Here is a 57,671-nt window from a genome sequence, read left to right on the forward strand (position 1 = left end):
TGGTGACGGATTAAATAAGGTGGTTGCCATAATAACAGACAAAATAAATCAAGGCGAAAAAATTGCAATTGTAGTTTCGGCACGTGGCAATGCAACGGATGAGTTGGAGCAAATTTTAACTCTTGCTTCTGAAAATGGAAGTTACAAACCACTTTTTGAAGAATTTAAAACCTACCAGCAAGATGTTTATGAAGCTGTTGATTTGTCTGAGGAGTTTATTATTTTAGAAAAATTGTTCGAGGGCGTAAGTCTAATTGGCGATTACAGTAAAAAAATCAAAGACCAAATTTTGTCCAAAGGCGAATTGCTTTCGGCAAAATTACTGACGGCCATCCTCATAGGAAAAGGAATCGAAGCTCGTTTTACCGATACGCGTGAATTGATAAAAACCGATGCTAAATTTGGTGATGCACAACCCTTAGAACAACTTTCAAAAAAAAATGTAATTGCTTTTTTTAAGCAAAATTCTGAAAACACGGTCAATGTAATCACGGGTTTTATAGGTTCTACGACCAATAATGATGCTACAACTCTAGGAAGAAACGGAAGTAATTACACCGCTTCGTTGATTGCGAATTATTTAAATGCCGACGAATTACAAAATTACACGCATGTAGACGGAATTTATACTGCCAATCCAGATTTAGTTGTAGATGCTAAGAAAATTGACCATCTATCGTTTAATGAGGCGAATGAGATTGCTAATTTTGGTGCCACAATTCTGCATGCCAAAACCATCATTCCGTTATTAGAAAAAAACATTCCGCTTCGAATTTTAAATACTTTCAATCATGAAAACAAAGGGACTTTAATTACTTCCAATTCTAACAAGGAAGGAATTAAAACGCTTTCGGTTCTTGAAAATGTGGCTTTGGTAAATCTAGAAGGAAGAGGTTTGCTGGGTAAAACAGGCGTCGATGCTCGAATTTTTAGAGTAATGGGCGACAATAATATCAGTGTGAGTATCATTTCGCAGGGTTCATCAGAGCGCGGAATAGGTTTGATTGTGGCTGCTGACAAAGCTACTACAGCCATGATTGAATTGGAAAAGGAATTCGAAAATGATTTCTATTCGAAAGATGTAAATAAAATAACCGTCGCTGATGATGTGGCTGTCATCTCCATTATCGGGCAGGATTTAAGCACGTTTCACAAACCTTATACCGCTTTAATTAAAAATAAAATAGTTCCGATTCTTTTCAACAATACGGTGACGGGTAAGAATGTGAGTTTGGTTGTTAAAAAATCACAATTGCACAAAGCCTTGAATGTGATTCACGGGGAGATTTTTGGCGTAGCCAAGAAAATAAATATTGCTGTTTTTGGTCACGGTTTGGTGGGTGGTACTTTGATTAATCAAATTTTAGAATCGGCTGCAGCCATCGAAAAAAGAAAAGACATCAAATTGAATGTATTTGCTATTGCTAATTCAAGTAACGTGCTCTTGAATAAAAACGGCGTGACACCCAACTGGAAAAACGAGATTCAAACCAACGGATTCTCGTATACTATTGATGATGTAATTGCTTACGCAAATGAGCATCATTTAGAGAATTTAATCGCCATTGATAACACTGCAAGCGCAGATTTTGTTACGAATTACATTTCGTTAGTTGAAAACAGTTTCGATTTGATTTCGTCAAACAAAGTAGCCAATACGTTGAGTTATAGTTTTTATAAAAAATTGCGAAAAGTTCTGGCAGAAAACCAAAAGACGTATCTTTATGAAACCAATGTTGGAGCAGGTTTGCCGTTGATTGATACCATTAAATTGTTGCACCTTTCTGGCGAAAATATCACAAAGATTAAAGGCGTTTTCTCGGGAACATTGAGTTATTTGTTCAATAATTTTTCGGCCAAAGATGCGCCGTTTAGCGAAATTTTGAAAGAAGCCATCGATAACGGCTATACCGAGCCAGATCCAAGAGAGGATTTATGCGGAAATGATGTAGGACGAAAATTATTGATTTTGGCTAGAGAACTAGACTTGCAAAATGAGTTTGAAGAAATTGCGATTCAAAATTTAATTCCAGAACATTTGCGTAGTGGAGATGTGGGAGAGTTTTTGAATAAATTGACGGAGTTTGATCCTATTTATGCAAAAATAAAAGCCGATCAAAAGCCCAATCACGTCTTGCGTTACATAGGCGAATTATCAGGTGATTTGCAAAATGACAAAGGAAATCTAGAAGTGAAATTAGTTTCGGTGCCATCAGATACGGCTTTGGGCGGATTGAAAGGTTCGGATTCTTTCTTCGAAATTTACACTGAATCGTACGGAGACCGACCAATTGTAATTCAAGGAGCTGGCGCAGGATCAGCAGTAACAGCAAGAGGTGTTTTTGGTGATATTCTGAGGTTGTCGGATAAGGGGTAAAAGAGTATTCAGTGTTCAGTTTTTAGTGAACAGATTTCAGTAATTAGTTTTAAAATAAAAATCCGTTGAATCCGCGTTTGAAAATCCGCGTCATCAGCGTTCAAAAAAGATAACAATGAAAATAACATTAAACAGAGTAAACGACAATTTCCATTTCGAATTAAAAAACGAAAGAGGGCATCTAGTAAACGTAGACAGCCGTCCTGAGTATGGAGGAAATGATATGGGCGCCAGTCCGATGGAATTAGTATTGATGGGAGTTGCGGGGTGTAGCGCCATTGATATGATTTCGATTTTGAAAAAGCAACGTCAAGAAATCACGTCTTTCAAAGCTGAGGTTGAGGGAGAGCGCGTACAAGTTGGAGAAGCAAAACCTTTTAAAAATATCCATGTGGTGTTTTATTTAGAAGGTGAAATTAAGGAAGATAAAGCCGCAAAAGCCGCACAACTTTCTTTTGAAAAATATTGTTCGGTTTCCAAAACATTAGAACCAACAGCAACCATACATTACAAAGTAGTTTTGAACGGAAGCCCCCTAACCCCCGAAGGGGGAACCAGTAATAGTTAATGAAACAATTTTAATTATCAATTTTCCGACTTCGGCTCCCTCTCCTTCGGGGAGGGTTGGGGTGGGGATAATATTATACACTATGAATAATTCAGAATTTGGTTTCGAAACCCAAGCCATACGCAATCAGTTAGAAAGAACACAATATTTAGAGCATTCGGTGCCATTGTACCTCACGTCTAGTTTTGTATTTGAGGATGCCGAAGACATGCGTGCCTCATTTGCAGAGGAAAAAGACAGGAATATTTACAGCCGATATAGCAACCCAAACAACAACGAATTTATTAGCAAAGTATGCGCTATGGAAGGTGCTGCAGCTGGTTTTGCCTTTGCATCAGGTATGGCAGCGGTGTATTCCACTTTGGCTGCGTTATTAAATTCTGGAGATCACATTGTTTCTTCGAGCAGTGTTTTTGGTGCAACGCACTCGTTGTTTATTAATTATTTTCCAAAATGGAACATACAAACCTCGTATTTTGACATCAATCAACCTGAGACTATTGAAGGTTTGATTACGCCAGATACAAAAATTCTATTTGCAGAGTCTCCAACCAATCCTGCTGTTGATATTATTGATTTGGAATTGCTAGGAAATATTGCCAAAAAGCACAATATAATTTTAATTATTGACAACTGTTTTGCAACGCCTTATTTGCAGCAACCAATAAAATGGGGAGCACATTTAGTGGTGCATTCGGCTACCAAATTAATGGACGGTCAAGGTAGAGTTTTGGGCGGAATAACTGTTGGTGATACTGATCTTATTCAGAAAATCTATTTGTTTTCGCGACTTACAGGACCTTCTTTATCTCCGTTTAATGCGTGGGTATTGTCTAAAAGTTTAGAGACTTTAGCCATTCGATTGGACAGACATTGTGAGAACGCATTGAAAGTAGCGGAGTTTTTAGAAAATCATCCTCAGGTGAATAAAGTCAAATATCCTTTTTTGAAATCGCATCCTCAATATGAAATTGCACAAAAGCAAATGAAGTTGGGCGGCAATATTGTTGCTTTTGAAATAAAAGGAGGATTAGAAGCTGGAAGAGCTTTCTTAGATAAAATTAAATTGTGTTCGCTTTCGCCAAATTTAGGCGATACGAGAACTATTGTTACGCATCCAGCCTCTACAACACACAGTAAATTGTCTGTTGATGAACGTTTGGCGGTTAGTATTACCGATGGTTTGGTGCGTGTTTCTGTTGGATTAGAAACCGTAACTGATGTAATTGCCGATTTGGAGCAGGCGCTTTCGTAAGATTTCAGATTTGGGATTAACGATTTTAGATTGTAGATTTGGTGTTGGTTTATAGATTTAAAAGTAAATCGAACAGTTTTCGTTTACTCAAAAATCAAAATTCGTTAAACCTAAATCTTATATCTTTTTAAATGCTCTCAAAAAAAACAAAATACGGAATAAAAGCACTTACTTTTTTGGCCCGCCAAAAAGACCAAACTCCTGTTGCGATTGCTGATATTGCCAAGTCTGAGAATATCTCACTCAAATTTTTAGAGAGTATTTTACTGTTGTTGCGCCATTCTGGATTTTTAGGAGCCAAAAAAGGAAAAGGCGGTGGTTATTACTTGATAAAAGCGCCACAAGAGATTAATATGGCACATGTATACCGTATTCTTGAGGGACCAATTGCATTACTTCCTTGTGCCAGCCACAATTTTTACGAGCCTTGTATCGATTGTACAGATGAAGCTACGTGCGCAGTACGTAAGTTGATGACCGAAGTGCGAGACAATACACTTATGATATTGGAAAACAACACACTTGCAGATATCGCTTTTTAGACAATTTATCACAAAATAAATTTTGTAGTTATTTTAAATTCTTTACTTTTGCATATTAATCTACTATTCCTATAGGGTAATAGATTTAAATAAAAAACCAGTTGAAAATTGAAAAAGCATGAGCAAAGAAATGAGAGAGAATAATGGTGCTGTAAGAATTGAAACATCCTTCAAAGAACGTTTATGGGTTGTAATTCCGGTAGTGTTATTAGTGGGATTGCTTTCAACATTAGTTTACAATCACCATGCTGAATTTTCTTGGAATGGTTTTGTAGCTGGGTTTGATTCAGAATTTGTAATCTTTTTTGCAATAGGAATTTTTGCGCAACTAGTAGATGGAACATTAGGAATGGGCTATGGAGCAACATCAACTTCTTTTTTATTGGCTTATGGTGTGCCTCCCGTGGTAAGTAGTACTGGAGTGCATGTCGCTGAGATGTTTACCACCGGAGTTTCTGCTATATCGCATCATAAATTTGGAAATATAAATAAAAAATTAGTCCGACACCTATTGATACCTGGTGTTTTAGGTTCGATAACCGGAGCGTATTTGCTGTCTGATGTAATTGATGGAGATGTGATCAAGCCATTTATTGCTTTGTATATGATTGGGTTGGCAGTGATAATTATTAGGAAAGCAATGCAAAAAAATATCATCAAAAAGAAAACGAAGCGCTTGGGCATATTAGCCACTTTCGGTGGTTTTATGGATGCTGTGGGCGGTGGCGGCTGGGGTCCTATTGTGACTTCCACTTTATTAGGTCGTGGCAGGAACCCAAGATATACTATCGGATCTGTAAATGCGGCGGAGTTTGCAGTAGCTTTTGCAAGTGGTGTAACGTTTATGCTTTTTGGAGGAATCCAAGGATGGCAAGTGATTATAGGATTAATTTTAGGAGGTGTTATTGCCGCACCGATAGCTGCTTTATTAGTCAATAAAATTAAAAGACAACCGATGATGATTTTGGTTGGAATTTTAATTATTATTTTAAGTTTAAGAACATTATCAAAATTATTATAATGAGTACAGCAATTACAACGGCTTTATTAGAAAAAACAGCAGCTTTTTCTTTGGAAGAAACATTATCTTTTTTGTCAGTAACGTATAAGGATAAAGTAATTTTCTCTACATCATTTGGTCAAGAGGATCAAGTTATAACGGACTTAATTGGTTCAAATCATTTTCCAATTTCCATCTTTACCTTGGACACTGGCAGATTATTTCAAGAGACCTATGATGTTTTTCATAAAACAGTTACTAAGTACACTTTAAACATTAAAACCTACTTTCCAGAAACAACAGCAGTTGAGGAATTAGTAAATAGTAAAGGACCTAATAGTTTCTACGAATCGGTAGAGAATAGAAAAGAATGTTGTTCCATTCGTAAAGTAGTGCCTTTGCGCAAAGCATTACAAGGAAATGCAATTTGGATAACTGGTTTGAGAGCAGAGCAATCCGAAAACAGAAATGATTTGGCACTTTTTGAATACGATTCCAACTTTGATATTATCAAATTCAATCCTTTGTTAAAATGGACTTTGCAGGAAGTGGAAGATTATTTAGAACAAAATAATGTGCCACAAAATGCATTACACAAAAAAGGGTTTGTAAGCATCGGTTGTGCACCGTGCACGAGAGCCATCACTCCAGATGAAGACATCAGAGCCGGTCGATGGTGGTGGGAATCCAGTCATAAAGAATGCGGGTTGCACCAGAAGTAATTTTAAATTATGAATTATAAATTATAAATGATTGTTGGAATCTTTGAATTTTTCAATCACTTAAATCTTTACAATAAAAATATGAGTTCAGTATTAAAAACAAACGCTTTAGAAAGCGAAGCGATATACATTTTCAGAGAGGTAATTTCTCAGTTTGACAAACCTGTGTTGCTTTTTTCGGGTGGAAAGGATTCAATCACATTAGTGAGGTTGGCTCAAAAAGCATTTTTCCCAGCTAAAATTCCTTTTCCATTATTGCACGTAGACACTGGACATAATTTCCCAGAAACTATCGCATTTAGAGATAAATTAGTCGCTGAATTAGGATTGGAACTAATTGTGCGCAATGTACAAGACGCTATTGATCAAGGGAAAGTTGTCGAAGAAACCGGAAAATATTCTAGCAGAAACAGCTTGCAAACCACAACACTTTTAGATGCTATCGAAGAATTTAAATTTGATGCGTGTATCGGTGGAGCACGTCGTGACGAGGAAAAAGCCAGAGCCAAAGAACGTATTTTTTCGGTGCGTGATGATTTTGGTCAATGGGACGAAAAAAACCAGCGTCCTGAATTATTCGATTTGTTGAACGGAAAAATAGAGAACGGTCAAAACGTACGTGTTTTTCCAATTTCAAACTGGACCGAACTAGATGTGTGGAGTTATATCGAACAGGAGCAAATTGAAATTCCATCGATTTATTTTTCGCATAAGCGTAAAGTATTCTTACGAGATGGAATGATTTGGTCCCACTCTCCATTTGTGTACCAAGAAGAAAACGAAGAAATTGTAGAACGTATTGTTCGTTTCAGAACGGTAGGAGACATGAGTTGTACCGCAGCAGTTGATTCTTTTGCTGCAACAATTTCTGAAGTGGTGGGCGAAATTAGATCTTCAACAATTTCAGAAAGAGGCGCTAGAATTGACGACAAACGTTCAGAAGCAGCGATGGAAAAAAGAAAACAACAAGGGTATTTTTAGAATCCCCACCCCTCCCGAAGCTTCGGGACTCCCCGAAAGGAAGGGAGCCATAGCTGGATAAAAAGCAATTATTGGTTGAAGGTTTTAGAAATTAATGAAATAGATAAAAGAGTTAGTTTTAATTAAATAAATGCCAGACTCGTCTCCCTTCCCTTCGGGGAGGGTCGGGGAGGGGAAAATATAACGGTAATATGGAAGTTTTAAAAATAGCAACAGCAGGAAGTGTAGATGACGGTAAGAGTACCTTAATTGGGAGGTTGTTGTACGATACGCAATCGTTGACAACAGATAAATTAGAAGCAATAGAAAAAAGCAGCAAGCAAAAAGGATATGATTATTTAGATTTTTCTTTGGCTACGGATGGTTTAGTTGCCGAAAGAGAACAAGGAATTACCATTGATGTGGCGCATATATATTTTTCGACAGCCAAGAAAAGTTATATTATTGCTGATACGCCTGGCCATGTAGAGTATACGCGAAACATGGTTACCGGAGCTTCAACTTCGCAAGTGTCAATCATTTTAATTGATGCTCGTAAAGGCGTAATTGAGCAAACCTACCGCCACTTTTTTATCAATAATTTATTGAGAGTAAAAGAGGTTATTGTGGCGATTAATAAAATGGATTTGGTGGATTATTCAGAAGAAGTTTTTAATAAAATCAAAGCGGATTTTGAAGCCTTAAATGCTAAAAGTACGTTCAAAGAACAAAACGTAAGTTACATTCCGTTAAGTGCTTTGACAGGTGATAATGTAGTAGAATCATTAGGCGGAATGCCATGGTACCAAGGACAGACGGTCTTACAACATTTGGAAGCTTTAGAGCCAGCTGATGTGTTCGAAAAAGGAAAAGCGCGTTTCCCCGTTCAAACCGTAATCCGACCAAAAACCGAAGAATACCACGATTTTAGAGGCTATGCTGGAAAACTGTATGGTAATAATATCAAAGTAGGTGATGCTGTAACGGTGCTACCTTCTTTAACAGAATCAGTGGTGACTAATATTCATTTTTTTGACAAGCAATTTGCGGAAGCAGCTGTGGGTTCTTCAATCACAATTGAATTAGAAAATGATATCAATGTGACCAGAGGCGACATGATTGTAAAATCATCTGAATTGCCAACAGTAGAGAAAGACATCAACACCACCGTATGCTGGATGGACAGTAAAAAGTTAGTTCCTGGTGCCAAATATTTTGTACAACACAATACAAACAGAGTTTTAGCTAAGATTGACAGTGTGAAAAATGTGATTGCAACTGATTTCTCAGGAACTACAGAAGCCTCTCAACTAGCCATCAATGAAATTGGAGAAGTGAACATCAAATTAAGCAAAGCTATTTATTTTGATGCGTTCAACGAAAATAAATCAAACGGGGCCTTCATCTTAATTGATGCAACAACCAACACAACAGCAGGAGTAGGATTTATAAAATAGTCCTCACCCTTCCCGAAGCTTCAGGACTCTCCGAAGGAGAGGGGTACTAGAATAGAAAATAGAAGCGATTAAATTATAATATAACATTCCCAGTTTCGGCTCCCTCCCTTTCGGGGAGGGTTGGGGAGGGGAAAAACAATAATGTATGGAAAGTTTTAGAACCGAAATTGAAGATCCGATTGTTCAAAAAGACATAATCGATTTAGAAAGAAAAATTGCTTTATTCCGTGACGGAAAAATTGATGACGAGCGTTTTCGTAGTCTGCGTTTAGCACGCGGCGTTTATGGGCAGCGTCAGGAAGGCGTGCAAATGATTCGTATCAAATTGCCTTTTGGTAAAGTGACTAGCGAGCAACTCGTGCGAATTACAAAAGTTTCTGATGCGTATTCAACAGGACGTTTGCACATTACAACACGTCAGGATATCCAAATTCATTATGTGAGTTTAGATAGAACACCGCAACTTTGGGCCGAACTAGAAAAAAATGATATTACCCTAAGAGAAGCTTGTGGAAACACAGTTCGAAATATTACCGCAAGCGAAACAGCAGGAATTGATCCAGAGGAACCTTTTGACGTGTCTCCGTATGCGCATGCGATGTTTCAGTTTTTCTTGAGAAATCCGGTTTGTCAAGAAATGGGACGTAAATTCAAAATGTCGTTTTCATCATCTGATAAAGATTCGGGTTTGAGTTATTTACACGATTTAGGATTTATTCCAAAAATTGTAGACGGTGTAAAAGGTTTCAAAGTAATGTTAGGTGGAGGTTTAGGTTCACAACCGAGTCATGCCGAATTGCTTACAGAGTTTATTCCGGCCAATCAAATCATTCCAACTACCGAAGGGATTTTAAGAATTTTTGACCGCTACGGCGAAAGAGCCAAACGTTTGAAAGCACGTTTGAAATTTTTATTGAAAGAAATAGGGAAAGACGAGTTTTTACGATTGGTAGACGAAGAGAAAAAAGCCTTGTCACTGCATACAGTCGAAATTGACACCACTGCTTTTGAGGGAGCTATTGCAGCGCCATTTTTAGAAGTTCCAAAAGTCGAAATTGAAGATACAGCAGCTTTCGATGCTTGGAAAAAATCAAATGTAATTCCGCAAAAACAAGCGGGCTATGTGGCCATCGGTATTAAAGTACAATTAGGTGATTTTTATACGGACAGAGCTAGAGCATTAGCGCATTTGATCAAAAATTATGCAGCGAACGAATTGCGTTTTACGTTGCGTCAAGATATTTTAATTCGTCACCTAAAAGAAGAAAATTTACCTTTTTTCTACCAAGAATTGGCCAAACTCGATTTTGTAAACCTAGGCTACAACAGTATTTCTGATGTGACAGCTTGTCCAGGTACCGACACCTGTAACTTAGGAATTGCAAGCAGCACTGGAATTGCAGTGGAGTTAGAACGCGTTTTAAATACTGAATATCCACAATACAGCAACAACCGCGAAATTACGATTAAAATTAGTGGTTGTATGAACGCTTGCGGGCAACACAATATGGCCGAAATTGGCTTTCAAGGAATGTCAATCAATGCGGGTAAATTAGTAGCCCCAGCCTTGCAAGTTTTATTAGGAGGAGGAAATTTAGGAAACGGAAACGGAAGATTTTCTGATAAAGTAATCAAAATTCCAAGCCGAAGAGGACCAGATGCTTTGCGATTGATCTTAAATGATTTTGAAGCCAATGCAAACGGACAATCGTTCTTGAATTATTATGACGCTCAAGGCGAAAAATATTTTTACGAATTTTTAAAACCTTTGGCGGATATAACGAATCTTACCGAAGCTGATTTTGTAGATTGGGGCAATGCTGATAATTACGTAAAAGCAGTTGGTGTAGGAGAATGTGCTGGAGTTGTGATTGATTTAGTGGCTACATTACTTCTAGAAGCAAAAGACAAATTAACGTATGCACAAGAAGCTTATGAAGAATCAAAATGGTCAGATGCCATTTACCATGCGTATGCTGGTTTTGTTAATGGTGCCAAAGCGTTATTGCTTGCCGAAAACCAGAAAACAAATCACCAAGCAGGAATCATCGATTTATTTGATACCGTTTTCGTAGAAACAAACAAAATTCAATTGCCAACAACATTGAAACAGCTAGTGTTTCAAATCAGAGATAATGAACCTACTCCAGAATTTGCTCAAAAATACAGACAAGAAGCCATTGCTTTTTTTGAAACTATAGAAGCATTTAGAGCCAAAGATCTACAAGATGAAAAATAAAAGAGAACCTCAAGTAACACTGGTAGGCGCTGGTCCGGGTGATCCGGATTTACTTACTATCAAAGGAGCAAAGGCGCTGGCTGAGGCAAATGTGGTTTTGTATGATGCCCTAGCAAATGAAGAATTATTATCCTATGCTCCTAAAAAAGCACTTAAAATATTTGTGGGAAAACGAAAAGGTTCACATGAATATACACAAGAGGAAATCAATCAATTGATAGTAGATAATGCACTTACGTATGGAAATGTGGTTCGGTTAAAAGGTGGCGATCCATTTATTTTTGGTCGAGGCAGTGAAGAAATAGAGTTCGTAGAGAGTTTTGGAATCCCTACCTTTGTAGTTCCGGGTATTTCCTCATCGATTGCGGTTCCAGCTTCGCAAGGTATTTCGTTAACAAAAAGAGGCGTTTCTGAAAGTTTTTGGGTGATTACGGGAACCACTTCGGCAAGAAAATTGTCAACAGATGTTGCTTTAGCGGCACAATCTACGGCAACTGTTGTTATTTTGATGGGCATGAGTAAGTTAGATCAGATTGTAGCTTTGTTCCAAAAAGAGTCGAAAGGCGAGATGCCTGTTGCCATTATTCAAAACGGAACAACAGCAGCAGAGAAAGTAGGAATTGGCACTGTAAATACTATTCAATCAGTTGTTGCAGCTAAAAGTTTGAGTTCGCCAGCTATAATTGTTATCGGAGAAGTGGTAAGAGATGCGAAACGAAATGCTGCTTTTTACAAGGAATTAAAATCACAGCACAACCAGGTTTTGGCTTATGGAAAAGAATGAGTTATATCCCATCTTTTTGAAACTACACAATCTTAACACTCTAATTGTGGGTGGTGGAAATGTGGGATTAGAAAAGTTGTCTTTTTTGTTAAAATCGAGTCCAAACGCTATTGTTGAGGTAGTCGCACCTCGATTTTTACCCGAATTAGAGACTTTGGCGTCAAGCCATGAATCAGTAAAACTGACGTACAAAAAGTTCAATCGCTGGATGCTTCGTAAACGCCACATGGTCATTGCTTGTACCGATGACTTGAAAGTGAACAAACGGATTTATGATTTGTCTGGAAAAAGATTTTTAATTTGCAATATCGCGGATACCCCACCACTGTGTGATTATTATCTAGGGGGAATTGTCACAAAAGGCCATGTGAAAATTGCGATTTCTACAAACGGAAAATCACCTACAACAGCCAAGCGATTGCGCGAGTTTTTTGAAGAAGTTATTCCAGAAGACATCAATGCAATGGTCGAAAATTTGAATGAATATCGCAAAACGTTGAAAGGAAATTTTGAAGAGAAAGTTCAAAAAATGAATGAAATAACAGCAACATTGAAAGGTCTTTAAAAATAGATTGATAATAGCTATACTTCAAAAAATACTAAAAACTAACTTGTACTAGTTCTTAATAATACTTTTTCGTTTTTTTTGATAATGATAATAATGATATTTGCATTGAATTAATATTCAGGCATTTTTTTTGAAAAATAGTAAATAAAATAACACTTTCCTTGAATTACATTGTTGGAAATTTAAGGACTAATTAAAACAAAATGATTAAAACAGACATACTAATTATTGGAGCAGGACCTACAGGTTTATTTGCAGTATTTGAAGCAGGATTATTAAAATTAAAATGCCATATTCTAGATGCCTTACCACAAGCAGGCGGACAGTTATCTGAGTTGTATCCTAAAAAACCTATTTATGATATTCCTGGATTTCCAGAAGTATTGGCTGGCGATTTAGTAGATAATTTAATGGAGCAAATTAAGCAGTTCGAACCGGGATTTACCTTGGGAGAACGTGCCGAAACAATAGAAAAACAAGAAGATGGTACGTTTATCGTAACTTCAAACAAAGGTAAAAAATTCCATGCTCCTGTCATTGCTATCGCAGGTGGACTTGGAAGTTTTGAACCAAGAAAACCATTGATTGAGGATATCGAATTTTACGAGGACAAAGGAATCAAGTATTTCATTAAAAATCCAGAAAAATTCAGAGATAAAAAAGTAGTAATCGCTGGAGGTGGCGATTCGGCGCTAGATTGGAGTATATTCTTGTCTAATGTAGCTTCAGAAGTAACTTTGATTCACCGTCGCAACGAGTTTCGTGGTGCTTTAGATTCTGTAGAAAAAGTTCAGGAATTGAAAAATTCTGGTAAAATAAAAATGATTACTCCGGGAGAAGTTGTGGGATTGAAAGGTGCAGAACATCTTGAAGCGGTTGTAGTCGAGGAAAACGGCGCACAACGCACCATCGAAACCGATTATTTTATTCCGCTTTTTGGTCTTACGCCAAAGTTAGGTCCTATCGGCGACTGGGGATTGGAAATCGAAAAAAATGCCATAAAAGTCAATAATTCTTTGGATTACCAAACCAATATTCCGGGAATATTCGCCATCGGTGACGTAAATACCTATCCGGGGAAACTGAAATTGATTCTTTGCGGATTCCACGAAGCCACTTTAATGTGTCAGGCAGCGTACCAAATCATTAATCCAGGCAAGCGTTATGTTTTGAAATATACTACTGTTTCTGGCGTAGATGGTTTTGATGGTACACGTAAAGAAGCTCCAAAAGCTGTAGTGAAAGCCATAGTCTAAAAAGGTGCTGAGATACAAAGGTTCTAGGTTGCGAAGGTTGATTAAAATCTTTGCAATTAAGAACCTTTGTATTTAAACGTTTTGCAACAAACTCCGCTAGAAACTTTAAAAAAAAACTTGCAATTGTTAGCGCTTTGTCTTTTCTTTGCAGTGTTCCTATATTTATTGAAAGTTATCACGAAAGGCGGAGGGAAAGACCCAATGAAACCTTAGCAACCCTTTATTTTTTAAAGAAGGTGCTACATTCTACTTTATACAACCAGTATCAAAGATAGATAACACAAGAATACTTCTACAGTATTTCTCAAACCTTTTCTTGACAACGTATCGATTTTTTTTAGAGCAGATTAATGGCGCTTTTCAGTCATTATCGTTCCTGCTGTACGCTATATCTTTTTATTCGCCGAAAAAAGGCGAATAAAAAGGATGCCGCTACCATCAGGGCTAAAAAGAAAAATCTGGGAACTTTTGGAAATAGTAATCAAAAGTAAAAATCACCATTTCAAATTGTGATTTACAAGAAATAAAAAGTTATGTCAAGCATTCACGAAGCCATTACAAAAAACATACTCATCCTTGATGGAGCTATGGGAACTATGTTGCAACGGTACAATTTCTCCGAAGAAGATTTTAGAGGAGAACGTTTCAAGGATTTTCCGCATTCGCTAAAAGGAAACAACGATTTATTGTCGCTCACTCAACCACAAGCAATAAAAGACGTTCATGCCGCTTATTTTGACGCTGGAGCTGATATTGTTGAAACCAATACCTTCTCAGGAACCACCATCGGTATGGCTGATTACCATCTTGAAGAATATGTGTATGAATTGAACTATGAGTCGGCGAAATTGGCCCGTGAAGTAGCTGATGAATTTACCGCCAAAAATCCAGACAAACCTCGTTTTGTAGCGGGTTCCATTGGTCCTACGAACAGAACAGCAAGCATGTCACCAGATGTAAACGATCCAGGATACAGAGCCGTAACTTTTGATGATTTGCGCATCGCGTACAAGCAACAAGTAGAAGCGCTTATGGATGGCGGTTGCGATTTACTTTTGGTAGAAACTATTTTTGATACCTTAAATGCCAAAGCCGCGCTTTTTGCCATTGAAGAAGTAAAAGACGAACGCAATCTTGATATTCCTATTATGGTTTCAGGAACGATAACCGATGCTTCTGGCAGAACACTTTCGGGACAAACGGTAGAGGCTTTCTTAGTTTCGGTATCGCACATACCATTGTTGAGTGTAGGTTTCAATTGCGCACTTGGTGCCGATTTATTGAAACCCTATTTGAAAACGCTTGCACAAAACACAGTTTTCAACGTATCTGCGCATCCTAATGCAGGATTGCCTAACGCTTTTGGTGAATACGATGAAACACCGGAACAAATGCAAGCTTTTATCAAAGAATATCTCGATGATAATTTAGTAAACATTATAGGCGGGTGTTGCGGAACAACACCGGCACACATCAAGTTAATTGCCGATATCGCCAAGGAATACAAACCGAGGGTTTCGACTGCGGTGATGTAGTTTTAACTGAAAATGTTAATGATTTTACTTAAATTATGAAGATTTAAATATTTTTATACCATAAATATATTAAAGAATAAGAAAGATGAACATATTGAAATATTTAAAGTTTTTTTTTAATGTTAAAACTACAAGTAAGCCGAAAGAAATTTTAAGACTTGAGAAAATTTATAAGATTACAATTGAGGAACACACTGAAGGACATATAAATTCGATAGATAATAATAATAGGTATTTATTAGATATCAATAGAAATGTAATTGGATTAAATCTACGGAGAAATAAAATAAACAAAATACAAGGTTTTGAAAGTTTTACCGAGTTAATTAATTTAATTCTGGATGAAAATCAAATTACTAAAATAGAAGGGTTAGGGAAATTAACAAAACTTCGATTTATTAGTCTTGATAGTAATAATATTGAAAAAATTGAAGGGCTTGATTCAAATATAAATTTGAATGAAATTACGTTATTTAATAATAAAATAAAAAAGATTGAAAACTTACAAAATCTGAGAAAGTTAAAAGTTTTGTATTTGTTTAATAATGAAATCACTAAAATAGAGGGTTTAGATGATTTAAGAAATCTTGAAGAATTATATTTATCTGACAATCAAATATGTAAGTTAGAAGGTTTAGAAAACCTTGTTAGTTTGAAAGAATTATGGATGAGTAATAATAAGATATCAAAAATAGATTGTTTAGAAAATCAGTCACAATTAACTAAATTGTATTTAGGCCATAATTATATCTCCAAAATTGAAAACTTAAATAATTTAATTTCTCTAAATAGTTTGGATTTGAGCTCAAATAAAATAAAACAAATTCAAATCTTGCCAAGTTTAAAAAACTTAGTAAATTTTGAAATTAGAGATAATTTAATAGAAAAATACAGCAAAATTCTCAATGAAAATAAGACTGGTAAATTTGTTGTTAGAAAGATAGTTTATTTGCACTCAGGTGAATCTTATTATGTTGACGAGGGTGAATTAGGGTTAATGGTTGGTAGATTTGATACTATTGAAAAAGCATTAGACGGAAGAACTAAGGCTGATACTTTATCAATAATAAATTTAGCGGGAAAAAATGTAGTTGATTTTATATATGGTTGTGATAATTATGATGAAGTTTTTTTGAGCTTACAAGATTATTATAAATCAGAGTTTGGAATAGAATTAATAAATCAATATTATTTTAATTTCCCTGATGAAATAAGTTACGAACAAGCTAAAACATTTAATGAATTACTTCCCATTACTTTTCATGAGATTAATAATTGTTTAGAATTTGAAGATTTGGATGTAGAGAAATTTAATGAAGAAAGAGATGACTCAAATGAGTTTTAAGTGATTGTTGTGGCCTAAAGCTAGCGCAAGCGTCCCGCTAGTGCACACAATATAGGCAGGAAAAGATTTTTAAGAAAAAAGAATAAGCACGAGCGTGACGCTCGCGCAAGCAGCAGAGCAATTTGTTTAGATTCTTCGTTCCTCAGAATGACAAAATTAAAGAATAAAGAAACGGAAGAATCAATAAAAAAAGAAGAGTTGTTAGCACAATGCCCGCGTGAGGGATAGTAGTGGCATCCTTTTGTGAAGCGATAGCGGAACAAAAGATATAGCGTATAGCCCGTTCGCCGCGGCGAACACGCCCAAATAATAAAAAAACAAGTTACTCCAACACGGTTTTTGAAACCCTGCAGGAACAAATACAATAGAAAATGGCAGTAGCAGAGAAAAGAAGAAACTTAATTTTATCAGGATTAGAGCCCTTAATAATTACACCCGAAAGTGTTTTTGTGAACGTAGGGGAACGGACTAATGTGACGGGTTCGCGAAAATTTCTTCGATTGATTAAGGAAGAGAAATACGATGAGGCGCTTGAAATTGCACGGGAGCAAGTAGATGGTGGTGCCCAAATCATTGATATTAATATGGATGAGGGATTGCTCGATGGAGTGTATGCCATGACAAAATTCCTGAATTTAATTGCTGCAGAACCAGATATTTCTCGTGTGCCGATTATGATTGATAGCTCAAAATGGGAAATCATTGAGGCGGGCTTGAAGGTGGTACAAGGGAAAAGTGTGGTAAATTCTATTTCGCTCAAGGAAGGCGAGGAAGCTTTTATTGCACATGCTAAATTGATAAAACGGTACGGTGCTGCTGTAATTATCATGGCTTTTGACGAGAAAGGTCAGGCAGATAATTACGAGCGTCGCATAGAAATATGCCAACGCTCGTATGACATTATGGTGCACAAAGTGGGTTTTCCTCCGCAGGATATTATTTTTGATTTGAATGTTTTTCCAGTAGCGACAGGAATGGAAGAACACCGACTGAATGCTTTGGATTTCTTTAGAGGGACTAAATGGGTACGCGAAAATTTACCGCACGCACACATAAGTGGCGGAGTAAGTAATGTGTCGTTTTCGTTTAGAGGGAATGATACTGTTCGAGAAGCGATGCATTCGGTTTTCTTGTATCATGCGATCCAAAACGGAATGACGATGGGGATTGTAAACCCAGAAATGCTATCGATTTATGACGATATTCCAAAAGATTTATTGGAACATGTTGAGGATGTAATTCTGGATCGACGCGATGACGCCACGGAACGATTGCTTGATTTTGCTGAGAATGTTAAGGGTTCCGACTCCCCTCTACTTCGGAGAGGGGCTGGGGGTGAGGCTGAATGGCGATCAGGAACGGTGCAAGAACGAATTACGCATTCGCTTGTAAAAGGGGTCGATCAATTTATTGAAGAAGATGTTGAGGAAGCACGACAAGCTGCTATAAAACCGATCGAAGTTATTGAAATCAATTTGATGACTGGTATGAATGTAGTGGGCGATTTATTTGGCTCAGGAAAAATGTTTTTGCCACAAGTAGTAAAATCGGCTCGTGTGATGAAAAAAGCAGTGGCGTATCTACTTCCATACATAGAAGCCGCTAAGCAAGTTGGTGACAAGTCGGGGAACGGAAAAATCCTGATGGCTACTGTAAAAGGGGACGTTCACGATATTGGAAAAAATATTGTTTCGGTAGTTTTGGCCTGCAACAATTATGAGATTGTAGACCTTGGTGTCATGGTGCCTCCAGAGAAAATTATTGCAGCAGCCATAGAGCACAACGTAGATATTATTGGATTGAGCGGATTGATTACTCCATCGCTGGACGAAATGGTTTATCTCGCCAAGGAATTAGACAAACGTGGGCTGAAAATCCCAATAATGATTGGTGGTGCTACAACTTCTCGTGCGCATACAGCCGTAAAAATTGCACCTCAATATAGAGAAACAGTAATTCACGTAAACGATGCTTCGAGAGCCGTAACGGTTGCAGGAAGTTTATTGAATAAAGATAAAAAATTATATGCAAGCGATATTCGAGCCGAATATGATGCGTTTAGAGAAACGTTTTTGAATCGTTCGCGAGACAAGAATTTCCTGACTATTGAGCACGCGCGTAAAAATAAATTACAATTGGATTGGAAAAATTTTACTCCAAAAACTCCCAATTTTATAGGTACAAAATCTATCGCAGTCGAATTGGATGTTTTGGTTCCGTATATAGATTGGACGCCCTTTTTTAGAACTTGGCAATTATTTGGGAAATATCCGGCTATACTTACTGATGAAATTGTAGGCGAACAAGCAACAGCTGTTTTTGCAGATGCGCAACAAATGTTAGCTATTATTTTAAAGGAAAAAAAACTGACTGCTAAAGGTATTTATGGGATTTTTCCAGCCAATCAAATTAATGATGATGATATTGAATTGTATGAAGCCCCCCCCGCCCCCGAAGGGGGAGCTACTCAAATGGTAGAAAAACAGACTTGGGAAACTGCAAGTCCAGCTATATATGATAAGCTGAAAGTACGAGCAAAAGAGATGAGAAACAAACCAACAGAGGCTGAAAAAATGCTGTGGAATGTTTTGTCTAATAAAGGAGTTGAAGGTTTTAAATTTAGAAGACAACACATAATAGGAGAATTTATTGTTGATTTTGTGTGTTTAGAAAAAAAGTTAATTATTGAAGTGGATGGTTCTATTCATAACGAGCCTGAACAAATTGAACACGACAAAAACAGAACTATTTGGTTAGAATCAAAAGGATTTAAGGTTGTCAGATATACAAATCAGCAAGTTTTGAATAATTTGAATACAACTATTGTGAGTATTAGCAAAGAATTATCCGCAAACTTGGTAGTTCCCCCTTCGGGGGTTAGGGGGCTCTTTCTAACCTTGCGTCAACAATCACAAAAAACAAAAGGTGCTCCAAATATAGCTTTGTCGGATTTTATTGCTCCAAAAGACAGTAAAATAGTAGATTATATGGGCTGTTTTTGTGTAACTACAGGTTTCGGTGTAGATGAATGGGCAGCTGAATTTGAAAGAGATTTAGACGATTACAATTCAATAATGGTAAAAGCATTGGCGGACCGTTTTGCAGAGGCTTTTGCTGAATATTTACACGAGCAAATTAGAAAGAGTATTTGGGGGTATACCCCTGATGAAAACTTGAGTACAGAGGCGATGATTGATGAGGTTTACAAAGGAATTCGTCCTGCACCAGGCTATCCGGCGTGTCCCGACCATTTAGAAAAACCTACTATTTGGAAACTACTAAACGTAGCAGAAGAAATAGGAGTAACCTTGACAGAAAGTATGGCGATGTGGCCCGCTTCGTCCGTGTCAGGCTATTATTTTGCACATCCAGAAAGCAAGTATTTCGGACTGGGGAAAATAAAAGAAGATCAAGTAATTGATTACGCAAAACGTAGAAGCATTTCTACAGATAAAGCTATGAAGTGGTTAGGTCCAAATATCGCCGATTAAAATCCCCACCCAGCCTCCCCAAAGGGGAGGAGTTGAGAAAGGAATAAAAAAATTGTTCAATTAAAATTACCCGAGTTCTCCCCTCCTTTGGAGGGGTCGGGGGAGGATTATGAAAGTAACACAACACATAGAAGCAGCTAACGGAGAAACCTTATTCTCCTTTGAAATTATTCCGCCACAAAAAGGGAAAAGCATTCAGGAACTGTATGATAATATTGATCCTTTGATGGAGTTTAAACCGCCATTTATTGATGTAACTACCTCGCGTGAGGAATTTATTTATGTAGACAAAGGCAATGGTTTATTAGACAAAAAACTAACTAGAATGCGCCCTGGAACATTGGGGATTTGTGCTTCAATAAAACATAAATACAACGTAGATACTGTTCCACATGTACTTTGTGGCGGTTTCACGAAGGAAGAAACCGAATATTTATTAGTGGATTGTCATTATTTGGGAATCAATAATGTGATGGCTTTGCGTGGTGATGCTATGAAAGATGAACAATCTTTTGTCCCGAAAATGGGCGGAAATATTCACGCAATAGATTTAGTCCAACAAATCAAATTATTGAATGAAGGCAAGTATTTGCATGAAGTTATGCACGTAGACAATAAAGCTGATTTTTGTATCGGAGTTGCGGGCTATCCTGAAAAACACTTAGAATCTCCATCTTTAATTTCTGATTTGAAGAGACTGAAAGAAAAAGTAGACGGTGGCGCAGATTATGTGGTTACCCAAATGTTTTTTGACAATGCTAAGTATTTTGATTTTGTTGCTAAAGCCCGTGAAATAGGTATTACCGTTCCCATTATCCCTGGAATAAAACCGCTAGCGGTACACCGACATTTACAAATTTTGCCGCAAATTTTCCGTATTGATTTACCGGAGGATTTGATAGATGCTGTTGCGGCTTGTAAAACGAATGCTGATGTGAAACAAGTCGGAATTGAATGGGCTATTCAACAATCACTAGAGTTAAAGGCAGCAGGAGTTCCTGTTTTGCATTATTATTCGATGGGAAAATCGGAGAATATAAAACAAATAGCGAGGCAGGTTTTTTAAGAATATCAAACTCATAAAAAAAAGCTTCCAATCTTTTTAAGGCTGGAAGCTTTTTTATTGTCTTATCGTTCCGAAGAAGTAGGAACCACACTTGATGAGGTTCCTACTTTTTCAGAACGACAGAACCGAGTTTTGTGTTTTAAAAGAGTTTGTTTTTTATTCAAAAAATACTGAATACTAAAAACTGAAAACTGCTAACTATTTCGTAATCTCCCTAAAAACTGCTTCCAAGTTTTTATTCTTCTGATTGAGTTGTAAGGTTTTCAAACCATTGTTTTGAGCAAAATCAAAAACTACAGAACGCATGTCTTTATCTGATTTGAAAGTCAGTTCCCACATCATATCGTGAATGTTTACATACGAAACAAGATTTTCAATTTTAGAAATCAATTGTTCCTCAACTTGAAAATCAAATTCCACTTCAATTACTTGTTCCTTATCCTCAGAAATTAAGTTATCTAATTTTTTATCGGTTACAATTTTACCATTGTTGATGATGATAACGCGATCACAAATGGCCTCAACCTCTTGCATGATGTGCGTTGATAGAAAAACCGTTTTGTCTTTCCCTACGTTTTTAATCACATTGCGAATTTCCATCAGCTGGTTCGGATCTAAACCAGTTGTAGGTTCGTCAAGAATCAATACATTAGGATTGTGCAGTAGCGCATTTGCTAAACCTACACGCTGACGGTATCCTTTAGATAATTGTGCGATTTTTTTATGACTTTCGGTACTTAAACCAGTCAGTTGAATTACTTCTTCAATTCGAGATTTGGCTACTTTATACACATCTGCGTTAAACGCTAAATATTCACGAACATACAAATCTAAATACAACGGATTGTGCTCAGGTAAATACCCAATAGCAAGTTGTACCGCTTTCTGGTTGGTGTTTACATTATGGCCGTTTACTATGGCATCGCCTTCATCTGCATTAATATAGGTAGTCAATATTTTCATCAAAGTCGATTTTCCAGCGCCATTGGGACCCAAGAAACCAACGATTTCTCCTTTGTTAATGGAAAATGAAATGTTATCTAGTGCTTTTTGAGCACCATAGCTTTTGGATATGTTTTTTACCTCTATTGACATGATGAAATATTTGTTGCAAAAGTAAACAGAAAATCAATGAATTTGTTGTTAGACGTCCTGCTAATTCCTAAATTATTTTTTGAACAAGAGTATCTATTCACTTGCAATACGTTATAAAAAGAGAAATGAGGTTACGAATCTAGCATTTAGATTTCTATATTTACGGTACGCTAAAAAAAGAGAAATATGAAAAACCCGACTTCAAGTAGTTTCTTAAAAAATTACAACAGTATTATTTTGCTGCTCGGTGGGATTTTTGTGGGGAGTATTTTAGGTTTGGTTTTTGGAAAAGATGTTGCCGTTATTAAACCGCTCGGTGATATTTTTCTAAATTTATTATTCACCGCAATAATTCCTTTGGTGTTTTTCACCATCGCTTCTTCTATTGCCAGTTTAGAAAGGACGGAAAAGTTAGGAAAATTGTTTCTAATTGTAATCGGAGTTTTTTTATTTACGGTATTGGTTTCGGCCATCTTGATGCTTGTAGGCGTTTTGCTTTTTCCAATTCAACAAGATTTTATTCTTTCTCAGGTTCCTTTGGAAATGGTCGAAACAGGAACCGCAGGCTCGCAGATAACACAATTGCTAACAGCTAGTGATTTTTTCGAACTTTTGTCTCGAAAAAACATGTTGGCACTTATTATATTTTCATTTTTAATAGGATTTGCGTGTTTGAACTCGGGCGAAAAAGGGAAGGATTTTATTCGGTTTCTGAATTCTGGTAATGAAGTCATGAAACAATTATTAAATCTTATAATGAAAACAGCACCTATTGGTTTGGGTGCATATTTTGCCTATCAAGTTGGCATTTTTGGTCCGCAACTATTTGGAGCATACGCAAAACCATTAGGGTTGTATTATGCAGTTTGCGCTTTTTACTTTGTGGTTTTTTTTAGTTTGTATGCGTACATGGCTGGCGGAAAATTAGGGTTTAAAGTATTTTGGAAAAACAACATAACGCCTTCCTTGACGGCATTGGGAACTTGCAGTAGTATTGCAACAATCCCCGCAAATCTTGAAGGTGCTGAAAAAATCAATATTCCAGCATACATCAGGAATGTGGTAATACCGCTAGGCGCGCCACTGCATAAAGACGGTTCGAGCATGTCGTCGATCGTTAAAATAGCGGTGATTTTTGCTCTATTTGGAAAAGACCTTACGGATCCCTATACTATATTGGTTGCTTTGGGAATCACAGTTATAGTATCAGTAGTAGAAGGCGGAATCCCAAATGGTGGGTATATAGGTGAGATTTTAGCCATTTCAGTCTACGGATTTCCTATGGAGCAAGCCTTGCCCGCCGCTATGATTATAGGAACATTAGTAGACCCAATGGCTACATTGCTTAACGCCAATGGGGATTTAGTTTCGGCAATGTTAGTAACCCGCATTGCAGAGGGAAAAAAATGGTTGTGGGAGAAAGTATCTGATTAACAAAGTCTATAAATTCAGTTTGTTTTTAAAACCCAACAGATAGAACTGTTTTTATGGGTGTTTTAAAGGCTATTTATTGAACATTATACAATTAATAACCAGTTTTTTAGGGAATCTCTTTTTTGTCTAACAAAATGAACTTTTTCTTTGGGTCAAGTGTAAATTTTGCATACATTCGCAATGTAAAAAATATCAAAAAGCAATAGCATGTTGAGTAACCAATTTTATTTTAGCAATTCTTATTATTTCTTCTGGAAGGTCGAAAGGGATTGTTGTATGGTTATTTAATTCAAAAATTAAATTGATACTATAAATATACAATCCCGATGTAAATCGGGATTTTTTTTTGCTTAAAACTAAATAATAATGAATACAATAATCGGAATACAAGGCATAGCGGGTTCATTTCATCATCAAGTTGCTCAAGAATATTTCAATCATGATTTTGTTCTAGACGAGTGTTTGTCTTTTGAGGAGTTGATCGACAATTTAATGTCAGGTAAATCAGATCAAGCGGTTATGGCGATCGAAAACTCTATTGCGGGCCCTATTATTCCTAATTATGCATTAATTGATAAAAACAATTTACACATTATAGGAGAACATTATTTGAGTATTCATCAAAATTTAATGGCGTTGAAAGGTCAAAAAATTGAAGAAATGCTTGAAGTACATTCGCATCCGATGGCATTATTACAATGTATGGATTTCTTAAAAAAATATCCACATATAAAGTTAGTTGAAGATAAAGATACCGCTGAAACAGCACGAAGAATCCAAGAAAAGCAGTTGAAAGGAATAGCGGCAATTGCCAGTAAAACAGCTTCATTAATGTATAATTTGGAAATTATTGCGCCAGAGATCCAGACGATTAAAAACAACATGACGCGCTTTGTTATTATCAAAAAGGAGAATTCATTTGTTTCCAAAAGTGAAATTAACAGAGCATCGATAAAATTTGAACTGGATCACAAGCGCGGGAGTTTAGCAGCAGTTTTAAACGTGATGAGCGATTGTAAATTGAATTTAACTAAGATTCAATCGTTGCCAAAAATAGAAACGCCGTGGAAATATTCTTTTTTTGTGGATGTCACTTTTGAAAAATATGAAGATTACGCCAAGGCAAAATCATTATTGATGATTATGGCAGAATACTTTAAAGTCTTGGGTGAGTATAAGAATACAAAGTGAGGCTCTTGGCTTGCCAAGGTTAGAAACAAGTTAAAAATTTAAAGCATAACGGATAAAAAACAATAAGATGATTACCACAGCAAAGCGTCTCAATACCATTGAAGAATACTATTTCTCCTCAAAATTGAGAGAAGTAAGGCAACTGGCTGCCGAAGGCAAACCCATTATTAATATGGGAATTGGAAGCCCAGATTTACTGCCGTCGCAAGCGGTAATTGACGCTATTGTTGACGCTATGCAAGATGAAAACGCACATCAGTACCAGAGTTATCAGGGATTGCCAGAGTTGCGTGAGGGTATGGCTGATTTTTATGCCAAAAATTATGGTGTAGCACTCAACCCCGTAACAGAAATTTTGCCTTTGATGGGTTCTAAGGAAGGGATTATGCATATTTCGCTGGCTTTTTTGAATGAAGGAGATCACGTTTTGATTCCGAATCCGGGATACCCAACCTATACTTCAGTGACGAATTTAGTTGGAGCGGTGCCCGTTTATTATGATTTGAAAGAAGGAAACCAGTGGGAACCGGATTTTGAAGCCTTAGAAAAACTGGATTTAACGAAAGTAAAAATCATGTGGATTGGGTATCCACACATGCCAACAGGAGCTCGAGGGAGTTTAGAATTGTTTGAAAAATTAGTGGCTTTTGCTGCAAAACATGAAATCTTATTGGTGAATGATAATCCGTATAGTTTTGTTTTGAATGACGATCCGATGAGTTTGTTACAGGTAAAAGGAGCAAAGGATGTGGCTTTAGAACTGAATTCTTTGAGTAAAACGTTTAACATGGCGGGCTGGAGAGTAGGCATGGTGTTAGGAAATGCCAATGCTATTGATGCGGTTTTGAAAGTAAAAAGCAATATGGATAGCGGCATGTTTTACGGAATTCAGAAAGGAGCCATTGAAGCACTTAAAAGCGAAAAAGCTTGGTTTGATTCTATGAACGAAATCTATAAAAAACGACGAATCCTTACTGAACAGTTAGCCGAAAAATTAGGTTGTAAAGTGTACAAAGAAGGTGTTGGTTTATTTGTTTGGGCAAAGTTGCCCGATGGAGTTACATCGGCTGCCGATTTTATTGATACGATCTTGCACGAAAAATCAATTTTTATTACGCCGGGTACTATTTTTGGGAGTAATGGCGAAGGGTATATTCGGTTTGCTTTATGTATCAAAGAAGAAAAAATTAGAGAAGCAATCAGTCGATTTTAGTAAGGACTTGATTAATCTTTCACGTCGTAGAGTTTAAAAATAATAATCTTTTTTAAGAAAATAGATGTTCTTAAAAACGATATTTCCTAGCCCTGATAGTAGTGGAAATCCTTTGCTGCCGGCGTTCGGCAGGAAAGATTGCAACGGATAGCAGGACAAGCTTCGGATAAAAAACAAAAAAATGAAAGTATTTGTAATAGGTATAGGATTGATAGGCGGCTCGATGGTGTTGGATATTAAAGATTTATATCCCCATGCTACGATTTATGGGATTGATACCAACGAAAAGCATTTGGATCAGGCAATTGAGTTGGGTGTTATTGATGAGGTGGCAACATTTGCAGACTTAATGCATGCTGATTTTGTGATTGTTTCGGTTCCTGTAGATGTAGCGCTCACGGTTGTGCCTCAAGTTTTGGAGGCAATAGGTGACCAAACGATTGTTTTTGAAGTTGGTTCTACAAAATTACCTATTTGTGAGGGAATTGCCAATCATCCCAAAAGGAGAAATTTTATAGCTACGCATCCTATTGCTGGAACGGAATTTTCGGGACCATCGGCAGCGATAAAAGGCTTGTTTCAAGGAAAAACAAACATTATTTGTGAGGTGGAGAAAACGACTTTTAAATTGCAAGAACGTGCCTTGGCGTTGTTTCAAGAAATGGGAATGCGGATTCGGTATATGGATCCAAAATCGCACGATAAGCATATTGCATATGTGTCTCATTTGTCTCACATTAGCGCTTTTATGTTAGGAAAAACAGTAATTGACAAGGAGAAACACGAGCAGGATATTTTTGATATGGCGGGTTCTGGTTTTGAAAGTACCGTGCGTCTTGCTAAAAGTTCGCCCGCGATGTGGACACCCATTTTTAAGCAAAATAGAAAGCAAGTCGTGAAAACACTCAATGAATACATCTCGAATTTATCTAAATTTAAAGAGCTTTTAGAGGATGAGGATTACGAGGCGATCTACAATGAAATGGAGAGCGTGAATAAAATAAAAGAAATATTGAACGGGATGAAAGCCCTCTAACCCCCGAAGGGGGAACTAGTAAAACAACTAAAAATAATTAATAACAATAATCATCCACTCGAGGTTTCCTTTGCGCTGCGGCGAAAGGGCTGGGGTGGCGAAAAATTTAGAAAAGATGGAAAATAAGAAAGAAATGAGAAACTGGTTGGAGGCATTTAATTTGACCCACCCATTAGTAATAGCAGGGCCATGTAGCGCTGAAACCGAAGAACAAGTATTGAAAATTGCACATGAATTAAAGGATTCAGATGTAAGTATTTTTAGAGCAGGAATCTGGAAGCCAAGAACGCGTCCGGGAGGATTTGAAGGCGTTGGTGAAATAGGTTTGAAATGGTTGAAGAAAGCCAAAGAAGAAACAGGTTTGCTAATGGGAACTGAAGTAGCCAATGCTGCTCACGTAAAATTAGCTTTAGAATATGACATTGATGTTTTGTGGATAGGTGCTAGAACAACGGTAAACCCATTTGCAGTTCAGGAAATTGCTGACGCATTGGCTGGAACAAAGAAAATTGTTTTGGTAAAAAACCCTGTAAATCCAGATTTATCATTGTGGTTGGGTGGTGTAGAACGTTTGTATAATGCTGGAATTGAGAAATTAGGAGTAATTCACAGAGGTTTCTCAACCTATGAGAAAACCAAATACCGTAATATTCCGGAATGGCAAATTGCTATAGAATTGCAAAACAAATTTCCAGATTTGCCTTTAATTATTGATCCATCGCATATTACTGGTGACCGAAAAATGATTCTTGAAGTTACGCAAGAAGCCCTAGATTTGAATTACGACGGAATGATTATTGAAACGCATATTGATCCAGACAATGCCTGGAGTGATGCAGCGCAGCAAGTGACTCCGGATGCTTTGAAACAAATTTTTATTGATTTGAAAGTAAGAAAACTAAATGATGTGTCTGACGAGTATACACAGAAAATGAAAAAATTAAGAGCTAACATTGACGTTTTAGATGCTACTTTGCTGGAGCTTTTAGGAAAACGAATGAAAGTAGCTGACGAAATAGGTGTGGTGAAGAAAGCGGCCAATGTTGCGGTATTGCAAAACACCCGATGGAACGAAATATTAGGTAAAATGATTTTGGATGGGGAAACCAAAGGACTTTCAGAAGAGTTTGTTTTAAAATTATTCAAAGCCATTCACCAAGAAAGTATTAGCCATCAAGATAAGGTGTTGAATGCTTAAATTGTAATTACTAATCCTAATTAATCGGTAACGATTATTTAGGATTAGTCATCTCTTTGATTTAATGAAGTTGAAGAGTTTCTGTTTGGAACAAGTTCAAAAAAACTGCAAACTTTATCCCGAAGTGTCGGGATAAACTTGAAACAAAATTTTACCTTTGCCACATGACAGGACTCGTTTATAAATCTACAGGAAGTTGGTACACCGTAAAATCAGAGCAAGGGGATTTTATAGAATGCCGTATGAAAGGGAAATTCCGAATTAAAGGAATCAAAAGTACCAACCCCATTGCTGTAGGTGATGTTGTCGATTATGAATTGGAAGAATCCTCGGATACTGTTACAGGAACCATTCACAACATCCACGAAAGAAAAAATTATATTGTCCGTAAGTCGGTTAATTTATCCCATCAGATGCATATTATTGCATCAAATATTGATCGTGTTTTTTTATTGATAACAATAAACAATCCGCCAACTACATTTAATTTTATAGATCGTTTTCTTGTAACTGCCGAAGCATACGGAATTGAAACCATTTTAGTTTTTAACAAAATAGACACGTTTGACGAAGCTACCTTAGATGAGCAATTGTACATGCAACATGTGTATCAGGAAATTGGATACAAATGTTTGCGCGTTTCTTCAACCGAAATGAAAGGTATAGAGGAATTGAAAGCAATGATGATTGGCAAAGTGAGTATGTTTTCTGGACATTCAGGTGTTGGGAAATCGACTTTAGTCAATGCTATGGAACCTACTTTGCATCTAAAAACTAAGACAATATCGGAAGCCAGTAAGCAAGGGCAACATACGACGACTTTTGCAGAAATGTATGATCTATCCTTTGATGCTAGGATAATTGATACTCCTGGAATCAAAGGTTTTGGAATTGTAGATATGGATCCAGCAGAAATTAGCGGCTATTTTCCCGAGTTCTTTAAATTAAAAGATCAGTGTAAATTCAATAATTGTTTGCATAAAGACGAACCGCATTGCGCTATCAAAGCCGCTTTGGAAAAAGATGAAATTGCTTGGTCTCGTTACAGAAGTTATCTTAAAATTCTAGAAGGAGATGATGAAAATTATCGAACCGATATTCACAATGAAGACCGAATTATAAGTGATAAAACGAGGGAGTAATATTTCAATTATGAGTTATGAATTATGAGTTATGGCAAGTAATATTATAAAAATAAAATCATTTGATTTTGCGTTACGAATCGTAAAGTTGTATCGATTCTTATGTATTGAAAAGAAGGAATTTGTTTTCAGTAAACAGCTACTGCGCAGCGGTACCTCAGTTGGGGCATTAGTGAGAGAATCAGAACATGCAGAAAGAAAATTAGATTTTATTCATAAACTTGCAATTGCACAAAAAGAAGCCAATGAAAGCGACTATTGGTTGGAATTATTGTTTCGATATGAATATCTGAATGAATCACAATATGAATCTTTGAATAGTGATATTGTTGAACTGAAAAAAATCATAGCTTCAATAATAATTTCAACTAAAAACAATTTAAAAAATAGCTATTATCCTTATAGTTCAGCTTTCACAACTCATAATTCACCATTCATAATTCATAATTAATTTGAAAGTAGTAATCCAAAGAGTTTCTTCCTCCTCTGTAACCATAGATGCTAAAATCGTTGCCGAAATCCAAAATGGATTGATGGTTTTAGTTGGTATAGAAGATAGCGATACTCCTGAAGATATTTCTTGGTTGACGTCGAAAATTGTGAATCTCCGCATTTTTGGGGATGAAAATGAAGTGATGAATTTATCTGTAAAAGACATTGACGGCGATATTATAATAGTCTCCCAATTTACCCTTCATGCCTTGACCAAGAAAGGAAATCGTCCTTCCTATATCAAAGCTTCCAAGCCAGAAATAGCTGTTCCTCTATATGAAGAATTTGTTGCTCAAATGCAAAAGGATTTAGGTAAAAAAGTACAAACCGGAGTTTTTGGTGCCGATATGAAAGTAGCAATACTAAATGACGGACCTGTAAACATTATGATTGATAGTAAAAATAGAGAGTAAATATACTAGTTTATTGTACGATTTGTGCTATTTTTGAAAATCACGAATTAAGACTTCCGCAACAAAAATCCGTTCCGATTTTATACACAATTGATTGATTTTTAGCTAATAAGTTTTAAATTCTTTGAAGAAGTCTATGAACATTTGAGTGAGAAATTGCAACCAATGGTTTATGAATTAGGATTTTTAAAAATATAAATAAATGAACGATGATTTAAAAAAGTTTGTTTTATACACTACACCAAGCGGAGAAATACGTGTCGATGTTTTGTTGCAAAATGAAACGGTATGGCTTTCACAAAAAGCAATGTCATTATTGTTTGATTGCAGTACAGATAATGTATCATTGCACTTAAAAAATATTTTTGAAAGTAATGAGTTAGAGGAAAATTCAGTTACCGAGGTTTTCTCGGCAACTGCATCTGATGGCAAAACGTATAAAGTAAAACATTATAGTTTAGACGCCATAATTTCAGTTGGCTACAGAGTAAATTCTTCCAAAGCTACACAATTTCGTATTTGGGCAACCCAAACTTTAAAGGAATATATTATAAAAGGTTTTGTTTTAGACGACAATCGTTTAAAACAAGCTCAGGCTATTTTTGGTAAAGATTACTTTAAAGAATTACTACAAAGAGTTCGTTCTATTCGAGCGAGCGAAAGGAGAATTTATCAGCAAGTAACGGATATTTTTGCGGAGTGTAGTATTGACTATGACAGCCATGCCGATATCACAAAAAATTTCTACGCCACAGTCCAAAATAAATTTCATTTTGCAATAACCGGCAGTACTGCTGCCGAAATAATAGCCAATACTGCCGACGCTACGAAGGAAAATATGGGATTATCGACTTGGAAAAATAGTCCAAACGGTAGGGTTTTGAAATCGGATGTGGTAGTTGCTAAAAACTATTTGCAAGAAAAAGAAATTAAACAATTAGAACGTACCGTAACGGGTTATTTTGATTACATAGAAGGTTTGATAGCGCGGGAGCATACTTTTACGATGAATCAATTGGCTGAAAGTGTAAATAAATTTCTAAACTTTAATGATTATAGAGTTTTGGATGGTAAAGGAAAAATTTCTAAAATAGAAGCGGATAAAAAAGCAATCGCTGCTTATGAAGTTTTTAATAAAACACAGAAAATAATTTCTGATTTTGATAAAGAAATAAAAAAAATAAAAAAATGAATCTAAAAAACTCCCAACTCGACGTAGATACTTGGATAAAAGAACACGGCGTTCGTTACTTTAATGAACTCACTAATATGGCGCAACTTTCCGAAGAAGTAGGTGAAGTAGCGCGTATCATTGCCCGTCGTTATGGCGAACAATCCGAAAAAGAAAGTGATAAAAATAAAGATTTAGGCGAGGAGCTTGCCGATGTTGTTTTTGTAGTCTTGTGTTTAGCCAATCAAACGGGTATCGATTTACAGGCGGCTTTCGATAAAAAAATGGATTTAAAATCCGTTAGAGATAAAGATCGTCACAAAAACAACGATAAACTCAAATAATTTGTCAACTATAAATTATGAATTCCAAATTCGGAGTGATAAATTGCGAACATGAATTATAGTAGTCCACATCTATAATTTATAACTCATACTTCATAACTCATAATTAGCTATATGAATTTAAAAATAAGTACGGATTCGCAACACACAATTGAAACCGGATCATTAAATATTACTGGCTCAAAGAGTGAAACCAATCGGTTGTTATTGCTACAAGCGTTGTTTCCAAATATAACTTTAGAAAATACTTCTAACTCTGATGATAGCGAAGTAATGAGTAAAGCTTTAGCAAATGCACAACTCACAATTGACAGCTCACAATTAATAGACATTCATCATGCGGGCACAGCAATGCGATTTCTTACTGCTTATTTTGCCGTTAGCGAAGGTCGAGAAGTAGTTTTAACTGGTTCTCAACGAATGCAAGAACGTCCGATCAAAGTTTTAGTGGAAGCATTGGAGCAATTAGGAGCAAAAATCTCTTACGAGAAAGAAGCAGGATATCCGCCTATTCGAATAATTGGCCAAAAAACAACCAGTTCTCAAGTAGGCATTCCTGCAAATGTGAGTAGTCAATATATTTCTGCGTTGTTGTTAGTGGCGCCAAAATTACACGACGGTATCGAAATCACTTTAGTTGGCGAAATCACTTCGGTCCCGTATATCAAAATGACTTTGGCATTATTAAATGATTTGGATATCAAAACTAGTTTTGGAGGAAATGTCATTACCGTTTATCCAAAACAAGAAGTAGCCTCAAGAGTGATGACTGTCGAATCCGATTGGAGCTCAGCCTCTTATTTTTTTAGTATTGTTGCTTTATCCAAAAACAGCACGATATCGTTAAGCAGTTATAAAGAAACCAGTTTGCAAGGCGATTCGGCTTTGGTTGAAATCTACAAGCAAATGGGTGTCGATACGCATTTTCAAGGAAACAAAATGACTTTAGTTAAACAGTCTGATTTTAAACCAGAAAATTTAAACTTAGACTTAAATAATACGCCAGACATCGCGCAAACCATAGTGGTAACCTGCTTAGGATTAGGAATTGGGTGCCATCTTACGGGCCTTCATACCCTAAAAATCAAAGAAACCGATAGACTGGAAGCACTACGAATAGAACTAACAAAACTAGGAGCAACTATATCGGTTACCAATGATAGCTTAACGCTGGTAGCCTCAGACAAAATCAATCATAATATTAAAATTGCTACCTATAACGATCACAGAATGGCGATGGCATTTGCGCCATTAGCTTTAAAAGTGCCAATTGTTATAGAAAACGCCGAAGTAGTTTCAAAATCGTATCCTGATTTTTGGGAAGATTTAAAAAGTTTAGGTTTCAAAATTTCGTAACACACCCTCAATTCATTGAAGAAAACATGTTTTCGTTCTCCCTTTCCTTTAGATAGTCCTGAGGGTTCGGGAGGGGTGAGGAAAAATAAACAGCAAAACACTTGACAACGCCTATCTCACAATCGTATATTTGCACACGATTATAATTTGTTGAGGCTTAACTCGTAACTTATAATTCATAACTTATAAATTTTTAAGATGAAATTATCACACTTTCAATTCGATTTACCAAAAGAGCTTCTTGCCGAATATCCAGCTGAAAACAGAGACGAAGCACGTCTTATGGTTATTGATCGTAAGAAAGGAACAATAGAACATAAAATGTTTAAAGATGTTATCGATTATTTTGATGACGGAGATGTTTTAATTCTAAATAATACTAAGGTTTTTCCAGCGCGTTTGTATGGAAACAAAGAAAAAACAGGTGCTAGAATCGAAGTTTTTTTACTAAGAGAACTTAACTCAGAACAAAGACTTTGGGACGTTTTAGTAGACCCAGCACGTAAAATCAGGATAGGTAATAAACTATATTTTGGTGATGACGATTCGTTAGTAGCTGAGGTAATTGACAACACGACATCTCGTGGTAGAACATTGCGTTTTCTTTACGACGGTTCGTATGAAGAATTTAGAAATAAATTAACAGAACTAGGCGAAACTCCAATTCCAAAATATATTTCTAGAGATGTAACGCCAGAAGATGCAGAGCGTTACCAAACTATTTATGCAAAGGAAGAAGGTTCTGTGGCAGCGCCAACTGCAGGATTACACTTTTCTAAACACCTATTGAAAAAGTTAGAAATCAAAGGAATTAAATTTGCTGAGGTTACACTTCACGTAGGTTTAGGAACGTTCAATCCAGTTGAGGTGGAGGATTTGTCTAAGCATAAAATGGATTCCGAGGAGTTAAAAATCACGCAAGAGGCCTGCGATATTGTGAACAGTGCCAAAGCCAAAAAGAAACGTATTTGTACCGTAGGGACAACATCTATGCGTGCGGTAGAGAGTTCAGTTTCATCACAAAATACTTTAAATCCTTTTGATGGATGGACTAATAAATTCGTTTTTCCTCCACATGATTTCGCGATCCCAACGTGTATGATTACTAATTTTCATACACCAAAATCTACTTTATTGATGATGGTTTCTGCATTTTGCGGACATGATTTAATGAAAAAAGCCTACGCCGAAGCTATCGAAGAAAAATACCAATTTTACTCTTACGGAGATGCTATGTTAATCATTTAATCTGAATTCACTTTAGATTCTAAATAAAAAAATCTCGTCAGCAATGGCGAGATTTTTTGTTATTTGCAAATGATATTTAGGGTGTGTCCCGCAGAAAAAGCGGGTCGGGCTATTCGCTCTATCTTTATTTTCTTAAAGAAAGAAAATAAAGGATGCCGCTACTATCCCTCACACGAAGCTGTCATCTAACGAGATTTTTGTACAAAAGTATTATTTTGTAACAATAAAAAACCTGCTATGATTTCGCAATTATAACCAAATCTGAAATCAAGAATCGTTAATCAAAAATCTTCAATCTCTTTTATTCCCTAATGCAAGAATAAGAATCTATTTTGTTATTGATATTGAACGAACCACCATAGGAAAGTCTTCAGAGGAGTTTTGACCTGTAATTTGAAAACATCCATGTCTGATTTTTTTAAACTTCCTAAATTGGCATCCGCATTTTCAGCAATACTTTTGGCTCTAGCACTGGCATCTTTGGTGGCTTCGGCAATCATTTGTATTTTTAATGTGGCTAGTTTGGTATCGTAGTATTCTGCTAGACTCGAGTAAAACTTTAAACTAGAGTTGTTTAACTCACATGATTTTCTCGACATTTATTCAATTTTATTTACTTCTGCAGACTGAATATTTACGTTTTGGGTGAGCGTAAAACCAGTAAAAATGTGCTGTCTTGTCGTGTCGTTTTCGTTAAAAGTAGTTTTAAAATCAGTGTTAAAATTTACTTCCGAGAAAATAAGGAGTTGTTTTTTAGTTCCTTATAGAAAGTAGTAACTATTTTTTTACATTCAAATACTTACTTTTTTAAGTTTTGCCAATCCATTAAAAGTCTTTTATCTATCGGTCCTTTTTTACTACTTTTACAAAACAAAATATAAATCATGACTTTCGAAAATACCCTTGAATTTGCAAAAAAAATGGATTCACAAGATCCTTTACAAAAATATCAGCAAGAATTTCATTTCCCTGAGGTGAATGAAAAAAAAGTGATTTATTTTACAGGAAATTCTTTGGGTTTACAACCCAAAAGAACAAAAGGGTATGTAGATGAAGTAATGAATGATTGGGCTAATCTGGCTGTTGAAGGTCATTTTTACAGTGAAAAACCATGGTGGGATTATCACGAACGTTTTGCCAAACCATTGAGTAAAATTGTGGGTGCTTTGCCAAGTGAAGTGACTGTAATGAATACATTGACGGTCAATCTTCATTTATTGATGGTTTCGTTTTACCAACCTACAAAAACCAGATATAAAATTATTTGCGAGGAGAAAGCATTTCCTTCGGATCAATACATGTTTCAGAGTCAAGTCGATTTTCATTCGCGAAGCGTTGGCTTTCATCCTGAGGATGCGCTTGTCGAAATTAAGCGGCGCGATGGCGAACACAACATTCGATTAGAAGATGTTTTGGCAAAAATAAAAGAAGTTGGCAATGAGCTGGCTTTAGTTTTAATCGGCGGTGTCAATTACTACACAGGGCAAGTTTTTGATATGAAAACGATCACGGCTGCAGGTCATGAAGCTGGTGCTTATGTGGGTTGGGATTTAGCGCATGCTGCAGGTAATGTAAAGTTGAACTTGCACGATTGGAATGTAGATTTTGCATCTTGGTGCAGTTATAAATATATGAATTCTGGACCCGGAAACGCTTCGGGATGTTTTATTCATGAAAAACACCATAATAATCCACAGTTACCCAGATTTGCAGGTTGGTGGGGACATAACAAAGAACGCCGTTTCAAGATGGAACAAACTTTTGATCCCGTTCATGGTGCCGATGGTTGGCAAATTAGTAATTTACCCATATTATCTCTTGCACCATATTTGGCATCAGTCGAAATGTTTGATGAAATAGGAATGGATTCTTTGATTCAAAAAAGAAATGCTATAACCTCTTATTTAGAATTTATTTTGCACGAAATAGACAAAGAGGTCGAAAGTACTTTTGAAATCATTACTCCTTCAAACCAAGAGGAAAGAGCTTCACAATTATCCGTATTGCTGCATGGCGAAGGACGAAGTTTGTTTGAATACCTTATGAAAAATGGTGTGATCACTGATTGGCGTGAACCAAATGTAATTCGTTTAGCACCAGTTCCTCTCTATTCTTCTTTTGAAGAGATGTATCATTTTGGGCAAATATTAAAAGCGGGAATTCTTAATAAATAGAAGTTCAAATAGTATAAAAAATTATTTCGATTTTATAACTAATATTTAGCCGTTTCATTGTTACTTTGTAAAAGTATTAATCACAAAATAAAAAAATTATGAAAGCATTATATTTTATACTACTTGCTGCAGTTGTTGTTTCTTGTCAAAATCAAGGAAAAATGGAAATTGAAAAAGCTAAATTAGCAACTGTAGATTCGATGAAAGTTGAAATGGAAAAACAAAGAGTTATTGATTCCATGCAAGTAGAGATGGCGAAAATCGAAGAAGCTAAAATTGAAACTCAAAAAGAAGTTGTAGTGGTTAGACAACCAGCGACTACTACGACTACAACTACTACACAAAGGAAAGGTATGAGCAGTACAGCTAAAGGCGCTTTAATTGGTGCAGGAGTTGGAGCAGCTACAGGTGCAATTATTAGCAAGAAAAAAGTTCAAGGAGCTATTATTGGTGGTGTTGCGGGTGCAGGTGTTGGCGCTGGAACAGGAGCTATAATTGATGGAAGTAAAAATAATTAATTTTATCTTTCTAATAAAAAACGGGTGCTTAACTTCATATTGAATTTAAGCACCCGTTTTGTATAGCGTTTAATACGAATCCATATTGGCAATGATTTCATTTGCCTTGGTTTTAATTTTAAACAATTCTTCGGGATCAATTTTCTTTAATAAATTCAACATCATTCCCATTCGTTGATTGCCCTTGAAGTAGTCTTTTTTCTCGTCAAGAAAGTTCCAGTAAAGCGTATTAAATGGACAAGCTTTATCACCAAATTTCTCTTTTACATTGTACTGGCACTTTGTACAATTATTACTCATTTTATTGATGTAACTTCCAGAGGAAACATATGGTTTTGTTGCAATAATTCCACCATCAGCATATTGTGACATCCCACGAGTGTTAGGCATTTCTACCCATTCAATGGCATCAATATATACTCCTAGATACCACGCGTCTACCTCGTCTGGATGAATTTGAGTAAGCAACGTAAAATTGCCAATGACCATAAGCCGCTGAATGTGATGTGCGTACGCTTCATCTAAACTCTGATTGATGGCATGACTCATACAATTCATTTTGGTTTTGCCAGTCCAGAAAAAATCAGGTAGTTTATTTTTATTTTCTAGCACATTCATTAGGGCATAATTGGGCATTTCCTTCCAGTATATTCCTCTAATGTATTCGCGCCATCCCAGTATTTGTCGCACAAATCCCTCAACTTGAGAGATAGTTACAGTCGTTTCATTAGCGTGATAAAATGCAATTACGGTTTCGATTACCTCTTTTGGCGAAAGCATTTTACTGTTCATCGCAAAGGAGAGACGGGAATGAAATAGGAACTTTTCATCAGTATGCATCGCATCTTCGTAATCGCCAAAATGTTTTAATAAATGATGACAGAAATAATCCAAAACTTGTAATGATTGCTCCCGAGAAGTGGGCCAACTAAATTTTTTCTCATCAATATTACCAAAAGTAAGGATACCAGCTTCTTTTATTTGGCTTACCACTTCAGTTACATCAGCGTTGAAGTTTTTTTCAGTGGGAACTGGAACTTCACCTTTGTATTTTTTTCGATTGTCGTGATCAAAGTTCCATTGATTGCCTGTAGGAGTAGAGCCTTCCATCAAGACATGATGTTTTTTGCGCATATTCCGATAGAAATTTTCCATCAGCAATAACTTTTTACCTTCAAAAAATTGTGCGAGTTCGTGTCTCGTAGTATAAAAATGTTCAGAATCGAATGCCTCTGATGGAATTGTCAAACTTGCACCTATAGATTGCAGTTGTACATCAAGTCGGTATTCATCGGGTAGCAAATATTCAAATTTTTCAATGTTGTATTTTTCGATACAAGAGTTGATGATTTTTGCCAAATCGTTTGGATTCGAATTCGCATTGATTTGATAATAAATTGCTTGATGCCCTTTTGATTGCAAAGACGTGTAAAAGTTACGCATCGAAAGGAAAAACGCGACCACTTTTTGAATATGATGCTTAACATAGTCTGTTTCCTGACGCATTTCTGCAAGTACATAAACAGTATCATGATCAATTTGCTTAAACCAAGAATGTTCAGAATTTAATTGATCGCCAAGTATGAGCCGAAGTTTTTTCATAATTTATTTTTTGAAAAATGATGTGCTTGGAATCTCTTTTCGAGCATATTGATACCGATCAATTAGTTTGGGTAAGCAATACCCATCAAGACCATTTATAGCGACTACATTTCCTTTATCTAGTTGCAACCAGCCATCTTTATGCTCTAGTTCTTCTTCAAAAAATAAGTGTTCAATAGAGGCAATCACGTGAATGGTATCGTTTTCTTTTATATGGTATTCATTTAAATATTTGCAATACAATTGCACCGGACTTCCTTTTACAAATGGAACATCAATAGTTGCTTTATATTCCTCTTCTAAATTGGTTTTGTCAAATTCTGAAGTGCCTAGTTCATAGTTTGCCGATGTATGATGCGCATCAGATATCATAGCTGCTGTGATGTGGTTTATTGTAAAATATCCAGTTTCTTTAATGTTTTTATAGGTATCTCTGGGAACGGTAGTGGGGCGCATGATAAAACCAATCATGGCAGGATTACTCCCTAAATGGGTAACGCTACTAAAAATAGCCACATTGGTCTTTCCATCAAGGGATTTTGTACCCAAAAGACTAGCTGATTTATAACCAGTACAAGAGTTAATTAAATTTAATCTTTCGATTTTCTCCATTTGAGAAATAGTTTCTCTTGAAATATGTTTCATATTTTGTATTTTAGTACAAATATACTTTTTGTTTAATTAAATTTAAAATAAACTAAACAAAATAACAATATTATTTCTAAAGTATTTGAGCCTTTAAATTAATTGTTCAAATAACTATCAAATCCTATATATTTGTTTTTCAATTTATCCAATGATGAAAATATTTAAAAAATCAGTTCTTATTTTAATCTTGATAGTAGCTTTTGTAGTGGGAGCAGCCTTAGTTTATGGTTTTTATTTAAAACCAAAATATGAAGGTGAGTTGCAGTTAAAGAACATTCAAGAAGAAACCACCGTTTACTTTGATGAGTTTGGTGTGCCACATATTTATGCCACCAATTCCCAAGATGCTATGATGGCGCTGGGATATGTTCACGCACAAGATCGCTTGTGGCAAATGGAATTGATGCGCCGTATCGCGCCTGGAAGATTGTCTGAAATTTTTGGTTCAGTAGCTTTAAAGAATGATAAATTTTTTGCAGGATTGGGAATCAAAGAAGCCTCTGCAAAGGCCATTGCTGTATTGGATAAAAAAAGTCAAAGCTATAAACTAACAATGGCTTATCTAGACGGAATCAATCAGTATCTGGATGATGGTAAAACGCCAATAGAGTTTAGTTTGGTTGGTATAAAAAAGGAGAAGTTTACTATTACGGATGTCTACAATATTTTTGGATACATGTCTTTTAGCTTTGCGATGGCGCAAAAATCAGACCCTTTACTTACTGATATTCGCAACAAGTATGGAATGGAGTATGTAAAAGATTTTGGAATAGATGGTTCGTTCAATACGACTAAAATTAAAAACGCTAAGGAAATACCTCAAGAATATGCGGCAATATCAAAATCAGTGGCTGCAATTTTAGATCAGTCACCAGTTTCTCCTTTCATAGGAAGCAACAGTTGGGTAATTGCTCCAGAAAAAACTAAAAACGGAAAAGTCATTTTTGCAAATGATCCACACATCGGTTTTTCGCAACCAGGTACTTGGTATGAAGCGCATATTGTAACACCAGAATTTGAATTGTATGGTAGTTATTTGGCTGGAACTCCTTACCCTTTGTTGGGTCATAATCGGGACTATGCTTATGGCTTAACGATGTTCGAAAATGATGATATCGATTTATATCAGGAAGAAAATAATCCCAAGGATGCCAAAGCGTATAAAACACCAAATGGTTTTAGCGCATACGAAATAAGTAAAAAAGCAATTAAGGTCAAGGATTCATCAGATGTGGTTTTAAATGTAAAAATCACACGCCACGGTCCTATTGTCAATGACTTGATTGATGGTTTAAAGAACGATAAGCCGGTTGCATTATCTTGGATTTACACCCAGCAACCCATACAAATTCTAGATGCAGTTTATGAATTATCGCACGCAAAAAGCAAAACTGATTTTCAAAAAGGGGTAGCTTTAATCGCCGCTCCTGGATTGAATGTTATGTACGGGGATGCGAAGGGGAACGTAGCTTGGTGGGCTACGGGTAAGTTATACAAACATCAAGCAGGTGTCAATCCTAATTTTATTTTGGAAGGCGCTAGTGGTAAAGAGGATATAAAAGAATTTTTGGATTTCTCCAAAAATCCGTCTGCAGTAAATCCAAAATGGAATTATGTCTACTCCGCAAACAACCAACCAGAGCCAGTCGATGGGTTCTCCTATCCAGGATATTATCTCCCAGAAGACAGAGCCAAACGAATTACACAATTATTAGAGCCAAAATCAAATTGGGACAAAGACGCTGTGGGTCAAATGATTTATGACAATACGTCTTCAGTCGCTCCAGAAGTAGTAAAACAATTAATTTCGAATCTTTCGCAACAAGCACTATCCAGCAATGAGAAAGAAGCGCTTGCTGTTTTAAAAAAATGGAAAGGCTCTAATAACCTTACAGATTTAGCACCTACTCTATATAATAAATGGATTTATACCTATCTTAAAAATACATTCGAAGACGAACTAGGACCAGAGCAATTCAAAATGTTATTAGGGACACACATTATAAAACAAATTGTAGCGCGGCAAATTGTAAATGAAAAGTCATTATGGTGGGATAATATCAGCACAAAAAATCTAAAGGAAACTCGAAGTCAAGTTGTATCGCAATCGTTTAAAGAGTCAGTTGCTGCTTTAGAAAAACAATTAGGAAGCACTGTTTCTAGTTGGACTTGGAACAAGGTTCATACTGTTGAGCATCAGCATCCATTGGGAAAAGTAGCCGCTTTGAGAGGTTTTTTCAATGTGGGGCCTTTTGAAGTTTCGGGATCAACAGAAGTAATCAATAATTTATTTTTTGATTTTACCGCAGATGGGAATTATACCGTAAAAGGCGGTCCATCGACAAGACGCGTTATCGATTTTTCGGATATTGAAAACAGCTGGAGTATTTTGCCAACAGGACAATCGGGTAATCCGTTTAGTGCGCATTACAGCGACCAAGCAGCGCTTTATAATGCTGGGAAATTCAGGCGAATGTTACTAAATAAAGATGAGATTGTTAGAACTTCAACAAAATTGCTTTTTATTCCTGGTAAAAATTGATTTTTTATAAAGAGCTTAAAAATATAAATCAGTAATTTTGCGTAACTTTTGATAATAAAATAATGCAAACTCATAAAAAAATAGCAGTTGTAGGTTCTGGATTAGTAGGATCTTTATTGGCTATTTATCTTCGTAAAGCGGGACATACAGTACATATTTACGACAGAAGTCCCGATATTCGAAAAATACAGTTTTCAGGTCGTTCGATCAACTTGGCCATGTCAAATAGAGGGTGGAAAGCTTTAGATGCAGTAGGAGTAGGAGATGAGATTCGGAAAATTGCCATTCCTATGGATAAAAGAGCAATTCACTTAGTTGATAAGCTTAATTTTCAAAATTACGGCCAAGAGGGCGAGACCATCGACTCGATTTCTAGAGGAATTTTGAATAGGAAGATGATTGACTTGGCAGAAGCCGCAGGCGCTGAATTCTTTTTTGAGCATAAAATATGGGATGTGTCGCTGGATACTGCAACGCTTCATATTGGTGAAACTGAACGAGGAGCATGGGAAGATAAAAAGTACGATATGGTTTTTGGTGCAGATGGTGCTTTTTCTAGAATTCGTCACCGCATGCAACGCCAAAGCATGTTTGATTATTCCCAAGAATTCTTACCTATTGGTTATAAAGAATTAAATATTCCAGCGAATGCTGATGGAACGCATAAATTAGATAAAAATTCTTTTCATATTTGGCCGCGTGGTGAATACATGCTGATTGCCTTGGCTAACTTAGATGGCAGTTTTACATGTACTTTGTTTATGCCATTTATAGGAGAAAATTCATTTGATTCCTTGCAAACTAGAGCTTCAGTCGAAGTATTTTTTGAAAAAAACTTACCAGATACTATTGATGTAATTCCAAAACTAGCCGAAGACTTTTTCAAGAATCCTACCAGTACATTGGTTACAATGAAATGCTATCCGTGGACTTATGAAGACAAAGTGGCACTTATTGGAGATGCGAGTCATGCTATAGTTCCGTTTTATGGACAAGGAATGAATTCTGGTTTTGAAGATATTTCAATTCTGAACGAGATGATCGAAAAGTATGGTGACGATTGGAAAACGATTTTCTCTGAGTACCAGAAATCTCGTAAGCCCAATGCTGATGCGATTGCCGAACTTTCCTATCGTAATTTTTTAGAAATGAGTTCGAAAACAGCTGACGAAAATTTTCTATTGCAAAAGAAAATTGAGAAATGGTTCTCCGATAAATATCCTGAAAAATGGATTCCATTATACAGCAGAGTGACTTTTAGTGATCGCCCCTATGCCGAAGCTCTGGCTATTGGGGATTATCAAAATGAAATTATGCAAGAGGTTTTAAAAATGGAAAATATTGAAACTCTTTGGAACACAAAAGCAGTAGAAGATAAAATCATATCGTTACTACAATAAATAAACAGCAGTAGTTCTATTGTCTTGCAATAAGGACGACTGCTATTTTTTCTATGAATTAATCTTCTCGGTGTACTTTATTGAAGTCAAAAGCGGGCTTGCAAATAGCAATATATTCGCAGGGTTCATCAAAAGGATTTGAGTATTGCACGCGAGTGTTGCTTTCAATACATATTGATTGGCCTGCTTCGAGTATTATAATTTCCCCTTCAATACTAAATTGTTTTTTACCTTTAATAATATAGGTGTACTCCTCAAATTCTGGCGTTTGGAAAGGTTCACTCCATTTTGGAGGTGCAATCATATGTGCAATGGATATTTCTTGATTGTTGGTGGCTGCAACACCATGATGTTCTTCTATTAATTTACCATCTGTTGTAGGCACTACGAAAGGAGCTGTTTGTACAAAGTATTTTTTCATTTTTATTTTTTGAGCAATGCAAATTGCTGATTTTTTATTGTTTGAATATAAGTAAACGGCCAATATCAAAAATACAATGCCTTTGGCATGATTCCATCTAAAGTTTCGTTTTTAAAAAAAAGCGTCGAACAAATTACGAAAACAAATAAGGCAATTATTTCTTGAATCACTTTTAATTCGAGCAAGGAAAAGGGACCTCCATTACCTCGGAACCCAATTTTGTTAGCTGGAACTTGAAAAAGACATATAAAAAAAGCAACAGCCCAAGTTATCATAACGGTTGCGAATATTCCAATATTTTCTAATGATTTAAATTCCTTAAATTGCAAGTGGCCATACCAAGCTAAAAATATAAAGATATTCGTAATGATTAATAATCCTATTGAAACAATGCCTTTCATTGCATATGATTTAAAGTTATTTCTTCAAGATCTTAGCTAAAATACTAAAAGCACCTCTGATAAAACTGGCGCTGGTAACTATTTTTAGTGCCGATTTACCTAGCGTTGTGACTGTACTAGGTTCGTTTCTTTCTGATTTTGTTTCTTCTTCTTCTATAGTTTGCTCATTTGCGGCATCAATTTTTTTAATCAAAATCTCATACGCACTATCACGATCAATTAGTTCACTGTATTTTTTAACGAGTTTCGATTTACTATTGATTTCTTGAATTTCACTTTCGGTCAAAATGTCCATACGACTCATAGGAGCACGCATCATTGTCGCTGCAAGCGGAGTTGGAATTCCTTTCTCATTTAGAGCGGTAACAAGTGCTTCTCCTATCCCAAGGCTAGTTATGACTTCATCAGTTTTATAAAATTCAGAAATGGGATAATTATCAGCGGTTTGTTTAATCGCTTTTCGGTCATTGGCGGTAAAAGCTCTCAATGCGTGTTGGATTTTTAGTCCCAATTGTGCGAGTACTCCACTTGGAATATCCATTGGGTTTTGAGTGATAAAGTAGATTCCAATTCCTTTCGAACGGATCAATTTGACTATAGTTTCTATTTGCTCTAATAATGCAGTACTAGCTTCATTAAAAATTAAATGAGCTTCGTCAATGAAAATGACTAATTCGGGTTGATCTGCGTCTCCTTTCTCGGGCATTTGTTGATAGATTTCAGCTAACAAGCTCAGCATAAATGTCGAAAACAATTTAGGTTTGTCTTGAATATCAGTCAGCCTCAAGATGTTAATATATCCCTTTCCATTCTCATCAAAGCGCATTAAATCAGCAATTTCAAAAGACTTTTCACCAAAAAATAGTTCGGCACCTTGCTGTTCTAATTCGATGATTTTCCTTAAAATAGTTCCAGTTGTCGAGGTCGAAATTTTACCATAATTCTCCTCAATTTCTTCTTTCCCTTCCTCAGTGATGAAATTGATGACTTTTTTGATGTCTTTTAAATCCAATAAAGGCATTTTGTTATCATCGCAATATTTAAAGATTACAGCGATAACTCCTGCTTGTGTATCATTTAAATTTAAGATTCGGGAAAACAAAATGGGACCAAATTCAGAGACAGTTGCGCGAAGCCGAACCCCATTTTGTTCGGATAAACTTAGTAATTCAACTGGAAAACTAGCGGTTTGATAGGGTATGTTTATTTTGGCATGGCGCTCCGTGATAAACGCTTTCTCTTCTCCCTCTTTTGCAATTCCGCTAAAATCACCTTTGATGTCCATCATCAATACCGGTATCCCAAAAGAAGATAATTGTTCAGAAAGTACTTGAATGGTTTTTGTCTTTCCCGTACCTGTCGCACCTGCAATTAATCCATGGCGGTTTAATGTTTTTAACGGTATTTTTACGGCCGCATTACCTAATGCTTCTCCATCTAATAAGGCTCCTCCAAGAATGATACTTTCTCCTTTAGAGCTATATCCTTCAGTGATTTGTTGTATGAAATCTTCTTTCCTGCTCATAATGGGTTTTTGTTAAATAGACTGCAAGATATTATTTTTTTATAAAAGTACAATTTTAGTGTTTACCGCAGTTTTCTTGCTTTTTTATTGTTAATGTCATAAAATAATAGTTTTCTTGCTAATTAGACTAATTTCGAAATATTGTGTTAAACTTTATTAAAAATTTATTTTATGTTTGATTTTTTTAGTCATTTTTTACGAATATCTGTATAAATGTTGTGCGATTCATAATAAATGTGTTTTTGAAATAAATTTAATTATAATTAAATTAAAAAAAGTTTTTTTATTTAAACTAAAAATATAAATTTGCCTTACTACAAGTTTAATATAACTAAGATAATTTATTTAAAACTATTAAAATTAAAAAAAATGGCAAACGTTAAAAAAGAAAAAAGTGCAAACGGAGGAGGAATGATTTCTGGAATCATTATTGTAGCGTGTATTTTTGTTGGATGGTTAATCTGGAATTTCATAATGGGTAATGGCGCTAACTTTGAAGGCGGTATTAATACGGGTCACCCGTTACCAGGAAATATGTTAGCAATGGTATACAAAGGAGGTCCTATTGTACCAGTTTTATTAGGATTATTATTAATGGTTATTGTGTTTTCATTTGAGCGTTATGCTGTGATTTCAAAAGCGGCTGGTTCAGGAAACCTTGATCAATTCATGACAAGTGTACAAAGAGATATCAAAGCTGGAAATATTGAAGGAGCAATCGCTTCATGTGATAAACAAAAAGGTTCTGTTGCTAATCCTATTAAATCAGCTTTGTTGAAATACCAAGAAGTTAAAAGAGAAGGTTTAGATAGCGAAGCTGCTGCTGAAACAATCCACAAAGAAATTGAAGAAGTTACTTCATTAGAAATGCCAATGTTAGAGAAGCACATGACTGTACTTTCTACAATGGTTTCTTTAGGTACTCTTGCAGGATTATTAGGAACAGTTACGGGGATGATTAAAGCGTTTAGCGCATTATCTGCTGCAGGTACTCCGGATCAAGCTGCTCTTGCAAATGGTATTTCTGAGGCTCTTATTAACACTGCAACAGGTATTTCTACATCTGCACTTGCAATCGTAGCGTACAATTTCTTTACTTCTAAAATTGATACTTTGACTTATTCTATTGATGAGGCTGGGAATACAATTGTAAATACATACAGACACTTCAGAAGTGCTCAAAAATAATTAATAATTTAATTTGCAGAAAAACAGAAATCTGTGAAACAGATTCTGTTTTTCTTGTAAATGTAAAAAAAAATATTAATGGCTATAAAAATGAAGAAAAAAGCAGGGTCTACGGACATGACTGCTATGTGTGACGTCGCTTTTCTTTTGTTGTCTTTCTTTGTAATGACAGCAACTGCTAAGATACCGGAAGCATTGCCTGTAGATACACCGGCTTCGACAGTACAGTCTAAATTACCAGATGATAATTTAGCTACGATAACCGTAGGAAAAGGAAAAGTCTTCTACGATCTGAAAGGTAGAGAAGTTAGAAAGAAAGCTCTTGAGTTAATGGGCCTAAAATACGGTGTTACGTTTACTGAAGAAGAATCTGAAACTTTTGGATTGATGGAGGGTGTAGGAGTACCAATTTCAGGATTGAAGCAGCTAATTGCAATGAAGACGGCAGACAGAAGTAAACCAGGCGTTCAATCTGGTATACCAAAGGATTCTACAGATAATCAATTATATGAGTGGATTTACAATTCTCGTAGAGCTAATATTGATGTTAATGAGAAAGAACTGCAATTTGCTATTAAAGGTGATGCGAAAGAAGAATATCCAGCAATCAAATTGGTTATGGATGTTTTGCAAAAACAAAAAATCAATAACTTCAATCTTGTAACAGGTTTAAGAGCTACTGAAAAATAACTAAAAAAATACACTAAAATGGCTGAATTAAATACCGGCGACGACGGAGGCAAAAAAGGTGGAAAAGTAAGAAGTAAGAAATCAAACTCAAAAGTAGATTTAACTGCAATGGTTGATTTGGCTTTCTTGTTGATTACCTTTTTTATGCTTACGACAACCTTGTCTAAACCGCAATCAATGCCTTTGGGTTTGCCTGATCTAGAAGATGATATTACTGATAAACCAATCAAAGTTGATGAAAATCGTACCTTGACTGTTTTGCTAGGGGATAATGATAAAATGGTTTATTACATGGGTTTGCTAGCTACTCCTATTGCTGGTCCAACTGATATTTCTTATGGAAAAGAGGGAATTCGTAAAGAATTATTGAAAAGAAAAAAATCAGTAGTAGAATACACGCAGGATAAAGACAAAGGTTTAATTGTTATCATTAAACCAAGTAAAAAATCAAATTACCGAAATTTAGTTGATATACTAGATGAGATGGCTATTGTAGGTGTCCCTTCAAATGCAATTGTAAATGATTTTTCCCCTGAAGAACTAAAATTGTTAGAAGGTAAATAAAATTTTCGTATTTACTCTATAACCTAATAATTAAGAAAAATGAAATTAGATATATTCACAAACCAATGGCTTGATATTGTTTTCGAAGGTCGTAATAAAGCTTATGGCGCTTACGAACTCAGAAAATCAAATAACAAAACTACTGTAAGAGCACTTATATTTGGTGCAATTGTTTTTGCTATAGCAGTTAGTATGCCTCTTATTTTAGGTTTATTGCCTGATTCCTCTGACGGTGACGACACTTTAGATACTAAAATCGTTAGTATCAAATTGCCTCCAAAGAAGGAAGAAATTAAAAAAGATATTCCACCACCACCACCGCCGCCACCAAAAGTTGATCAAGTAAAATTTGTCAAACCAGTAGTTGCTAAAGCAGAGGAGGTAACAGAGGAACCACCAAAAACGGTAGAAATTAAAGATAAAAAACTAGGTGCTGAAACAATTAAAGGTGATCCTGATGCTGTTTTAACTGTTGAGCCAGTTGGTACTGGAACGGCAGCAGTAGTTGACGAAGTTGATAACCAAATTTACAACACTGCAGGTATCGAAGTTAAACCGGATTTTCCAGGAGGAATTGAGAAATTTTACAAATTCGTTGCTAACAACTATCAAACTCCAGAAGAAGAGGGATTAAAAGGTAAAGTATATGTTACTTTTGTAGTAGAAAAAGATGGTTCATTAACAGATATCAAAGTAATAAGAGATATTGGTTACGGTACGGGAAAAGAAGCAATCCGTGTTTTGAAAAAGTGTCCGAAGTGGACACCTGGAGAGCAAAATGGTAAAAAAGTTAGAGTACTGTATTCGCTTCCAATTACTATCCAATCTGCAGAATAATGTTAAATAACATATTTAATAATATTAAGAAGAAATCGCTTAAAGAGCGATTTCTTCTTGTTTTAGGAATTTTGTTTTTTTGTTTATACCTCGTTCTCGGTTTGTTCATTATCTTTATGAATAACTTTCCACTCGATATGCAGCCTGTTTATCGTGTTGCTTTTGGAGTTTTATTAATTGCGTACGCTTCTTTTAGATTCTTCCGAATTATTAATGATAATAATAACTAGATTATGAAAAAGTATTCTAAACTTCCAGTATTTATTTTGTTTGTAATTGTACTATTTGTTTTTGCATGTAATCAAATATCAGACAAAAATGCCAAGGAAACCATTCTTAAAGGTGAAGTTACTGTTTTTGTTGATGAAACTTTAACTCCTATTATTGAAGATCAAGTGGATGTTTTTGAAAATGAATATGAAGCTAAAGTTAAATTAATTTCTAAATCGGAAACTGAAACAGTAAATTCACTATTCAAAGAAAAAGCTGCTATTGCGATCTTATCTAGAAATTTAACTGCTGAAGAATTAAGTATTTTCAAACAAAGGAAAATTAATCCTAAAGTCACGGTGTTTGCAACAGATGCAATAGCTTTTATCGCTAATAAAAACAATAAAGACACTTTGATTGCGTTGAAAGATGTAGTCAATTTTATTCAGGGCAAATCAGTTCCGTCGATCAAGGGATTAGTTTTTGATAATTTGAATTCAAGTACAGTTCGCTTTATGTCTGATTTAGCTAAAATTAAGGCTGTTCCAGATAAAGGTGTTTTTTCATTTAAATCTAACAACGAAGTTATTAAATACGTTTCTGAAAATGATGGAATGATTGGAGTTATTGGTGTAAATTGGTTGACACAACCGTTGCCAGACATGCAAAAATATGTTGATAATGTTACTTCTTTATCTGTTAAGGGCTTTAAAGAGAATGGGTATTATAAGCCATCACAAAATAATATTGCAGAGGGGAAATATCCTTTGGCACGCGATTTGTATATAGTCAATTGTCAAGGATATTCTGGCTTGGGAATGGGATTTGCCTCATTTGTTGCTGGAGATGTTGGACAAAGAATAGTATTAAAATCTGGATTGTTACCGGTTCGTATTCCAACAAGGAAATTCACGATTGTAGGTAAAGACCAAAACGATAAAAAATAAATTAATTACAATTACAATGAACAAATTTAAATTCTTTAGTGTTGCATTGTTGGCCTCTGCTTTTGCAAGTCAAGCACAAGATATTAATCAAGCTAAAAAGGCTATCGATGCAGAGCAATTTGAAAGTGCTAAATCGATCTTGAAATCGATTATTAAAGCAAAACCTAGTAATGGCGCTGCTTTCTTTACTTTAGGGAATGTATATCTTACTCAAAGTATAGAAGATTCTGCGAAAATATATTTTCAAAATGGATTAAATGCATCTGAAGGTGCTAAGTTGAACCATATTGGTTTAGGTCAAATGGATCTTGATAAAAGTGATGTTACAGGAGCACAAGCAAAGTTTGCTTTGGCTACTAAGGACATTAAAAAGAAAGATGTTCAAGAGTATGTATATATTGCTAGAGCGTATATGAATACTGTAAAACCGGATTTTAAAAATGCTATTGCAGTTTTGACTCGTGCAGCTGTTAATAATTCGCAAGATGCACAGTTACAACTTGCTTTAGGTGATGCATATTATGGTGATGGCAAACAAAATGAAGCCTATGTTGCTTATAGAAGTGCTTTTCAATTAGACAATTCATTACTAAGGGCTAAAATGCAATTGGGTGTATTGCTAAAAGGAGCAAAATCTTACGATGAAGCCTTGAAAGCCTATAACGAAGTTATCGCATTGAATCCTAATTATGGTCCTGTTTACAGAGAGTTAGCTGAGACTTACTATAAAATGGCACGTAACAAGCCATCGCAAGCTGCAGCAAATTACAAAATTGCATTAGAAAACTATGATAAGTATATGTCATTTACAGATTATTCTATTCAGTCTAGAATGCGTCGTGCGGACTTCTTAATTTTAATAGAAGATTATGCTGCACTAGAAGTAGAAGCTAACAAAATGATAGAATTGGATAAAGTTAATCCTAGGATCTATCGTTATTTAGGGTACTCTGCTTATAAAAACGGTAATGTCGATGTTGCAATAAAATCTTTGGACAGTTTTATCAATACTCCAGGAAATAAAGCAATTGCTTTAGATTATTTGTACTTGGGTTTAACAAAAATAAAAAAAGGAACTAGTGCTGACGGTACAAGTATCGATGCAGTAGCTTTAAATTCAGGATTGGTAGATATCAAGAAGGCAGTAGACATGGAACCTTTAGCAGTTCAAGATTTAAGTGAAGTTGGTAAAAAATTATTCAGCCAAAAACTATACAAAGAAGCTGCTTTGGTTTTTGAATTTGGTGCAAATGTACCTGATTCTAGAACGTATCTTGATGATAACGTGTACTATGGCTTGGCAAATTATTATGCTAATAGTGCTAAAGATGTGAAAGCTGATGCTGTAGCTTTACAAAAAGCAGATGCTGCATTTGAAAAGGTTTTAGTTGCATCGCCAACATATTATGAAGCATACTTGTATAGAGCGAGAACAAATCGTTTGCTTGAAAAAGATGATGTGATGACGAAGAATTATGAGGACTATGTAGCAAAAGTTACCACTTTAGGTGCTGATGAAGTTGCTAAGCCAGCTGTTAAAGCTAAGTTCATAGAATCGTATAACAATATGGCTGCCAGTTTTGCTAACACTGACAAGATTAAAGCTATTGAATATTTCAATAAAACATTAGCAATAGACCCAGCAAATAAGTATGCTGTAGATTCTATTAAGATATTAAAATAATTTTTTAAAGGTTAAAATTAAACCGATAGTCTAATTTGACTGTCGGTTTTTTTGTTTTTTATAGATTTGTTTTAGTTACTATTTTCAAATTAACTCATTTTCAAAATACCTATCTTTGCACTTCAAAATATAATAATGTTATCAAAAGAAATACAATTAGAAGTTAATAAAGGTGCTATGCTTCCGCTGATGGAAGAATTTTATACCATACAAGGCGAAGGATATCATACAGGAACGGCTGCATACTTTATTAGAATTGGTGGGTGTGACGTAGGTTGTCATTGGTGTGATGTAAAAGAAAGTTGGAACGCTGAATTGCATCCTCCAACAGATATAGAGTTAATTGTTTCTAACGCGAGTAAATATTCAGAGACTGTTGTTGTTACTGGTGGAGAGCCTTTAATGTGGGATATGACTTTGTTGACGCAAAAGTTAAAAGAGAATAATAGAAAAGTTCACATTGAAACTTCGGGCGCATATCCGCTTACAGGAACTTGGGATTGGATTTGTTTGTCTCCAAAGAAAAATAAATTACCAACAAAAACCGTTTATGATAATGCGCATGAGTTGAAAGTTATCATTTACAATAAACATGATTTTATTTTTGCCGAAGAGCAAGCTGAAAAAGTAAATAGTAATGCTATTTTATTTCTGCAGCCTGAATGGAGCAAAAAAGAAGAAATGACCCCTTTGATTGTAGAGTATGTGATGAACAATCCAAAATGGCGAGTTTCGTTGCAAACACATAAATATTTGAATATTCCTTAATACTTGAAAACCTCAAACAACAAATGGTGTTTGAGGTTTTTAATTAAATATAATTCGTGAATTAATTTGTGGAAAACTTATTTCTTGTAATCCTATAGCCCTAGCCCAGATAGAAGCGGTATCCTTTTTTGTCTCATTTTTTTAAGGAGACAAAAAAGATATAGCGGATAGCTGGAAATAGCTCCTAAAATTACCAGCCTTTTTGCTTTTTCAATTCGGTGATGTGTGCTAAGTGATGATTTCCATGCCAAGCATAAGTCCCTATTATTTCCTTGATTTTAAATGCTGCGTTATTCTCAGGATGTATAAATGTTTTTTCTAAGTCTTCGTTAGTTAAACTATTCATTAAATACGCCAAACGAAAGTGCAATCCTTCCAGAAAGGAAAGGGTAGGCTGAACGGGCATCGTTAAATTATCATGTAATTCAGCCCAACGATCCTCGTGATAAAATTTTATTGTTGGATTTTTCTCGGTCAGCGCCCATTTTATTCTAGTGAAACAATTCATGTGACTATCGGCACAATGATGAATTACTTGACGGATTGTCCAGCCATCTTGACGATATGGTGTTTCGAGTTGTTCTTCGGTTAAGTGAAGTAATTCTTTTTTCAATCGTTCAGGGAAACTGGCGATTTCTACTATTTTATTAGTTATATATTCTCCTGAATAGATTTTGGGTGCGATAAATCTCCCAATAGGATAACGTAAATGTTCTAATGTTGAGTTTTCCATTTTATAAATGTGTTTTAAATCGAAAGCTTCGCTAAATAGTCATAATGTTCCCCTTCAAGAATTAACTCGCTTTTTAATCCATTGGCGAAAGCCGCATTTTGTAACGTGTTATAATCTAAGTAAAGCCAAGGAAATTCATCTTCTTTTTCATTTTTATAGCGTATTGTAAAAGTCAATTCTCCATAGTAGCCATTACTTGGAATCCATTTACCTCCATCTTCATCGTTGTCAAACATGTAAATGATATCTGAAGAATCGATTAAAATTTGTCCGTCTGGGTTTAGCAAACTTTTTAGTTTTTGTAAAAATGGAGTGGTTTCTTTTAATGTTCCAAAAATACCGGTACCATTCATTAATAATATAATGGTATCAAATTTATTTTCAGGATTATCAGAGTCCATCTCAAGAATATTTTGAACGTAAGTATTTTTCAATCCTCGTTGGTTACAGGCTTCTGTTGCATTTGGAGAAATATCAATGGAATAAACCTCAAGATTTCTTTCGTTTTGTAAATACAAACTATGGCTTCCTGCTCCACAACCTACATCGAGAATTTTCCCCTTTGCTAGTTGCAAGGCTTTTTGCTCCAGTTTTGGCATTTCACTATAAGTACGAAATAGATAGGCAACACTCATTTCATCTTCTTCAGAAATAGAGGTTTCTGTGATTAAATCTTTCGGGGAATTATTAGTTTGAAAATCAAGTATTGCTTTGCCAAATAGGTCTTTCATAGTCTTTGTAAGGAACGAAGCAATCGCGCCTAGTTATTTAGTTATTACTGCAGAAGTTGATTACTTTTGTGGTTCAAACTTCAAACTTTAAATTTTAAACTTGAAACACATACTAAACAATCTCCCTAAAGAAGCCAAAGATAAGCATATCGAAAACAAAAAGTATTTCGATAAGTTGAAAAAGAAGACGCCAAAGAATTTAGATTATGTGATGCAGGACTTGCATGATGCTGAATTTAAGAAAACAGATTGTCTAAAATGTGCCAATTGTTGTAAAACGACAGGGCCATTATTTACGGATGCAGATATTGAGCGTGTTTCAAAATATCTTAGACAAAAACCACAACAGTTTATTGAGCAATATCTTCAAATCGATGAAGACAGAGATTATGTGTTGCAAAGCGTCCCGTGTACTTTTCTGGATAATGAAAATGCGTGTATGATTTATGATGTTCGTCCAAAAGCATGCAGAGAATTTCCACATACGGATAGAAAAAAGTTTCAACAGATCACTGATTTAACATTGAAAAACGTTGCTATTTGTCCAGCTGCTTTTAATATTGTAGAAGAAATGAAGAAAAAACTGCCGCTTTAAAAAATATTTCATCTAAATAAACTAATCATGTTCGGTCGAGTCTCCCTCTCCTTTGGAGAGTCCCGAGGCTTCGGGAGGGGTGAGGACTAGTATATCAAATACTTCTTTCTCATTTCCATAAACACTTCTAATCCTTTCTTCCAGCTTTCTCTGATTTTAACTTCAGAAATTCCCGCCTCTATTTGCTGTTGCAATTTTTTGGTTCCTGCAAGTTTAGTAAAAAAAGGATTGAAGAATTTTGATTTGTCATTTGTTGTCTGATACGCTTTGATTAACCATTTCAATTCAAGCTGATTCAGCATTGAATAGGTAGATAAATCTTCGCCATAACAAAGTACTCCATTGTAAACAGGATTTTGTGCCCCTAAATTTGGTTTAGGAGTAAAACTAAAGTCACTTTTGGGTAAGTAAGGAGAGCCATAAATTTGAAATTGGTTTTCAGTTCCACGTCCCACACTTACATTGGTACCTTCAAAAAGGCATAAACTCGCGTAAAGATTCACAGCTTGATCATTCGGAAGATTTGGCGATGGCTTTACAGGTAAACTATAATTCATTTTTCTGTTGTAATTACTGCAGGGAATAACGGTCAGTTTGCATTGCAATTCATTCTTTAACCATTTCTCGCCATTAATCATTTGTGCATATTCGCCAATTGTAATTCCGTGAAGCAAAGGAATGGGATGCATACCTACAAAACTGCTAAATTCTTTTTCAAGAATTGGTCCATCCACAATACGTCCGTTCGGATTTGGTCGGTCAAGAATTAATAGCGGAATCTTATTTTCGGCACAAGCTTCCATTATATAATGTAACGAAGAAATGTACGTATAAAATCGTGCTCCCACATCTTGCAAATCAAAAACCATGATGTCAATACCTGCGAGTTGCTCTGGTTTCGGTTTTTTGTTATCGCCATATAGCGAAATAATTGAAAGTCCAGTTTTAGAATCTTTTTCGTCAACGATATGTTCGCCCGCATCAGCAGTTCCTCGAAAACCGTGTTCTGGCGCAAATATTTTTTGGACAGCAATATTTTTTTCTAAAAGAAAGTCGACCAAATGTGTTTTATTAGAGAGAATTCCAGTCTGATTGGTTACAATCCCAATTTGCTTGTTGTTTAATAATGGCAAATAGTTGTTGTAATTATCTGCTCCAGTTTTTATTTCTGTTTTTGGGTTGTCATTAACTATTTCTAAATCTGATTCTGTATTTATCCTTGCGTCTGTTTTTATGGCAGAACAGGAAGTCGAAATGATTGTTAGCAATATAAAACTAAGCGATATTTTAAATAATGAGTTCATATATAGGTTCAAATAAAAGTAAGGCCAATTAGTGTAATTCGTGTTTTAGCTGTATTTTTGGCTTTAGCAACGCAAACTGGCGAAGCAAATCCAAATTAGAAAAGCAATCAAATTGAATTTAGAATACTTCATCGCAAAGCGGCTCATTACCTCCAAAGATTATAAAAGTAGCATTTCTACGCCAATTATAAAAATTGCTATTTCAGCAATTGCTATTGGTATGATTATGATGATTGTTTCGGTAGCTACAGGAATCGGATTGCAACAAAAAATTCGAGAAAAAGTATCGGCTTTCAATGGACATATCATTATTTCGAATTACGATAATAATCAATCCGAAGTTACGCTGACGCCAATTTCTAAAAACCAAGATTTTTATCCCAAGTTTAAAACTGTGCCAGGAGTAGAGCATATTCAAGCGATTGCAAGTAAAGCTGGAATCATAAGGACTGAAACTGCATTCGAAGGAATTATTTTTAAAGGAGTTGGTACTGATTATAAGTGGGATAATATAAAGGAGTACTTAGTTAATGGACGTATTCCAAACATCAATGGGAAAATAAACGAAGAAGTAGTGATTTCTCAATTTATTGCTAACCGATTGAATTTAAAAGTAGGTGATGCTTTCAATACTTTTTTCATGAAGGAGAAAGGATATAATTTGCGTAATTTTAATATTGTTGGAATTTTTAATTCAGGTTTTCAAGAGTTTGATGCAACTTTTATAATAGGCGACATTCGTCACATGCAGCGTATCAACAAATGGACTCCAGATCAAATAGGTGCTTTTGAAGTTTTTGTAGATGACTTTAATGCAATAGAATCAACAGGAGAGCAAGTTTATGCACAAACCGCTTCCACACTAGACAGTAAAACTATAATCGAAAAATACAGTTATATATTCGAATGGCTTCAATTATTCGATTTCAATATCATTGTTATCTTAGCGGTCATGATTCTCGTAGCCACAATAAATATGGTTGTAGCATTACTAGTCCTCATTCTAGAGCGAACACAAATGATAGGAATTTTAAAGGCGTTAGGAGCTACTAATTGGTCGATTCGAAAAATATTTTTATACAATTCCCTTTACCTTATTTGCAGAGGATTATTTTGGGGAAATCTAATTGGTATTTCATTATTGTTAGTTCAGCAGCAATTTGGAATAATTCAACTTCCGCCAGAGAACTACTATGTCAATCAAGCACCAGTGTATCTAAACTGGGGATACATCCTTTTGTTAAATGTACTAACAGTGTCTGTGTGTTTTTTGGCACTGTTAATCCCTTCCTATATAATAACAAAGATATCCCCTGTAAGCGCGATACGTTTTGATTAGTTTTTTTTGGCGTTCCACCTTATATATAGAAAGGCGATTATCGAAAAGGATAATCGCCTTTGTATATATAAGGAGTCGGGCTATACGCTACAAGTCCTCGGTAAGTTCCGCTGCACTACACTTACCTGTGGGCTATTCGCTGCTATCCCTAACGCGCGCCCAGAATAATTAAGACAAACAGTCCAATCCAGAGGATAAGAACTATCGCCAACCCAAAATCTGGTTACCTTATATATAGGTGAAATGAAAAAGCGATTAGTATGCAAGGAAAAGTATAAAAGCATTTTATCGATCTAGCGTAATTTTGTGATAGAATACTGTTAAGGCAGGCTATTTTGAGAGATTCAGACAA

At 35.7% G+C, this 57,671-nt stretch carries 51 protein-coding genes and 1 riboswitch (1 of these 52 cut by a window edge); of the genes, 41 read left to right on the top strand and 10 right to left on the bottom strand.

Annotated features, from left to right (window positions below; all coding sequences use genetic code 11):
- From thrA to metF, 16 genes are all read left to right on the top strand, one after another.
- Positions 1–2,377: the 3' portion of a bifunctional aspartate kinase/homoserine dehydrogenase I gene (gene thrA, locus ACNQGB_RS06195; protein WP_472777083.1), read on the top strand. It extends 38 nt beyond the left edge of the window; only the last 2,377 of its 2,415 coding nucleotides appear in the window; its start codon lies off the left edge, out of view; it ends in the stop codon at positions 2,375–2,377.
- Between the two features lie 115 nt (positions 2,378–2,492).
- The gene (locus ACNQGB_RS06200) at positions 2,493–2,945 is read left to right on the top strand and encodes an OsmC family protein (RefSeq protein WP_417947338.1); all 453 of its coding nucleotides are present in this window, start codon (positions 2,493–2,495) and stop codon (positions 2,943–2,945) included.
- Positions 2,946–3,027: 82 nt separating this feature from the next.
- On the top strand, positions 3,028–4,200 hold the full coding sequence (locus tag ACNQGB_RS06205) for a trans-sulfuration enzyme family protein (protein ID WP_417947336.1): 1,173 nt from the start codon (positions 3,028–3,030) through the stop codon (positions 4,198–4,200).
- Positions 4,201–4,331: 131 nt separating this feature from the next.
- Positions 4,332–4,742 carry an RrF2 family transcriptional regulator gene (locus ACNQGB_RS06210; protein ID WP_309760700.1) on the top strand — a complete coding sequence of 137 codons (411 nt, stop codon included), beginning with the start codon at positions 4,332–4,334 and terminating at the stop codon, positions 4,740–4,742.
- Between the two features lie 118 nt (positions 4,743–4,860).
- A complete protein-coding gene (locus ACNQGB_RS06215) occupies positions 4,861–5,763 on the top strand; it encodes a sulfite exporter TauE/SafE family protein (protein ID WP_417947334.1) in 903 nt (300 codons plus the stop codon).
- Positions 5,763–6,464 carry a phosphoadenylyl-sulfate reductase gene (locus ACNQGB_RS06220; RefSeq protein WP_472777084.1) on the top strand — a complete coding sequence of 234 codons (702 nt, stop codon included), beginning with the start codon at positions 5,763–5,765 and terminating at the stop codon, positions 6,462–6,464. The genes ACNQGB_RS06215 and ACNQGB_RS06220 overlap by 1 nt, the downstream gene beginning before the upstream one ends.
- Positions 6,465–6,545: 81 nt before the next feature.
- Positions 6,546–7,445, top strand: a complete 900-nt coding sequence (gene cysD, locus ACNQGB_RS06225; RefSeq protein ID WP_417947175.1) for a sulfate adenylyltransferase subunit CysD — start codon at positions 6,546–6,548, stop codon at positions 7,443–7,445.
- A gap of 191 nt (positions 7,446–7,636) precedes the next feature.
- Complete coding sequence (locus tag ACNQGB_RS06230) at positions 7,637–8,881, top strand: sulfate adenylyltransferase subunit 1 (RefSeq protein WP_417947173.1); 1,245 nt, start codon at positions 7,637–7,639, stop codon at positions 8,879–8,881.
- Between the two features lie 145 nt (positions 8,882–9,026).
- Positions 9,027–11,120, top strand: coding sequence for a HEPN domain-containing protein (locus tag ACNQGB_RS06235; RefSeq protein ID WP_417947171.1), 2,094 nt, complete (start codon positions 9,027–9,029; stop codon positions 11,118–11,120).
- Positions 11,110–11,904, top strand: a complete 795-nt coding sequence (cobA, locus tag ACNQGB_RS06240) for a uroporphyrinogen-III C-methyltransferase (RefSeq protein WP_417947170.1) — start codon at positions 11,110–11,112, stop codon at positions 11,902–11,904. Before ACNQGB_RS06235 ends, cobA begins: the two co-directional genes overlap by 11 nt.
- The gene (locus tag ACNQGB_RS06245) at positions 11,891–12,469 is read left to right on the top strand and encodes a precorrin-2 dehydrogenase/sirohydrochlorin ferrochelatase family protein (RefSeq protein ID WP_417947169.1); all 579 of its coding nucleotides are present in this window, start codon (positions 11,891–11,893) and stop codon (positions 12,467–12,469) included. The genes cobA and ACNQGB_RS06245 overlap by 14 nt, the downstream gene beginning before the upstream one ends.
- A gap of 206 nt (positions 12,470–12,675) precedes the next feature.
- Positions 12,676–13,728, top strand: a complete 1,053-nt coding sequence (locus ACNQGB_RS06250) for an NAD(P)/FAD-dependent oxidoreductase (RefSeq protein WP_417947168.1) — start codon at positions 12,676–12,678, stop codon at positions 13,726–13,728.
- A gap of 169 nt (positions 13,729–13,897) precedes the next feature.
- A riboswitch (SAM riboswitch) is annotated at positions 13,898–14,010 on the top strand.
- A 251-nt stretch (positions 14,011–14,261) separates the two neighbouring features.
- Positions 14,262–15,263 carry a homocysteine S-methyltransferase family protein gene (locus tag ACNQGB_RS06255; RefSeq protein ID WP_417946774.1) on the top strand — a complete coding sequence of 334 codons (1,002 nt, stop codon included), beginning with the start codon at positions 14,262–14,264 and terminating at the stop codon, positions 15,261–15,263.
- 85 nt (positions 15,264–15,348) lie between these two features.
- The gene (locus ACNQGB_RS06260) at positions 15,349–16,608 is read left to right on the top strand and encodes a leucine-rich repeat protein (RefSeq protein ID WP_417946773.1); all 1,260 of its coding nucleotides are present in this window, start codon (positions 15,349–15,351) and stop codon (positions 16,606–16,608) included.
- A gap of 371 nt (positions 16,609–16,979) precedes the next feature.
- On the top strand, positions 16,980–20,099 hold the full coding sequence (locus ACNQGB_RS06265) for a vitamin B12 dependent-methionine synthase activation domain-containing protein (protein ID WP_417946772.1): 3,120 nt from the start codon (positions 16,980–16,982) through the stop codon (positions 20,097–20,099).
- A gap of 109 nt (positions 20,100–20,208) precedes the next feature.
- On the top strand, positions 20,209–21,165 hold the full coding sequence (gene metF, locus ACNQGB_RS06270; RefSeq protein ID WP_417946771.1) for a methylenetetrahydrofolate reductase [NAD(P)H]: 957 nt from the start codon (positions 20,209–20,211) through the stop codon (positions 21,163–21,165).
- 198 nt (positions 21,166–21,363) lie between these two features.
- Here metF and gldA read toward each other — a convergent pair whose 3' ends face one another.
- On the bottom strand, positions 21,364–22,260 hold the full coding sequence (gene gldA / locus ACNQGB_RS06275) for a gliding motility-associated ABC transporter ATP-binding subunit GldA (protein ID WP_417946769.1): 897 nt from the start codon (positions 22,258–22,260) through the stop codon (positions 21,364–21,366).
- Between the two features lie 186 nt (positions 22,261–22,446).
- Here gldA and ACNQGB_RS06280 point away from each other — a divergent pair, with 186 nt between their 5' ends.
- From ACNQGB_RS06280 to queA, 12 genes are all read left to right on the top strand, one after another.
- Positions 22,447–23,694, top strand: coding sequence for a dicarboxylate/amino acid:cation symporter (locus tag ACNQGB_RS06280; RefSeq protein WP_417946767.1), 1,248 nt, complete (start codon positions 22,447–22,449; stop codon positions 23,692–23,694).
- 366 nt (positions 23,695–24,060) lie between these two features.
- Positions 24,061–24,885 (top strand): prephenate dehydratase, encoded by an 825-nt coding sequence (locus ACNQGB_RS06285; RefSeq protein ID WP_417946766.1) that lies wholly within the window; start codon positions 24,061–24,063, stop codon positions 24,883–24,885.
- Between the two features lie 67 nt (positions 24,886–24,952).
- Complete coding sequence (locus ACNQGB_RS06290; protein ID WP_417946765.1) at positions 24,953–26,098, top strand: aminotransferase class I/II-fold pyridoxal phosphate-dependent enzyme; 1,146 nt, start codon at positions 24,953–24,955, stop codon at positions 26,096–26,098.
- A gap of 181 nt (positions 26,099–26,279) precedes the next feature.
- Positions 26,280–27,134, top strand: coding sequence for a prephenate dehydrogenase (locus tag ACNQGB_RS06295; protein WP_417946764.1), 855 nt, complete (start codon positions 26,280–26,282; stop codon positions 27,132–27,134).
- Between the two features lie 115 nt (positions 27,135–27,249).
- Positions 27,250–28,332 (top strand): chorismate mutase, encoded by a 1,083-nt coding sequence (locus tag ACNQGB_RS06300; RefSeq protein WP_417946762.1) that lies wholly within the window; start codon positions 27,250–27,252, stop codon positions 28,330–28,332.
- A gap of 164 nt (positions 28,333–28,496) precedes the next feature.
- Positions 28,497–29,474 carry a ribosome small subunit-dependent GTPase A gene (gene rsgA, locus ACNQGB_RS06305; protein ID WP_417946761.1) on the top strand — a complete coding sequence of 326 codons (978 nt, stop codon included), beginning with the start codon at positions 28,497–28,499 and terminating at the stop codon, positions 29,472–29,474.
- A gap of 31 nt (positions 29,475–29,505) precedes the next feature.
- A complete protein-coding gene (locus tag ACNQGB_RS06310) occupies positions 29,506–29,925 on the top strand; it encodes a four helix bundle protein (RefSeq protein ID WP_417946760.1) in 420 nt (139 codons plus the stop codon).
- A 1-nt stretch (position 29,926) separates the two neighbouring features.
- Positions 29,927–30,379 carry a D-aminoacyl-tRNA deacylase gene (gene dtd, locus ACNQGB_RS06315; protein ID WP_417946759.1) on the top strand — a complete coding sequence of 151 codons (453 nt, stop codon included), beginning with the start codon at positions 29,927–29,929 and terminating at the stop codon, positions 30,377–30,379.
- Positions 30,380–30,581: 202 nt separating this feature from the next.
- On the top strand, positions 30,582–31,571 hold the full coding sequence (locus ACNQGB_RS06320) for a virulence RhuM family protein (RefSeq protein WP_417946757.1): 990 nt from the start codon (positions 30,582–30,584) through the stop codon (positions 31,569–31,571).
- Complete coding sequence (locus tag ACNQGB_RS06325; RefSeq protein WP_417946754.1) at positions 31,568–31,894, top strand: nucleotide pyrophosphohydrolase; 327 nt, start codon at positions 31,568–31,570, stop codon at positions 31,892–31,894. Before ACNQGB_RS06320 ends, ACNQGB_RS06325 begins: the two co-directional genes overlap by 4 nt.
- Before the next feature lie 114 nt (positions 31,895–32,008).
- Entirely contained in the window at positions 32,009–33,250 is a 1,242-nt protein-coding gene (aroA, locus tag ACNQGB_RS06330; protein WP_417947390.1) for a 3-phosphoshikimate 1-carboxyvinyltransferase, read from the top strand.
- Positions 33,251–33,448: 198 nt separating this feature from the next.
- Positions 33,449–34,498, top strand: a complete 1,050-nt coding sequence (gene queA, locus ACNQGB_RS06335; protein ID WP_309756256.1) for a tRNA preQ1(34) S-adenosylmethionine ribosyltransferase-isomerase QueA — start codon at positions 33,449–33,451, stop codon at positions 34,496–34,498.
- A 335-nt stretch (positions 34,499–34,833) separates the two neighbouring features.
- Here queA and ACNQGB_RS06340 read toward each other — a convergent pair whose 3' ends face one another.
- Positions 34,834–35,097 carry a hypothetical protein gene (locus tag ACNQGB_RS06340; protein ID WP_417947389.1) on the bottom strand — a complete coding sequence of 88 codons (264 nt, stop codon included), beginning with the start codon at positions 35,095–35,097 and terminating at the stop codon, positions 34,834–34,836.
- A gap of 285 nt (positions 35,098–35,382) precedes the next feature.
- On the opposite strand from ACNQGB_RS06340, the gene kynU reads away from it, so the two are divergent.
- A complete protein-coding gene (gene kynU / locus ACNQGB_RS06345) occupies positions 35,383–36,672 on the top strand; it encodes a kynureninase (RefSeq protein ID WP_472777085.1) in 1,290 nt (429 codons plus the stop codon).
- A 98-nt stretch (positions 36,673–36,770) separates the two neighbouring features.
- Positions 36,771–37,190: a YMGG-like glycine zipper-containing protein gene (locus tag ACNQGB_RS06350; RefSeq protein WP_417948213.1), complete on the top strand. Its 420-nt coding sequence runs from the start codon at positions 36,771–36,773 to the stop codon at positions 37,188–37,190.
- Between the two features lie 69 nt (positions 37,191–37,259).
- Here the strand turns inward: ACNQGB_RS06350 and ACNQGB_RS06355 are convergent, their stop codons facing one another.
- Both ACNQGB_RS06355 and ACNQGB_RS06360 read right to left on the bottom strand, forming a co-directional pair.
- Complete coding sequence (locus ACNQGB_RS06355; RefSeq protein WP_472777086.1) at positions 37,260–38,792, bottom strand: cryptochrome/photolyase family protein; 1,533 nt, start codon at positions 38,790–38,792, stop codon at positions 37,260–37,262.
- A 3-nt stretch (positions 38,793–38,795) separates the two neighbouring features.
- Positions 38,796–39,437, bottom strand: a complete 642-nt coding sequence (locus tag ACNQGB_RS06360) for a flavin reductase family protein (RefSeq protein ID WP_417946691.1) — start codon at positions 39,435–39,437, stop codon at positions 38,796–38,798.
- Between the two features lie 154 nt (positions 39,438–39,591).
- Between ACNQGB_RS06360 and ACNQGB_RS06365 the strand changes: the two genes are divergently transcribed.
- Positions 39,592–41,982: a penicillin acylase family protein gene (locus tag ACNQGB_RS06365; RefSeq protein WP_417946718.1), complete on the top strand. Its 2,391-nt coding sequence runs from the start codon at positions 39,592–39,594 to the stop codon at positions 41,980–41,982.
- Between the two features lie 62 nt (positions 41,983–42,044).
- A complete protein-coding gene (locus ACNQGB_RS06370; protein WP_417946692.1) occupies positions 42,045–43,382 on the top strand; it encodes an FAD-dependent oxidoreductase in 1,338 nt (445 codons plus the stop codon).
- Between the two features lie 58 nt (positions 43,383–43,440).
- On the opposite strand, the gene ACNQGB_RS06375 is transcribed toward ACNQGB_RS06370, so the two are convergent.
- The 3 genes from ACNQGB_RS06375 to ACNQGB_RS06385 all read right to left on the bottom strand — a co-directional run bounded on the left by ACNQGB_RS06375 (position 43,441) and on the right by ACNQGB_RS06385 (position 45,729).
- The gene (locus tag ACNQGB_RS06375; protein WP_417946694.1) at positions 43,441–43,803 is read right to left on the bottom strand and encodes a cupin domain-containing protein; all 363 of its coding nucleotides are present in this window, start codon (positions 43,801–43,803) and stop codon (positions 43,441–43,443) included.
- Positions 43,804–43,868: 65 nt separating this feature from the next.
- Positions 43,869–44,204, bottom strand: a complete 336-nt coding sequence (locus ACNQGB_RS06380) for a DMT family protein (protein WP_417946695.1) — start codon at positions 44,202–44,204, stop codon at positions 43,869–43,871.
- Positions 44,205–44,220: 16 nt separating this feature from the next.
- On the bottom strand, positions 44,221–45,729 hold the full coding sequence (locus ACNQGB_RS06385; protein WP_417946697.1) for a helicase HerA-like domain-containing protein: 1,509 nt from the start codon (positions 45,727–45,729) through the stop codon (positions 44,221–44,223).
- 369 nt (positions 45,730–46,098) lie between these two features.
- On the opposite strand from ACNQGB_RS06385, the gene ACNQGB_RS06390 reads away from it, so the two are divergent.
- From ACNQGB_RS06390 to ACNQGB_RS06420, 7 genes are all read left to right on the top strand, one after another.
- Complete coding sequence (locus tag ACNQGB_RS06390; RefSeq protein ID WP_417946699.1) at positions 46,099–46,917, top strand: MotA/TolQ/ExbB proton channel family protein; 819 nt, start codon at positions 46,099–46,101, stop codon at positions 46,915–46,917.
- A gap of 78 nt (positions 46,918–46,995) precedes the next feature.
- Positions 46,996–47,607 (top strand): ExbD/TolR family protein, encoded by a 612-nt coding sequence (locus ACNQGB_RS06395; RefSeq protein WP_417946700.1) that lies wholly within the window; start codon positions 46,996–46,998, stop codon positions 47,605–47,607.
- 18 nt (positions 47,608–47,625) lie between these two features.
- Positions 47,626–48,171 carry an ExbD/TolR family protein gene (locus tag ACNQGB_RS06400; RefSeq protein WP_417946701.1) on the top strand — a complete coding sequence of 182 codons (546 nt, stop codon included), beginning with the start codon at positions 47,626–47,628 and terminating at the stop codon, positions 48,169–48,171.
- Positions 48,172–48,210: 39 nt separating this feature from the next.
- Entirely contained in the window at positions 48,211–49,008 is a 798-nt protein-coding gene (locus tag ACNQGB_RS06405; RefSeq protein ID WP_417946703.1) for an energy transducer TonB, read from the top strand.
- Between the two features lie 233 nt (positions 49,009–49,241).
- A complete protein-coding gene (locus ACNQGB_RS06410) occupies positions 49,242–50,165 on the top strand; it encodes a PstS family phosphate ABC transporter substrate-binding protein (protein ID WP_417946705.1) in 924 nt (307 codons plus the stop codon).
- A 16-nt stretch (positions 50,166–50,181) separates the two neighbouring features.
- Positions 50,182–51,849 (top strand): tetratricopeptide repeat protein, encoded by a 1,668-nt coding sequence (locus ACNQGB_RS06415; RefSeq protein ID WP_417946706.1) that lies wholly within the window; start codon positions 50,182–50,184, stop codon positions 51,847–51,849.
- A gap of 135 nt (positions 51,850–51,984) precedes the next feature.
- Positions 51,985–52,617, top strand: coding sequence for a 7-carboxy-7-deazaguanine synthase QueE (locus tag ACNQGB_RS06420; protein ID WP_417946708.1), 633 nt, complete (start codon positions 51,985–51,987; stop codon positions 52,615–52,617).
- A gap of 190 nt (positions 52,618–52,807) precedes the next feature.
- Here ACNQGB_RS06420 and ACNQGB_RS06425 read toward each other — a convergent pair whose 3' ends face one another.
- Positions 52,808–53,350 carry a YfiT family bacillithiol transferase gene (locus tag ACNQGB_RS06425; RefSeq protein ID WP_417946710.1) on the bottom strand — a complete coding sequence of 181 codons (543 nt, stop codon included), beginning with the start codon at positions 53,348–53,350 and terminating at the stop codon, positions 52,808–52,810.
- 14 nt (positions 53,351–53,364) lie between these two features.
- Complete coding sequence (locus ACNQGB_RS06430; protein WP_417946711.1) at positions 53,365–54,081, bottom strand: class I SAM-dependent methyltransferase; 717 nt, start codon at positions 54,079–54,081, stop codon at positions 53,365–53,367.
- A 100-nt stretch (positions 54,082–54,181) separates the two neighbouring features.
- On the opposite strand from ACNQGB_RS06430, the gene ACNQGB_RS06435 reads away from it, so the two are divergent.
- Positions 54,182–54,676: a YkgJ family cysteine cluster protein gene (locus tag ACNQGB_RS06435; RefSeq protein ID WP_309758328.1), complete on the top strand. Its 495-nt coding sequence runs from the start codon at positions 54,182–54,184 to the stop codon at positions 54,674–54,676.
- A gap of 86 nt (positions 54,677–54,762) precedes the next feature.
- Here ACNQGB_RS06435 and ACNQGB_RS06440 read toward each other — a convergent pair whose 3' ends face one another.
- Positions 54,763–55,980, bottom strand: coding sequence for an exo-beta-N-acetylmuramidase NamZ family protein (locus ACNQGB_RS06440; RefSeq protein ID WP_417946713.1), 1,218 nt, complete (start codon positions 55,978–55,980; stop codon positions 54,763–54,765).
- A gap of 112 nt (positions 55,981–56,092) precedes the next feature.
- Here ACNQGB_RS06440 and ACNQGB_RS06445 point away from each other — a divergent pair, with 112 nt between their 5' ends.
- Positions 56,093–57,319 carry an ABC transporter permease gene (locus ACNQGB_RS06445; RefSeq protein WP_417946715.1) on the top strand — a complete coding sequence of 409 codons (1,227 nt, stop codon included), beginning with the start codon at positions 56,093–56,095 and terminating at the stop codon, positions 57,317–57,319.
- Positions 57,320–57,671 lie beyond the last annotated feature (352 nt).

It is taken from the genome of Flavobacterium frigidum (assembly GCF_048286795.2).

What these genes read in the sequence shown, in the direction of transcription:
- ACNQGB_RS06200 (WP_417947338.1), top strand. Translation starts at nt 2,493, where the DNA reads ATGAAAATAACATTAAACAGAGTAAACGACAATTTCCATTTCGAATTA.
- ACNQGB_RS06205 (WP_417947336.1), top strand. Translation starts at nt 3,028, where the DNA reads ATGAATAATTCAGAATTTGGTTTCGAAACCCAAGCCATACGCAATCAG.
- ACNQGB_RS06210 (WP_309760700.1), top strand. Translation starts at nt 4,332, where the DNA reads ATGCTCTCAAAAAAAACAAAATACGGAATAAAAGCACTTACTTTTTTG.
- ACNQGB_RS06215 (WP_417947334.1), top strand. Translation starts at nt 4,861, where the DNA reads ATGAGCAAAGAAATGAGAGAGAATAATGGTGCTGTAAGAATTGAAACA.
- ACNQGB_RS06220 (WP_472777084.1), top strand. Translation starts at nt 5,763, where the DNA reads ATGAGTACAGCAATTACAACGGCTTTATTAGAAAAAACAGCAGCTTTT.
- cysD (WP_417947175.1), top strand. Translation starts at nt 6,546, where the DNA reads ATGAGTTCAGTATTAAAAACAAACGCTTTAGAAAGCGAAGCGATATAC.
- ACNQGB_RS06230 (WP_417947173.1), top strand. Translation starts at nt 7,637, where the DNA reads ATGGAAGTTTTAAAAATAGCAACAGCAGGAAGTGTAGATGACGGTAAG.
- ACNQGB_RS06235 (WP_417947171.1), top strand. Translation starts at nt 9,027, where the DNA reads ATGGAAAGTTTTAGAACCGAAATTGAAGATCCGATTGTTCAAAAAGAC.
- cobA (WP_417947170.1), top strand. Translation starts at nt 11,110, where the DNA reads ATGAAAAATAAAAGAGAACCTCAAGTAACACTGGTAGGCGCTGGTCCG.
- ACNQGB_RS06245 (WP_417947169.1), top strand. Translation starts at nt 11,891, where the DNA reads ATGGAAAAGAATGAGTTATATCCCATCTTTTTGAAACTACACAATCTT.
- ACNQGB_RS06250 (WP_417947168.1), top strand. Translation starts at nt 12,676, where the DNA reads ATGATTAAAACAGACATACTAATTATTGGAGCAGGACCTACAGGTTTA.
- ACNQGB_RS06255 (WP_417946774.1), top strand. Translation starts at nt 14,262, where the DNA reads ATGTCAAGCATTCACGAAGCCATTACAAAAAACATACTCATCCTTGAT.
- ACNQGB_RS06260 (WP_417946773.1), top strand. Translation starts at nt 15,349, where the DNA reads ATGAACATATTGAAATATTTAAAGTTTTTTTTTAATGTTAAAACTACA.
- ACNQGB_RS06265 (WP_417946772.1), top strand. Translation starts at nt 16,980, where the DNA reads ATGGCAGTAGCAGAGAAAAGAAGAAACTTAATTTTATCAGGATTAGAG.
- metF (WP_417946771.1), top strand. Translation starts at nt 20,209, where the DNA reads ATGAAAGTAACACAACACATAGAAGCAGCTAACGGAGAAACCTTATTC.
- gldA (WP_417946769.1), bottom strand. Translation starts at nt 22,260, where the DNA reads ATGTCAATAGAGGTAAAAAACATATCCAAAAGCTATGGTGCTCAAAAA.
- ACNQGB_RS06280 (WP_417946767.1), top strand. Translation starts at nt 22,447, where the DNA reads ATGAAAAACCCGACTTCAAGTAGTTTCTTAAAAAATTACAACAGTATT.
- ACNQGB_RS06285 (WP_417946766.1), top strand. Translation starts at nt 24,061, where the DNA reads ATGAATACAATAATCGGAATACAAGGCATAGCGGGTTCATTTCATCAT.
- ACNQGB_RS06290 (WP_417946765.1), top strand. Translation starts at nt 24,953, where the DNA reads ATGATTACCACAGCAAAGCGTCTCAATACCATTGAAGAATACTATTTC.
- ACNQGB_RS06295 (WP_417946764.1), top strand. Translation starts at nt 26,280, where the DNA reads ATGAAAGTATTTGTAATAGGTATAGGATTGATAGGCGGCTCGATGGTG.
- ACNQGB_RS06300 (WP_417946762.1), top strand. Translation starts at nt 27,250, where the DNA reads ATGGAAAATAAGAAAGAAATGAGAAACTGGTTGGAGGCATTTAATTTG.
- rsgA (WP_417946761.1), top strand. Translation starts at nt 28,497, where the DNA reads ATGACAGGACTCGTTTATAAATCTACAGGAAGTTGGTACACCGTAAAA.
- ACNQGB_RS06310 (WP_417946760.1), top strand. Translation starts at nt 29,506, where the DNA reads ATGGCAAGTAATATTATAAAAATAAAATCATTTGATTTTGCGTTACGA.
- ACNQGB_RS06320 (WP_417946757.1), top strand. Translation starts at nt 30,582, where the DNA reads ATGAACGATGATTTAAAAAAGTTTGTTTTATACACTACACCAAGCGGA.
- ACNQGB_RS06325 (WP_417946754.1), top strand. Translation starts at nt 31,568, where the DNA reads ATGAATCTAAAAAACTCCCAACTCGACGTAGATACTTGGATAAAAGAA.
- aroA (WP_417947390.1), top strand. Translation starts at nt 32,009, where the DNA reads ATGAATTTAAAAATAAGTACGGATTCGCAACACACAATTGAAACCGGA.
- queA (WP_309756256.1), top strand. Translation starts at nt 33,449, where the DNA reads ATGAAATTATCACACTTTCAATTCGATTTACCAAAAGAGCTTCTTGCC.
- ACNQGB_RS06340 (WP_417947389.1), bottom strand. Translation starts at nt 35,097, where the DNA reads ATGTCGAGAAAATCATGTGAGTTAAACAACTCTAGTTTAAAGTTTTAC.
- kynU (WP_472777085.1), top strand. Translation starts at nt 35,383, where the DNA reads ATGACTTTCGAAAATACCCTTGAATTTGCAAAAAAAATGGATTCACAA.
- ACNQGB_RS06350 (WP_417948213.1), top strand. Translation starts at nt 36,771, where the DNA reads ATGAAAGCATTATATTTTATACTACTTGCTGCAGTTGTTGTTTCTTGT.
- ACNQGB_RS06355 (WP_472777086.1), bottom strand. Translation starts at nt 38,792, where the DNA reads ATGAAAAAACTTCGGCTCATACTTGGCGATCAATTAAATTCTGAACAT.
- ACNQGB_RS06360 (WP_417946691.1), bottom strand. Translation starts at nt 39,437, where the DNA reads ATGAAACATATTTCAAGAGAAACTATTTCTCAAATGGAGAAAATCGAA.
- ACNQGB_RS06365 (WP_417946718.1), top strand. Translation starts at nt 39,592, where the DNA reads ATGAAAATATTTAAAAAATCAGTTCTTATTTTAATCTTGATAGTAGCT.
- ACNQGB_RS06370 (WP_417946692.1), top strand. Translation starts at nt 42,045, where the DNA reads ATGCAAACTCATAAAAAAATAGCAGTTGTAGGTTCTGGATTAGTAGGA.
- ACNQGB_RS06375 (WP_417946694.1), bottom strand. Translation starts at nt 43,803, where the DNA reads ATGAAAAAATACTTTGTACAAACAGCTCCTTTCGTAGTGCCTACAACA.
- ACNQGB_RS06380 (WP_417946695.1), bottom strand. Translation starts at nt 44,204, where the DNA reads ATGAAAGGCATTGTTTCAATAGGATTATTAATCATTACGAATATCTTT.
- ACNQGB_RS06385 (WP_417946697.1), bottom strand. Translation starts at nt 45,729, where the DNA reads ATGAGCAGGAAAGAAGATTTCATACAACAAATCACTGAAGGATATAGC.
- ACNQGB_RS06390 (WP_417946699.1), top strand. Translation starts at nt 46,099, where the DNA reads ATGGCAAACGTTAAAAAAGAAAAAAGTGCAAACGGAGGAGGAATGATT.
- ACNQGB_RS06395 (WP_417946700.1), top strand. Translation starts at nt 46,996, where the DNA reads ATGGCTATAAAAATGAAGAAAAAAGCAGGGTCTACGGACATGACTGCT.
- ACNQGB_RS06400 (WP_417946701.1), top strand. Translation starts at nt 47,626, where the DNA reads ATGGCTGAATTAAATACCGGCGACGACGGAGGCAAAAAAGGTGGAAAA.
- ACNQGB_RS06405 (WP_417946703.1), top strand. Translation starts at nt 48,211, where the DNA reads ATGAAATTAGATATATTCACAAACCAATGGCTTGATATTGTTTTCGAA.
- ACNQGB_RS06410 (WP_417946705.1), top strand. Translation starts at nt 49,242, where the DNA reads ATGAAAAAGTATTCTAAACTTCCAGTATTTATTTTGTTTGTAATTGTA.
- ACNQGB_RS06415 (WP_417946706.1), top strand. Translation starts at nt 50,182, where the DNA reads ATGAACAAATTTAAATTCTTTAGTGTTGCATTGTTGGCCTCTGCTTTT.
- ACNQGB_RS06420 (WP_417946708.1), top strand. Translation starts at nt 51,985, where the DNA reads ATGTTATCAAAAGAAATACAATTAGAAGTTAATAAAGGTGCTATGCTT.
- ACNQGB_RS06425 (WP_417946710.1), bottom strand. Translation starts at nt 53,350, where the DNA reads ATGGAAAACTCAACATTAGAACATTTACGTTATCCTATTGGGAGATTT.
- ACNQGB_RS06430 (WP_417946711.1), bottom strand. Translation starts at nt 54,081, where the DNA reads ATGAAAGACCTATTTGGCAAAGCAATACTTGATTTTCAAACTAATAAT.
- ACNQGB_RS06440 (WP_417946713.1), bottom strand. Translation starts at nt 55,980, where the DNA reads ATGAACTCATTATTTAAAATATCGCTTAGTTTTATATTGCTAACAATC.